This is a genomic window from uncultured Bifidobacterium sp. (assembly GCF_959020145.1).
Taxonomy (GTDB): domain Bacteria; phylum Actinomycetota; class Actinomycetes; order Actinomycetales; family Bifidobacteriaceae; genus Bifidobacterium.
Genome location: NZ_CAUEQY010000002.1, coordinates 1 through 57,671, shown reverse-complemented (window position 1 = coordinate 57,671; position 57,671 = coordinate 1). Strand labels below are relative to the sequence as shown.

Below are 57,671 nucleotides of genomic sequence, written 5' to 3'. Positions count from 1 at the left end.
CCGTGGCCGGGATGTGTGGCGCGGACCGGATTTTTAAGCACGTTCTGGTCGAGCATGCGACGGACGGTATCGGCGTCCATCGGCGCGGTATAGGCGGCTTGGATGATATCGGCAACCACCTGTTCGGCTTGGGCGGCTTGGGATTCGGATTTGCTGGAATGCGACATGATGGCGATGCGGTTGCCCCGTACGATGATGGTCAGGTCGGGGAACGCACGTTCGACTTCCCGAAGCACCTCGTCCACAGGGCCGAGCACGGTCACCGGATCAAGCTGTTGGGGTATCGCGATGGTGCGTGTAGTGGTGGGCACAGAACCTCTTCCGATGTCGGTATTGGCGGTAGGCAGTATGTGGACTATTCGTCGAGCTTTTCGCCGGTAAGCACGTGGGCGTGCACGTGGAACACGGTCTGTCCGGCGTCGATTCCGGTGTTGAAGATCAGACGGAAGGCGCCATGGAACTCCTGGTCGGCGATTTTCTGCGCCACTTCGGCCATGTGGGCGAGCTGTGCCGGATCCTCTTTGGCGAGTTCGGCGACGTTCGCGTAGTGCTTGCGCGGCACGATCAGTACGTGCACCTTGGCTTTCGGATTGATGTCCTTGAAGGCGTAGGTGGCATCGTCCTCGTACACCTTCTCGCTGGGAATCTCACCTGCGATAATCTTGCAGAACAGGCAATCCTTGTCGCTCATAACGCTCCTTATCGGTATTGGAAAAACCTTCGCTACCATGCTACACCAGCAGGAAACGGGGCGATTCCGGCAATTTCACGCAATGGAGCCGGGATCAGACGAAACGTCCCAATGCTCGCGCGAGCAATGACAGCGCGACCGGACCGGCGGTGGACGCACGTAGGATGTTGCTTCCCAGCACGCACACTTCGGCGCCGGCTTTCGTGAACGCCTCGACTTCGGCGTCGCTGATGCCGCCTTCCGGACCGACGAGCACATATATGGTGCGCGGACGTCCGTCCTTCAGACACGTATCGGACAGTTTGGCGATACCGGTTTCCAGTTGTTCCCAGGTCTTCGTGGCATCTTGATGCAGCACGATCACCATGTCGCCATGCACGCATGCGCGCTTGCAGATGGCGACCACCTGCTTGCTGGTCACGCAATCGTCCAGCTGGGGCGTCCACGATCTGCGCGACTGTTCGGTGGCGGATTCCAGCACCTGCCTCCACTTTTTGTCAGTACGTCCTGCCTTCCATTTGGCGATGGAACGGTCGGCCTGCCAGGGAATCACCTGATCGACGCCGATCTGCGTGGCCATATCGATCGCCTGCTCGTCATGGCCGGTTTTGGCGAGAGCCTGCACCAGCGCGAGCCTGGTGACCGGCTGCGGCTCCTTGCCGAATCGCAGCACTTCCGCGATTCCCTGCTGCGCGTCGCGCAGTACGGCGTGGATGCGCAATCCCCTGCCGTCGGAAAGCTGCAGTTCGTCGCCGTCCTTCAATCGCATGGCCTGGATGGCGTGCCTGCGTACGGATGAGGGAAGCGTCAGCCTCCATCCGGCGTTGAGCTCGTCGCTGTTCACCGGTACGTCGTCATGGTCCGTATCAAGCAGAAAAAGGGCATCAGTCATAGCTTCCGAGCCTATCAGGAACCCCACATAACCCATATCGGACCTATCGCGACACGCCAGGATTTGCATCATGGATTTCAACTGCTATAGTTTTCATTCGTTGCCGCTGAGCAACGCACCTGTCCGGGTGGCGGAATGGTAGACGCGCTAGCTTGAGGTGCTAGTGCCTATTTTATACAGGCGTGCGGGTTCAAGTCCCGCTCCGGACACCGGAATAAACCCCTTGGAGACAAGGGGTTTTCTTGTATCTGACGAAAGATTGGCGGAATACGGGCAATGCGGTTCATTCATCTTGACTCCATCGACGACGAGCGTGTGGCGGCTTATGTGAATCTCACGGAAATCCAGCTGCGCAACAGGCTGGAGCCCAGCAAGGGATTGTTCATCGCCGAATCGCCCAAAGTGATAGACCGTGCCCTGGCCGCTGGACGCGAGCCGATTTCCCTGCTGGTCGAGGAGTCGTGGATCGACGGCATGAGCGGCATGTTCGATGTCATCGAGAAACGTTGGGGCGATGGCATTCCCGTGTATGTCGCTTCGCCTGAGCAGCTCAAACGTCTAACCGGCTACCGGCTGCATCGCGGAGCCCTTGCCGCGATGAAACGCTGGTCCCTGCCCAGCGTCGAAGAGGTCTGCCGTGGCGCTCGCCGGGTCGCGGTCATGGAGAATATCGTCGACCACACGAATGTGGGCGCTCTCATGCGTTCGGCTGCGGCGCTCGACGTGGATGCGGTGCTCGTCACTCCGTCCTGTGGCGACCCGTTGTACCGGCGCGCGGCACGCGTGTCCATGGGCACGGTGTTCCAAGTGCCGTGGACGCGCATCGGAGGGGACGACAAGCATTATTGGCCGTTCACCGGCATGCGGGAACTGCATGATCTGGGGTTCACCACCGTAGCGATGGCGCTTGAGGATGATTCCATTTCTTTGGCCGAATTGGTCCGCCGTCTCAACAACGCCGAGACTGAAAGCGACCATATTGACAAGCTCGCGTTGATTTTCGGTACCGAAGGAGATGGACTGTCGCACCACACCATCTCCCGCGCCGACCTTACGGTGAAGATTCCCATGAGCCACGGCGTGGACAGTCTCAATGTCGCCGCATCAAGCGCGGTCGCCTTCTATGCGACGCGTCGAGTGGACCATCATGCGTGAGACGCGCATGAACGCATGGTGAAACGTTGCTGAAACGAACTGGAAATTTTCAAGACTCGCGCTGCAAACTCCTTGCGATTTGCTGAATTTATGCAATCATAGTGTGCGTAAGCGGTTTCGTGATGAAGCGGACCGACCGTGCGTACGGTGTCGCAAGACGCTCTCAGAGAGGAGTTCCCATGGCGAAGAACCCAAAGATTCTTTCCATCGTGCTGGCAGGCGGTGAGGGCACCCGTCTGATGCCATTGACCAGGGACAGGGCCAAGCCTGCCGTCCCATTCGGCGGCGTGTTCCGTCTGATTGATTTTCCGCTGAGCAATCTGGTGAATTCCGGCTACATGCAGACGGTCGTGCTTACCCAGTACAAGTCCCATTCGCTTGACCGCCATATCTCCACTGTATGGCGTTTCTCGCCGCTGTTGGGCAACTACGTCTCCCCTGTGCCGGCGCAGCAGCGTCTCGGCAAGCATTGGTATCTCGGCTCGGCCGACGCCATCTACCAGACCATCAACATCATTGAGGACGTGCAGCCCGACATCGTGGTGATTGTCGGCGCCGACCATGTCTATCGCATGGATTTCCAGCAGATGGTGCAGCAGCACATCGAATCCGGCGCGGAATTCACCGTTGCCGGCATCCGTCAGCCCATCAGCCAGTCCAACCAGTTCGGTGTGATCGAGGTCGATCCCGATCATCCGAATATGATCAAGAGCTTCCAGGAGAAGCCGCAGACCACCACGGGACTGCCGGACGACCCGAATTCCATCCTGGCCTCCATGGGCAACTATGTGGCCAACACCGATGCCTTGTTCGCGGCGCTTTCGTTGGATGAGAAGGCCGAGGATACGAAGCATGATATGGGCGGCGACATCGCGCCGTATTTCGCGGCACGCAACGAGGCCGGCGTCTACGATTTCAATTCCAACGAGATTCCGGGAGCCACACCGACCGACCACGCCTACTGGCGTGACGTGGGCACGCTGAAGCAGTTCTACGATGCGCATATGGATCTGATCTCCTATGTGCCGGAGTTCAACCTGTACAACACCGAATGGCCTATCTACACGCTGTCCGGCAACCTGCCGCCGGCGAAGTTCGTGCATGCCGGCCGCGACCGCCTGGGCCATGCCACCGATTCGATCGTCTCCCCCGGCGTCATCGTTTCCGGCGGCGAGGTGCACCATTCCGTCCTGTCGCCGAACGTGCGCATCCATTCGTGGTCTCAGGTCGTCGATTCGATTCTGTTCGACGGTGTGGTCGTCAACCGTCGCGCGCGGGTCTACAAGGCGATTCTCGACAAGAACGTCGTGTTGACGGAGAATTCGACCGTTGGCATCGATACCGAGCATGATTTGGCGCGTGGCTTCACCGTCACGCCGGAAGGCATCACCGTGGTGCCGAAGGGTACCGTGGTCGACGACTGACATACGTCGTAATACGAAAGGCGCGCTTCCCCGTTCGGGAGGCGCGCCTTTCGTATGTTGTTCCGTTTTTCTTACGTTTGGCGGCTGCGGTTCACTGCACGGCAACCGCAGCAAACGTCAGTATTTCGGCAGATTGTCGAAATTGAAGCCGAGCGCGGCGAGCTGGTCACGGCCTTCCGGCGTGATCTTGTCCATCGTCCAACGAGGTTGCCAGGTCCAGTCGATGCGGAATTCTTCGACGAGACCGGCGAGGGTGCTGGCGCATTCGTCTTCGATCAGGTCGGTCAGCGGGCAGGCCGGCGTGGTGAGCGTCATCGTGATGATGGCTCGGCCCAGTTCGTCGATTTCGATGCCGTAAACCAGACCAAGGTCGATGACGTCGATGCCGAGTTCCGGGTCGATGACCTGGTGCAGGGCTTCTTTCACGTCAGCTGCCGTGGCACGTCCGATATCGTCGACGGCTTTCAGCGGAATGTCGTCATCCTGCGGTTGGGAGCATCCGCACGCGTCGGCATGATTGCCGCAGCCGCAAATGTCCTGCCCGTCTTTTTTGGATTCCTTGTTCACCGGTTTGCCGTCCTTGAACCCTTTGGCCAGGTTCGGATTGAGCATGACGCGACGGGCCGCGTCCTCATCGTTGCCCAAGGCCTTGGTCACGGAATCGAAGATCGACGCCTGCGGTTCGGGTACCAGGGTGTCGCTCATTGTCTCTCCAAACTGTTGATGGACGTTGCTTGTATCTGTTGAGCAAGAATAGCGCGTCGCTTGGGGTTTGTCACTAGTGTTTTTCCAAACGCCGAGTTGAAGGCTCAGGCTTTCGCGGCCAGAGCCTTGGCCACGGCGTCCTTCATGCCCTCCCAGCCGAGCAGCGCGCATTTGATGCGCATCGGATACTGGGAGACCCCTTGGAAGACGATGCCGTCCTCCAAGGATTCCTCGGCCTGTTCGTCATTCAGTCCTTTGCCGCGTGACTCCATAAGCTTATGGAAGGTTTCGGCAAGTTTCATGGCCTCGTCCACGGTTTTGCCTTCGACGAGATCGACCATGACGGACAGGCTGGCTTGGGAGATGGAGCATCCGTGGCCATCCCATACGAGCCGTTCGATGGTGTATGGCTCGGCATCGGAGACTTCGGCATGGATGGTGGCCTCGTCACCACAGGTCGGGTTGAATTGGTGCGATTCTCCCGGCGTGCAGTATTCGTGGCTGGTCTGCACCGTGGTTTCGGCGGCATGCGAGGCATTTTCCGAAGCGAGGTCAGGTGCGAAATGCTCCTTGCCGTGCGGGTTCTTCGCGGCTTCGAGGATGACTTCCTGGTACATCTGCTCAAGGTCGCTTCCGGACATCTCAAAATCACTCATATTTCGTTACTCAACTCCAAAGAACGGACGAACTTTGCCGAGCGCCTCGATGAGGGCCTGCGCGTCTTCGACCGAATTGTAGATGCCGCTGGACGCGCGGTTGGAGGCATACACGCCGAAGTGTCGGTGCACCGGCTGCGCGCAGTGGTGTCCGACGCGGATGGCGATGCCCTGCGCGTCGATGAACTGGCCGACGTCGTGCGGGTGCACGCCTTCGACTTCGAACGCGACGGTACCGATGCGCTCCTTGTTGGAGCGGGGTCCGAGGATTCGGATGCCGTCGATATCGCCCATTTTGAGCAGTTCGTCGGTGATGGTGCGTTCGTGCGCCTCGAGGTTTTCCATGCCGATGTTCATCAGCCATTCGGCGGCGACACCGGCGGCGACGACCTGTGCCACCGGCTGCGTGCCCGCTTCGAATCGTGCGGGAGGCTCCATGTACTGGGCTTCCTGGTCCATCCAGGCAAGCTCCACCATGGATCCGCCGAAATTGGCCGGAGGCAATGCCTCAAGCATTTCACGCTTGCCATAGAGGAATCCGACGCCGGTCGGGCCATACATTTTGTGGGCGCTCCATGCGGCGAAATCGACGTCCAAAGCGTGGAAATCCACTTTGAGGTGCGGCACGGACTGGCATGCGTCGAGCACGAACACGGCACCCACCTCGTGGGCGCGGCGGATAATCGGCGCGATGTCGGTAATCGCTCCTGTGGTATTGCCCACATGCGTGACGGCAACGATCTTCGTGCGGTCGGTGATTACTTCGTTCGCGGTGTCGGAACGCACACGGCCTTCCTCGTCCAAGTCGAACCATTTGAGCGTGGCGCCGGTGCGCAGCGCAAGTTCCTGGAACGGCAGCAGCACGGAATGGTGTTCCGCCTTGGTGACGACGATCTCATCGCCCGGTTTCAACGCGAAACGCTTGGCGGCCTCTCCCCCGCGTCCAAGCGACGCGTTGCCGAATGCGGTGGCCAACAGGTTCAGTCCTGCGGTGGCGCCGGCGGTGACGACGATCTCCTCTTCGCCTTCCGCCGAATCGGCGCCAACCAGCTTGGCCACTTTGGCGCGCGCATCCTCGAACGCCATGGTGCTACGCGCGGCAAGCTCATGCGCGCCTCGGTGCACTCCGGCGTTGATGGTGCGGTAGAAGTCCGATTCCGCGTCGATCACGCACTGCGGCTTCTGCGATGTCGCGGCGGAATCGAGGTATACCAGCGGATGGCCGTGGATTTCCTGGTCGAGAATCGGAAATTGGCTGCGGATCGCTGCGAAATCGGTCATGCCAATGCGCTTTCCGAATCGGAGCCTTCCGGCAGGTATGCGTCGTAGCCGGTCTCCTCAAGCTCGTCGGCGAGTTCCGGACCGCCGGTCTTGATGAAGTGGCCGTCGGCGAACACGTGCACGATGTCCGGCTTGATGTAACGCAGGATGCGGGTGTAGTGGGTGACCATGAGGATGCCGAACTGGTTGGCTTCCTTGGCACGGTTCACACCTTCGGAAACGATGCGCAGCGCGTCGACGTCGAGGCCGGAGTCGGTTTCGTCGAGGATGGCGAACTTCGGCTTGAGCAGTTCGAGCTGCAGCACTTCCGCGCGCTTCTTCTCACCGCCGGAGAAGCCTTCGTTCACGGAACGGGTGGCGAACTTCGGGTCCATCTTGAGCCGCTTCATGGCTTCGGACAGTTCCTTCGTCCATGTACGGATGGCCGGCGCCTTGCCGTCCACTTCGGTTTTGGCGGTGCGCAGGAAGTTGGTCATGGACACGCCCGGCACTTCGACCGGGTACTGCATGGCCAGGAAGATGCCCGCCTTGGCTCGCTCGTCCGGGGTCATCTTGAGGATGTCCTCGCCGTCGAGCAGCACCTGGCCGGAGTCGACGATGTACTTCGGGTGGCCGGCCAGCGTGTATGCCAGGGTGGATTTGCCGGAACCGTTGGGGCCCATGATGGCATGGGTTTCACCGGAGTTGACGGTCAGGTTCACGCCTTTGAGAATCGGCTTGATGCCGTCCTTGGTTTCGACGTGCGCGTACAGATCTTTGATTTCAAGGGTTGACATGGTTTCTCCTGACGATTATTTCTCTTCCAATACCTGTGCGATCGCGTCGCTTTCGCCGCGGGCCAGGCGCTTGTCGATGACGTTCATAAGATGCTCGGAAATCGCCGGAATGCCGATTTCCTCGACGAGCTCGCCGAAGAAGCCACGCACCACGAGCTTGCGTGCCTCGTTTTCCGAGATGCCGCGCGATTCGAGGTAGAACAGCTCTTCGTCGTCGAATCGTCCGACGGATGAGGCGTGGCCGGCACCGATGATGTTGCCGTTTTCGATTTCCAGATTCGGCTCGGAATCGGCGATGGCACCTGGGGTGAGCACCAGATTGCGGTTGAGCTCGTAGGAGTCGGTGCCCGGCGCGGTAGGCTCGATCAGCGCGTTGCCGACCCATGTGGAGTGCGCTCCCTTGCCGTCGAGCGCGCCCTTGTAGACCACGCGGCTCTTGCATTCGGGATGGTTATGCACCACCATCGTGCGGTGTTCGATATGCTCGCCCGGGTCCACGAAGTAGATGCCGAGCATGTTGAGGTCGCCCTGTTCGCCGCCGAAGTCCTGGTCCATGCGAATGCGCACGACATCACCACCGAGGGTGACCACGGAATGGCGCAGGGACGCCTCCTCGCCCACGTGGATGCGCTGGTTGCCGACGTGTTTGGAGTCCTTGTTCCATTCCTGGATGAAGGTGGTGGAAATGTGGGAGTCCTTGCCTGTGGTGATTTCCACGCCTTCGGCGAGACGTGCGTCGCCGTCATGTTCGACGACCACGTCGGCATGGGCGCGGTCGGCTGCGATGATCGACAGGTGGAACGCGTCGAGGTCCCTGCCGGTGCCATGCATTTTGACGAGCACCGGCTGGTCGATCTCACCGTCGATGGTCAGTATTCCAGCGCGTTTGCCGGAATTCCATTCGACTGCGGACACACGGTCGTTCGGCTTGGAGACGATGCCTGTGCCGGTGTCCCCCACCGTGCCTTCGGCATACGTGACGCCTTCGGCAAGCGGCGACCCGTCGATCATGGAAACGGTGACCTGCGTTTCATTGGATGGTTCGAACACATCGAAGAACTCCTCGATGCGCTCTATCGGCGTGTAGCGCCAGTCCTCCTGTTTGCGGTCCGGCTTGGCGAACGCTTCGATGTCGAATGAGCGTGGAGCGCGGTCCGCGGACGACGGCATGGCCGCCGGGTTCGCGTACGGATCGGACGGATCCGCGACGGGGATATTGATTTCCTGAGTTTGTGCCATGGTGATCAGCCCACCGACCCTTCCATCTGCAATTCCACCAAACGGTTCAATTCGAGCGCGTATTCCATCGGCAGCTCGCGACTGATCGGTTCGACGAAGCCGCGCACGATCATGCCCATGGCCTCGTCTTCGGACAGGCCGCGGCTCATCAGATAGAACAGCTGGTCTTCAGAGACCTTGGAAACGGTGGCCTCATGCGCCATGGAGACGTTGTCCTCACGCACATCCACATGCGGGTACGTGTCGGAACGGCTGAATTCGTCGACGAGCAAAGCGTCGCAGACCGTCGAATTGGAGGACCCTTCCGCGCCCTTGACGATTTTGACGAGGCCACGGTATGCGGAACGTCCGCCGCCACGGGAAATCGACTTCGCCACGATGGTGGAGCTGGTATGCGGGGCGAGGTGAATCATCTTCGCGCCCGTGTCCTGATATTGGCCCTTGCCTGCGAAACCCAACGACATGGTGCTGGCCTTCGCGTACGGCTCGGCGAGGATGCATGCCGGATACTTCATGGTGGCTTTCGAGCCGATGTTGCCGTCGACCCATTCCATGGTGCCGCCCTCACGCACGTAGGCGCGCTGCGTCACCAGATTGTACACGTTGTTCGACCAGTTCTGCACAGTGGTGTAACGCACACGGGCATGCGGTTCGACAAAGATCTCCACAACACCGGAATGCAGCGAGTCGGTGGAGTAGATCGGCGCGGTGCAGCCTTCCACGTAATGCACGTAGGAGCCTTCATCAGCGATGATCAGCGTGCGCTCGAACTGGCCCATATTCGGCGTGTTGATGCGGAAGTAGGCCTGCAGCGGGATGTCCACGTGCACACCCTTCGGCACGTACACGAACGAGCCGCCCGACCATGCGGCGGTGTTCAATGCCGAGAATTTGTTGTCGTTGCTCGGAATGCATTTGCCGAAATACTTCTTGACGAGTTCCGGGTACTTTTGCACGGCGGTGTCGGTGTCGACGAAGATGACGCCCTGCTCCTCAAGGTCCTTCTGGATTGAATTGTAGATGACCTCGGACTCGTACTGCGCGGCGACGCCGGAGACGAGTCTGCTTTTCTCCGCTTCCGGAATGCCGAGCTTGTCGTACGTGGAGCGGATCTCGTCGGGCAGTTCCTCCCAGGTGGTGGCCTGCTTGTCGATCGGCTTGACGTAGTACTTGAAATCGTCGGCGTCGAAGTCCTTCAAATCGACGCCCCACTGCGGCATTGGACGGTCGATGAAATCGCGATACCCTTCCAATCGCTTTTCCAGCATCCATTCCGGCTCGTGTTTGTCGGCGGAGATGGCACGCACGACGTTCTCGTCGATGCCTTTCTTCGCCGCCTCGCCGGCGAAGTCCGTATCGTGCCAGCCGTAGTTGTAGTCACCGAATTGCTCGATAATCTCGTCATCCTGCTTGATCTTGTCTTCGTTCACGCGCGTGCGATCAGCCACATACTGGCTCATCTCCACGTCGGCCGCGGCGTTGGACGCTTGGTTCTCTGCCACCGTACGCTGCCTCCATTCACTCATTGATACCTATGACAACCTAACAGAACACACAGCGAAACACTAGACCTTATTCGAAATTCGACAGTATTCGCCCGTGATTTGCCTTACAAAAAAGCGGAAGACCATGCAGATTCGGTCTTCCGCTTTGCGATGAATCGAGCTTATGCGCTCAAATCGTCTCAGCGCGCCTGCTGGTGGTCCAGAGCGGCCTTGACCAGACCCGCGAACAGCGGATGCGGCTTGGTTGGACGGGACTTGAATTCCGGATGGGCCTGGGTGGCCACGTAGAACGGATGCACCTCGCGCGGCAGTTCGACGAATTCGGTGAGTTCGCCGTCAGGGCTCTGGCCGGAGATGACCAGACCACCTTCGCGCAGACGATCCTTGTAGGCCACGTTCACCTCGTAACGGTGGCGGTGGCGTTCGGTGACATGCGTGGTGCCGTACAGTTCGGCGACAATGGAGCCTTCCTCCAGTTCCGCCGGGTAGGAGCCCAGACGCATGGTGTGACCCATGTCGCCCTTGCCGGCGACGATGTCCTTCTGCTCTTCCATGGTGGCGATGACCGGGTTGGCGCAATCCGGATCGAATTCGGAGGAGTTCGCGTCGGTGATGCCGAGGACATCGCGTGCGTATTCGATGACCATGGACTGCAGACCGAGGCACAGGCCGAGGGCCGGCAGCTTGTGCTCGCGGGCGTAACGCAGGGCGCCGATCTTGCCGTCGATGCCACGGATGCCGAAGCCGCCCGGAATCACGATGCCGTCGACCTGGTCGAGGGCCGCCGCGGCGCCTTCTTCGGTGGCGCACTTGTCGGCGGCCACCCACTTGACGTTGACCTTGGCCCAGTTGGCGAAGCCGCCGGCCTTGATGGCCTCGGTGACGGACAGGTAGGCGTCCGGCAGGTCAATGTACTTGCCGACGATGGCCACGTTGACCTCGTGCTTCGGATGGTGCACGCGTTCGAGCAGGTCCTCCCACTCGTCCCAGTCGACGTCATGGAACGGCAGGCCGAGTTCACGCACCACGTAGGCGTCGAGGCCTTCGTCGAACAGGGTCTTCGGCACGTCGTAGATGCTCGGAGCGTCCACGCAGTTGACGACGCCTTCGGAGTCCACGTCGCACATCAGGGAGATCTTGTCCTTGATGGACTGGTTGAGCGGCCGGTCGGAACGCAGCACGAGCGCGTCCGGGGAGATGCCGAGCTGGCGCAGCATCATGACGGAATGCTGGGTCGGCTTGGTCTTGAGCTCATGCGCGGCGGCGATGTACGGCACCAGGGAGACGTGCACGAACATGCAGTTTTCGGCGCCCAGGTCGCGGCGTACTTCACGAGCGGCCTCCAGGAACGGCTGGGATTCAATGTCGCCGACGGTGCCGCCGATTTCGGTGATGATCACGTCGACGTCATCGGACGCCTGCGCGCGCATACGGGACTTGATTTCGTTGGTGATGTGAGGGATGACCTGCACGCACTGGCCGAGGTATTCGCCGGCGCGTTCCTTGCGCAGCACCTCCTGATAGATCTGGCCGGTGGTGACGTTGGCCTTCTGGCTCAGGTACACGTCGAGGAAACGCTCGTAGTGGCCGATGTCGAGATCGGTTTCCGCGCCATCTTCGGTGACATAGACCTCACCGTGCTGGAAAGGATTCATCGTGCCCGGATCCACGTTGATGTACGGATCGAGCTTCTGCTGCAAAACCTTGATGCCGCGGCTACGGAGCAGGCGTCCAAGGGAGGAGGCGGTCAGGCCTTTGCCGAGAGAGGAGACAACGCCGCCAGTGACGAAAATATGTTTGGTGACGTGTTCTTGAGAATTGCCATGTTGTCTTCTAACCATGGAACTTCAGTCTATCAGCGGCGCAAGACGCGGCGTGTTCCATCGTGATACGAAAAGGCGGGACCGCATTGCTCCGCGGTCCCGCCTTTCGGAAATTCAGGAAATACAGTCAGACGATTGCGATTTTATCGGTCGCCGGCCTCCTTCCTGCGGAGGACGATCAACACGCCCGCCGCAACGGCGAGCACCATGACGGCCAAGGCGATTCCGGCGACGTTGGAGCCTGTTGCCGGGCTCTGCGCCGCGCTTTTCTCCGCGTTTTCCTTTGTATTGTCGGCCTTGCCGTTGATCTTGCCATTGTTCTTATCGGTGGCCGGGGTGACGGCCTGCTTCTGGACGTGCACCGTGCGGGTGAAGGTCGTGGTCTTGCCACGGGAGTTGGTCACGGAGTAGACCAGCTTGTAGTCGCCGACCTTATTGGCGTCCACGGTGCCCTCGACCTTGATCTTGTCGGTCAGATCGCCGTCGATGTCGTCGGTGGCGGAGACGCCCGCCATCGGATCGAACTTGGAACCGACGGTGATGGTCGTCGACTCGTTCACACCGCTAATCACGGGAACGACGTCGTCGGCGGAGGCGACCTTGAGCACGGTGGCGGACAGTGCGCCAGCGGTGTATGCGGAGCCCTTGCGGACGGTGACGCTCTTGACATCATCGTCGCCGTACACGGTGCCGTTTGCGGCGAGCACCTCGTACTTGCCGGCCTCGACGCCATCGATGGCGGCGGCATCGTTGTTGGCGTTGAAGATCACCACGTAGGTGCCGCTGGAGTCCTTCGCCTGATAGGCCACGACACCGTTGGCGGACTTGAGCATGGTCACGCTGGCGTTGATGTCGCTGTAGCTGGTCTGGCGGAGGGCAGCGATCCTGTTGCGCAGCTTGATCAGGCCCCTGACGTAGTCGACGGAGCCGGAGTACTGCGTGGTGCGATCCCAGTCGATGGCGTTCACCTCGTCACCGGCGTTATAGCTGTCGCCGTTGCCGCCCTTGGTGCGCAGAAACTCCTGGCCCAGCTGGATGGCCGGGATGCCTTCGGACAGGTAGACCACGGAATCGGCGAGCTTGGCGCGCGCCTCGGTGGTGGCCTCGTCATCCGTGGGCACGGACTTCCTGAGCTTGTCGTACAGGGTCATGTTGTCGTGGATCTCGGCGTAGTTCACCACCTGACCGGCATCCGCGTAGTGGTCCTGCGCATTGCCGTTCCAGCAGGTGGTGATGGCGTCGGCGTCGTACTGGCAGCCGAGCACGTTGTGGGCGATGAGGCTTTCCTGATCGGCCTTGCCGGAGACGAAACCGGTGTCGGTGTCGGAGAACACGGAACCCTTGAGGCCGTCGCGGATCGAGTCGTTGAAGAACGCGATGCCGTTGTTGGTGCCGTCCGAAGCGACCTGGTAGGCGTTTGGCTGGATGGTCATCTCGCTCTTGTCCATCGTGGAGTTCATGTCCCAGCCTTCGCCGAGCACGATGATGGACGGATCGATCTTGTCGAGGGCAGCACGAACCTCCTGCATCGTCTTGGTGTCGATCAGACCCATGAGGTCGAATCGGAAGCCGTCGATATTGTAGTTCTTCGCCCAGTAGGTCACCGAGTCGACGATGTACTTGCGCATCATCGCACGTTCGGAGGCGGTGTCGTTGCCGCAACCGGAGTCGTTGACGAGCGAACCGTTGTCGTCATAGCGGAAGTAGTAGCCCGGGACCGTCTTGTTGAACGAATGGTTCGCGGCATTGTAGACATGGTTGTACACCACATCCATGATGACGCGGATGTCGTTCTTGTGCAGGCCCTTGACCATCTGCTTCATTTCGGTGACGCGGGAGCTCGGGTTGCTCGGATCGGAGGAGTACGAGCCTTCCGGCACGTTGTAGTTCTCCGGGTCGTAGCCCCAGTTCTGCGCGCCATCGGCGTTGTAGCTCAGGTCGCCGGTCTCGTTGACGGAACCGTAGTCGTACATCGGCATGATCTGCACGTGGGTGACGCCCAGCGACTTGAGATAGTCGAGGCCGGAGGTCGCGCCCTTGGCGGTCTTCGTGCCGGATTCGACCACGCCCAGGTACTTGCCCTGCTTGTCGGCGGAGATGCCGGAGGCCGGGTTGATGGAGAAGTCGCGGATGTTCATCTCGGCGATGGAGGCGTCGGTGGTCTTGCCGAAGGCCGGCATGCGCTTGCCCGCCTTGCCCATGGCCTTCTTGGAGAGCACTACGGAGCGCTCGCCGTTGGCGACGGCCGCGGTGGCGTACGGATCGGCGGAGGTGTTCACCGTGCCGTCGGCGAAGGTGAGCCTGTAGGAGTACGCGGTGCCGGAGGCAAGCTTCTTCACCGTGGCGCTCCACACGCCCTTGCTTTCGCTTGTCATGTCGATGGTCTGATCGATCTCGGCATTCGGGTCGGCGGACTTGTAGGTGATGAGCTCGACCTTGGCGGCGGTCGGCGCCCACACCTTGAAGCCGGTCTGCTTCTTGGTGAAAGTCGCGCCCAGATCCTCGCCGCTGTAGGCGTACTTCCTGTCGAAGGCGTCGGTGCGGACCACCGAACCGGCGATGGCGTTCTGGGAGCCGAAGCCCTTGATCTCGACGGTGTACTTGCCGCGAACGTCCAGATCCTTGTCGGCGGTGATGATCACCTTGGTGCCGTCGGCCTTGAGACTCTTGACATCGACGGCTTTGCCGTCGGCGTCCGTGACGGTGACCTTGCCTTTCAGGTCATCCGTGGAGACCTTCTTGGAAAGCTTGGCGGACAGCTGGTTGGTGCCGGAGATCTCGGCGGACTTCATGGTCGCGCCGAGGGACGGGCGGGAGGTATACACCGTGGCGTCGCCGCCGAGCAGCCACACTTCGGCGGAGGCGTTGCCGTCGGCGTCGAACACGAGCGCGTTGGACGGGATCCTGTGATCGGCGTCGTCCGGGTCCTTGGCCTTCCACGCGTCCTTACCGTAACGGCGCAGCATGCCGATATCGGAAGCGCCGTCGTTGTTGTAGTAGGTGTAGTTGGTGAAGGAGTACTCCGCGATCTCGCCCCAATCGTCATGGGTGGTGAAGGTGGCGGCACCGCCGTTCCAATTGGATGACCAGGTCCAGATATCCCACTGCGGCACAGTGGTGCTGGTGTCCTCGGCGTTGTAGTACAGGCCGTCGTCTCGGTTGTAGTGCACCTTCACCTTGACGGTGTTGGCCTTGCAGGCGTAATCGGCCGGTGCCGAATCAAGCGTCTCGACAGTGGTCGCCTCGCCCTGGTCCGGGTACTTGGTGCCGTCGATCCACACCTCGGCGGTGCCGTCGGCGCTCACGGTGGCGCTACGGTCGGCGCCGTACTTGTTCCAATCGCTGGTGGTGACGAGGAAGCCGAACTTGTCGTACTTGCCGTCGAAATTGAGCACGGCGACCTTGCCCCAGCAGTCAGTGCCGGTGAAGGCGTGATGCTTGGCGTCCATGTTGCCGCCGTTCACATCGGTGCCCCACACGTACACGCCGCGGTTGTCCGAAGCGCTGGATGGCTTGTAGTGCACGACGAGACGGGTCTTGGCGCCGATGGATTCGGGGTTGCCGACGGTTGCGGCCTGCTCGCTCACGCCAACGTGGGTGATGCCGACGTTGGCATGGTAGTTGCCGCCGTCCTTCGGGTTCTCCCAACCATCGGTGTCCTTGTCGTGGAACACGAAGTCGATCGCCTTGCCCTTGGTGTTGATGGTGGCGGTGTAGTAACCCTGCGCGTCGAGGGTCATGTCGGCTTCCGGCTGCTCCCAATCGTTGCCGAGGCCGTAATGGACCTTCGGGGTCTTCCACTCAGAGTTGGCGGGCTTGTAGTAGATGGTGACGCTTCTGTCGTCGGGCAGGGCGTCATCCTCCTCCTGGCTCACGTCGGGATCGGACGGATCGGTGGCGGCGGAGGCTGCGGGGTGCGAGGCCTTGGTAGCACCGGCATACAGGGCGATGGCGGAGTGCGCCGGCACCGTGGTCTCGACCTTGCCACCCTTGACGGTCACGGTCTTGGAGCAGTCCATGGTGGCGTACACGTTGCAGTATTCGCCGTCGGCGAGGGATGTCGTGTAGGAGGCGTCCTTGTCCTTCTTGCCGTTGTTGATGGCGATGAAGCCCTTGGCTCCGCGGGAGAAGGCGATGTTGTCGCCGCCGTCATCCTGCCAATCGGCGACCTTGGTGCCGTTGACATAGTTGCGGAAGGCGATCATGCCGCGGGTGGAGGTCCAGCGCTGCTCGCAGTTCCAATCGGAATCGTTGGTGGAGCATGCCTTGTCCATATCCACGTCGGGCACGGAGGTCGCGGTCGCTCCGGGTGCACCGTTGTCGTTGACGTCCCACTTGTAGTCGGAGAGCAGGCGCGGGGTGCCGTAGTCGTAGGCCAGCATGAACGCGTTGGCCAGCTGGTACTTGGCGCCGTCCTTGTAGGTCAGCGCACCCTCGTTGCGGGCGGTGTCCCAGTTGGTGACGAACACGTTGGCGTCATCGGAGGAGAGATCCTTGCTCAGGCGATCGCTCAGCCCCTTGAGGTTGGCGATCTTGTCCTTGAAGGTCTGGTTCATCTCGGATTTGAAGCCGAATTCGGTCACGGTGCCGTTCTGCACGTAATTGCTCGGCTGGATGCCCGCGGCCTCGGAGGCGTTGCCGATGACCTCCTGAATCCAGTAGATGTCGTTGGCGTTCTTGCCGATTTTCTTGGCGAACTTCTCCTTGATGGCCTTCACGCTGTCAGTGTGGATGTGCTTGACGGCATCCATGCGGAAGCCGCGCACGCCGGCGTTCCACAGCGAGGCTAGGTAGTCGGACTGGATGTCCTGCACCTTCTCGCTTTCGGAGTTGAAATCCCACATGGAGCTCAGGCGGCATTCCTGAACTTCCTTCTGATTGGTGTAGTCGGAGATGTTCTTGGTGCAGCTGTGGAAGTCGGCGGCGGTGATGCCGTCCGGGTACTGCTTGGTGGCGAAGCCCGGGTAGCTGCCGGTGGAGCCGTTGTATTCGCTGCCGGCCACGCCCTTCTGGTCTCCGGCGGCCACGTCGGCGCCGGTGGTCTGGTTGAGCACCACGTCGGCGATGATGCCCACGCCTGCCGCGGAGCACTGCTGAACCATGTTCTTGAATTCGGCTTCCGTGCCCAGCTTGGAGTCGAGCTTGTAGCTCACAGGCTGGTAGCTGGTCCACCACTGCGTGCCTTGGATGGATTCCTGCGGAGGCGAGACCTCCACATAGACCACACCTTCCGGACCATAGGTGTTGGTGCATTCCTTGGCGATCGTGTTCCACGTCTGCTGGAACGCAATCACCTGGACATCTTTCTGTTGATTGGCCTGCGTTTTGGATTGCGCCTGGGCCACGATCGGTGCCGCGACCAACGAAGCGCACGCCATGGCCGCGGTGACGCCCATCGCCACCACACGGCCTAATGGACGGTTCGTCTGAACGACCATCGTTCTCCGTTCTCATCTGTGAGGCCGGTTCAAGCGCCCATGGCAGGCGCCGCGACCGGCAACGTATGCGCCATGGACATCCGCATCCACGCGGATGATTCAGAATCCACTCGACGATGAATATGCATACGTTTACACTCTGAATCAGAGTTAATTGTATGTCAATGGCTGCGCGTGGCAATGAAACAGCGTGACCCTCTGCTGCACATGCACTTCATTTATGCCGAAGTGCAACCTGTTGCTGCAATCAAAATTTTTTTCTGCAAGTCAAGCAGAAAACATTCAGAAATAGCTGCAAAAAACAGCAAACGATTGCAATCATTGTCTCACGGTATACGGTGTCGCGGCGATATGGAAGGCCACTGCACTACCGGCAGGAACCGTCAGTGTGGCATCCCCGTCGAAACGCACATGCACGCTGCCGGAACAGTCGGCGGAAGCGTAGACATCGCAATACTCCCCTGCCGGCAAAGCCGTGTGGTACGTCACAGTACGTGTGCGCACGGAATTGTTGATGGCGATGAAGGCACGTCCCCCTCGACCGAAGGCGATCATGTTGTCGCCGTCATCCTGCCAATCGGAGAGCGGCGCGTCGCCTGCGACATTATGCCAGCCGACCATACCGTGCACGTCAGGCCAGCGTTCGGTGCAGCTCCAGCCGGAGTCTTTGGAGCAGTCAATATCGGGCACGCTGGTCGCAGTGGCGCCTGAAGCTCCCGAGTCGGTGTCATGGAATTCGTATCCGGAGAACACGTTGGGGGCGCCATACGGGTAGGCCAGCATGAACGCGTTCGCTAGCCGGTAGGCGTCGCCGTCCTTGTAGGTGAGCGTCATGTTGTTGCGTTCGGTATCCCAATTCGTCACGAATACGCTGGCCTTGCCACTGTCGGTGATGTTCTGCGGAATGTCTTTGATCGACAGGCTTCCGCCTGCCAGCGAGTTGGAGAACAGGGACTTAAGCCGATATGCGTACTGGAATTCGTTCACCTGGCCGGTTTTGAGATAGTTCCTCGGTTGGATTTCGGCGGCTTCCGCATTGTCGCCAATCACTTCCTGCGTCCACCAGATGTCGTTCATGGAACGTCCGGATTTCTTCGCAACGAGTTTCTTGATGGCCAGCACGTCTTCCGGAGGCATGTGTTTGACGGCATCCACGCGGAATCCGGCGACGCCGTAGTCGAGAAGCTTCACAAAATAGTCAGACAGCACGTCGCGCACGTGCGGGCTTGATGTATCAAGGTCCTGCAAACCCGATACCTGGCAGTTCCACACGCTTTCGGCGTCGCGGTACGTCCAGATAGAACAGGGGGCATGGAAGTCCGATGGCGTGTATCCGGCTTCAGGGAAATAGCCTTTATTGTCGTAGGGGCTTCCGGCGGTGCCGGTCCCTTGTGTTTTGTCGACGCCGGTGGTGTGGTTGATGACCGTATCCGCGATCACGCCGACGCCCGCGGCCTTGCATTGCCGGACCATGTTCTTAAATTCAGCTTCGGTGCCTTCTTTGGAGTCAAGTTTGTAGCTTACCGGCTGATAGCTCGTCCACCACTGCGTGCCTTGGATGCTTTCCTGCGGCGGCGAGACCTGTACGTAGCCGACGCCTTCGGGTCCCAGCACTTCGCCGCATTCGCGGGCGACGGATTTCCAATTGGCTTGGAACATGGTCACGATCACGTCGCTGCGGTATCGCGCGGGATTGAAACGTTCCCCGCCGCCTTCACGTGTCGGCACGTGAAGCGTGGCGACTGAGACACCGACCGATACCGCGACGCATACGACCGCCGTAATGACACGTGTGATTCTTCTTGCGATTGCGCCCATAGTCATCGACCTCTTCGTCACTTCGCCATGCTCCCGGTTTGCATACGTTTGCAATATCACTGTATACCAATCCGGGGAGACCGGGATATGCGTCGTCCTCATTGGCACGAAAAAGCCGGATGCCTTAAAGACAGGCATCCGGCTGAATCCATGACGGAATGTCGATGTCAGCGTTCTTCCAACAAGTGCGCAACCGCTTCGATTGCCAGCTTGTAGCCATAGAATCCCATGCCGGTGATGGTACCGGTGGCCACCGGAGAGATCACGGAACGCTTGCGGAACTCGTCGCGTGCGGACGGGTTGGAGATATGCACCTCCATAAGCGGCAGTCCCTCGTCGATCACCATGTGCGCGGCGTCCGCCAAACCATAGGAGTAATGCGTGAAAGCCGCCGGATTCATCACGATCGGCGTTTTCTCGTCCGCGGCCTGATGCATCCAATGAATCATCTCGGCCTCGTCGTCGCTTTGACGCACCTCCACGTCAAGCCCCAGTTCATGACCCCATTCGGTGCACAGTTTGCGCAGGGTCTCAAGATCCTGCTTGCCGTATACGTCAGGCTGGCGCACTCCGAGACGGCCGAGGTTCGGTCCGTTGACAACCACTACTTTGGTCATATTGCTTCCTTTTGTGTTCGTTCTTGCGATTGCGTCCTACCGCTGGATGCGTCGGAACGCCTCCTCGACGGCGTCCGCCGGCGGATCCTCGAGGTGGATGGGATGGCCGAGCGAGCCGAGTATGACGAAACGCAGTTTGTTGCCGCGGGCCTTCTTGTCTCGGTGCATGAGCGCCAGCACATCATCCCAGCTGCCATTGTTCCATGATGTCGGCAGGCCGAGCGAGCCGAGCAGCGAACGATGGTAGTCGACCAGATCCTGGTCGATGTAGCCGAGCAGATGGGACAGTTCGGCCGCATAGACGCAACCGACCGCAACGGCGTTGCCGTGCCTCCAGCGGAAGTGTTCGAGTTTTTCGATGGCATGGCCAAGCGTATGTCCGTAGTTGAGGAATTCACGCAATCCGGCTTCTTTGAGGTCGGCGGACACATGGTACGCCTTCACCGTCACGGTACGTTCGATGAGTTCGGCGACCACATCCTTCAGATCGGAGTCAAGGAACGTCGAACCGTCGAACGAGCGCAGCTCGTCGGCATGGTCTTCAAGCATGCGCAGAATCTCCGGATCCATGATGAAACCGGATTTCGCCACTTCGCCCAGACCTTCGATGAAGATGTCGTTCGGCAACGAGGCAAGTGCTCCCATGTCGGCGAGCACGCCGGCCGGCGTATAGAACGAGCCGACGAGGTTCTTGCCTTGTGAAGTGTTGATGCCGGTTTTGCCGCCGGTGGAGGCGTCGACCATGGCCAGCAGCGAGGTCGGGCAGTTGACGTAGCGGATGCCACGCATCCATGTGGCGGCCACGAAACCGGCCAGATCGGTGGCTGCGCCACCGCCGAGACCGACAATCGCATCAGAACGGGTGAAGCCTTCCTCCCCCAGACGCTGCCAGATGCCGTTGGCCACTTCGATGGTCTTGCCGGCTTCAGCATCGGGAATGACGATGTCGTGCACGTCATAACCGGACTGGCGCAACAGCGTGCGCGCGCGGTCGGAATGCCGTTGCACCGCCTGGGTGTGAATCAATGCCACTTTGGCAGGCTTGTCCCCCAGCACCTGCGCAAGCTGGCTCATCACACCTTCGCCTATGCACACATCGTATGGTTCGATGGTGGATCCGGTGACGTGGACGATACGTTGATCGATCATTTCCATCAGCTTTCTCGCGGCCACTTGCGGGGTTTGTCCGTGGGTGCGCACCTGCACATTGGCCACGCGTCTGAACACCGGGTCGCGTTCCTTGTACAACTTCTTCCAACGCTCGTTGGCGTCGCCGTTGAGCATCGGACGGCCGCCGCCGCGGTTGGCGCGTTCCATGGCTTCCTTCGGATCGGCCATCAAATACACGACCTTGCCGCCGTCGGCGATGTATTCGGCGAGCCCCTGCTGGATGGACGGGGTCATTGGAGCGCCCCCGCCCAAGGAGAAGATGCCGTCGAAATCCTCCAGCATGTCAAGCACAACGTCGCTTTCCAGCTTACGGAACTCCGGTTCGCCGTACCTTTCGAAATATTCGGGAATCTTCATTCCCGCATCATGTTCGATCTCGTTGTCGGCGTCGGCGAACGGCAGTTGCATCATCTGCGCCGCTTCCTTGCCGACGCGGGTCTTGCCCGCGCCCATCATGCCGATGATGACGGCGACGGGTCTACGCATTCCAGCCATCGAATCGGTCACCTCATGTGCTCCGGCCAGGACGCCACATAGGATTCGGCGTTGCGCTTGGTTTCGGCCACGCTGTCGCCGCCGAACTTCTCCAGCACGTATTGAGCGATGGTGAGGCGCACCATCGCCTCGGCCACGACGGCCGCCGCGGGAACGGCGGTGTTGTCGGAACGCTGGTTGATGGCCTGGGCCGCCTCGCCGGTGGTGACGTCGACGGTGCGAAGCGCCTTTGGAATGGATGGAATCGGCTTCATCGCGGCACGCACCACAATCGGCTGGCCGTTGGACATGCCGCCTTCGATTCCGCCCGCACGATTGCTCAGACGTGTGATGCGGCCATCGTCGCCAACCACCATTTCGTCGTGCGCCTGGGAGCCGGGACGCATCGCCTCAAGGAAACCGTCCCCGATCTCCACGCCCTTGATGGCCTGGACGCCCATGACGGCACTGGCCAATGCCGCGTCCAGCCTGCGGTCCGATTCAACGTACGTGCCGATTCCAGCCGGAACGCCGTATACCACGACCTCGATCACGCCGCCTAAGGTATCGGCGTTCTCCTTGGCCTCGTCGATGCGTGCGATCATCTGCTGTTCGGCCGTCTTATCCAATGTGCGCACCGGCGAAGCGTCCAATGCTTCGAGGTCCTCAGGCTTCGGCAGCACCGCATTCTGCGGGTCGGTGATGCCAGCACCACCGATTGACAGCACATGGGAGACGGTACGTATGCCCAACGTCTGTTCAAGGAACTGCTTGGCGACCTCACCTAAGGCCACACGCGACGCGGTCTCACGTGCGCTGGAACGTTCCAGCACTGGACGGGCGTCGTCGAAACCGTACTTGCGCATGCCAGTCAGATCGGCATGCCCCGGACGGGGACGGGATAGCGGCGCGTTGCGGCCTTCGCGCGGAATGTCATGGTCAAGCGGATCGGCGCTCATCACCTCGGTCCATTTCGGCCATTCGGTATTGGCGATCTCGATGGCGACGGGAGAGCCGATGGTCTCGCCGAAACGCACACCGGTGAGCATGCGGACCTTGTCCTGTTCGAATTTCATGCGCGCACCACGGCCATATCCGAGACGTCGGCGTGCCAATGCGCCGACGATATCCTCAGTAGTGACGTGGATGCCCGCAGGCAGCCCCTCGATCATGGCGACAAGCGCTTCGCCGTGCGATTCACCTGCTGTCTGCCAGCGCAACATGCCAACACTCCTTTTCTGCCAAATACGATTCGTGGACTATCTTAACGGTATGTGGTACATGATTTGCCTGCCGAGTCTGCTCTGTGGAATGGCCGTCAGCGTTGAGGATATCCGGGCACGACGCATTCCACGCATGTGGATCGCCGTAGGGTGTTTGGCGCAGGTCATTGTGGACATCACGTATGCGTTGTCCGTTAATTCACTGTTTCTGGCATTGCAGGCTCTGTTGTTCGCCGCGTTATCCGCCGTGCTGCAATGTGCGCTTGCGCTCATCAAGCCAGGGGCTTTGGGATTCGGCGACGTCACCACGACGTTGCTTATCGGCTTGGCCGTAGGCATGTTCGGCCTGTTTCCAGTGGTGTTCTGGTGGTTTGCGATTAGTGTGCTGGGGCTGCTGTGGCTTGCGATTTGGACACGGTTCGACCCGCAGAAGCATACGCGATTCGCCGGTAAGACGCCGTTCGCCCCGACCATTGTCGTGGCCGGGGCGATAAGCATCGCGATGCACGCGTTGTGTTAATGCGTAATACCGTCAGTTGGCATTCGCGTTGTTGCTTTTGTATTCGTCGCGAATCTTCCAGAATTCGTCTTCGGTTTCCACGAACTTCGTCTCGCCGGTCTTGAGGTTGGTGGTGACGAAGTACAGCCATTTGCCTTCCGGAGGATTCATCGCGGCTTGGATAGCGGAATCGCCGGGATTGCTGATCGGCGTCGGAGGAAGTCCTTTGTTCACGCGAGTGTTGTACGGGTTGCTTCCATCCTCAAGCTGCTCGTCTGTCAGCTTGCTGCCTGTGGTGTTGAACCCGTAGGCAACGGTGCTGTCCATGCCCAACGGCATGTCCTGGTCGATTCTGTTCAGGATGACCCTCGCCACCTTACCGTAATCGTCAGGATTGCATGCCTCGGATTCGGCGATGGACGCGATGTTCATGATACGTTCGCGTTCGCTTCCATCTGGCACGCCCAATGTGTCCAGTTTGTTGACGCGTGCCGTGACCATTTCCTTGAGGATGTCCTTGGCGGACTTGTCCTGGACGCTGTAGGATCCGGGCTCAAGCCATCCTTCGAATTTGCCACCCGCTTCATCTGGCAGAATGCCCGCGCCGCCACCGTCGATGACCGCTTGGAATTCGGACACGTCCTTGCCTGACATCTTGGCCGCGTTGGCGATGACATCGGACACCCGTTCGCCGGCCTTGACTTCGGCGAAACCGCCGGCCTTGCTTTGGTCGGACAGGATCTTGACGACATCGGCCGCTTTCATATGCGTCTTCAACGCGTACGAACCCGGGTAAAGCGTCGCGCCGGCGGCCGCGACTGCGGAGGTGAACGCCGATTCGGATTTGACGATGTCCGCCTTGACCAGATTTCGTGCGATTTCGGCTGCGCCTTGTCCGGTTTCCACGGTGAACGTCGTGTCTTTGTCTCCCGAACCGGTGTAATCCTCAATCTGGATTTGCGAACCGTTGGCGTTCATCTGCCTGAGATGTTTAACCATGCGCACACCGAAAAAGCCGCCGACGACGACAAGAATGACAACGACGGCAGCCGCGATGATTGTGACATAGCGACGACGACGTTGTTGCTCACGTCGTTTACGCATGTCGCGTCGCGATTTCGGCGGTTGCGGCGGCAACGCGGCATCGAATGACGAGCCCGCTGACGTATCATCGACCCATTGCGCGTTATCGGAGAAAAAATCGTTCAGATTATCGGTCAAAGGTCTCTCTCCCCTTACTCTCTGCTTCGGTCGAGCGCCGTCTGCAAAATCACCACCGCAGATTGCTGGTCGACCATCGGACGGTGCTTGCGTCCGCCGATGCGCGCATCGAACAACTGATGATGTGCGGTCACTGTCGTCAGACGCTCATCCACCAATTCAATGGTGGGAACCCGCGTCACCGAATATGATTCATCCTCCACGGCCGCATGCAGTCGTTTTTCAAGATTGACGGACCAGCGTCTCGCTTTTTTGGCGCTTTTCCCCTCTTCGCCGTTCAGCAGCAACGGCAGGCCAATCACCACATGGTCCACCGACTCGTCCCCAATGACGTCGATGACTTCATCCAACGCGCGGAAAGAATCTCCATACACTTGAATATTGCCTATGGGATGTGCGAGGGTGAGCTCGGGATCGGACAACGCAAGTCCGACCCGAGCATCACCCAGATCGATACCAAGCCAAACCATGCTTGGAGAATCAGCCCTTCAGAGCCTGGCCGGCCAATGCCTCAAGTGCCTTGTCGATCTTGGTGGCGTCCGCGCCGCCACCCTGTGCGAAGTCCGGCTTGCCGCCGCCACCACCGCCAAGAACCTTGGAAGCGCCACGGACCAGATCACCAGCCTTGATGCCTTGCTTGCGTGCCGCTTCGTTGGTTGCCACGGCGACCATGGGCTTGCCGTCCTCGTTCATGCCGGCAAGAGCCACCACGACCGGAGCATCTTCGCCGAGCTGGCCGCGCACGTCGAGCACGGTCTTGCGCAGCGCGTCGAAGGAGCCGAAATGTCCAACGTTCTTCTTGGCGACCTTGACCGGAGCCGAGGAAGCTTTGGCCTCAGCCACCAGCGTCGGCACAGAGGCCGCAAGCTGGGACTCGTACATTGCGGCAAGACGACGGTCGGATTCCTTGAGCTTGGCAAGCAGCATGTTCACACGCTCGGCGAGTTCGTCGGGACGGGCGTTGACCATGTCGGAAAGCTGGGAAACCAGCGCGTGCTCGCGGGCGTTGAACTCATACGCGCCCTGGCCGACGACCGCGTCCACGCGGCGCACGCCGGAACCGATAGACGCCTCGGACATGATGTTGATGGCGCCGATCTTGCCGACGTGGTCGATATGGGTGCCACCGCAGAGCTCGCGGCTCCAGCCGTCCTCGCCGATGGACACCACACGCACGATGTCGCCGTACTTCTCGCCGAACAGATGCATGGCGCCAAGAGCGATGGCGTCATCGAACTTCATTTCCTGAGTGGTGACGGCAAGGTTCTCACGAAGCTTCTCGTTGACGCGGGCTTCGACGGCGTTCATGGCGTCCTTGCTGGGGGCGCTGGACCATTGGAAATCGAAGCGCAGACGGTTCGGAGCGTCTTCGGAGCCACGCTGGGTGGCCTGCGGACCAAGTTCCTCACGCAGCGCCTTGTGCACCATGTGGGTGGCGGTGTGGGAACGTGCAATGGCTCCACGGCGCTCGAGATCGATGTTCGCGTTGACTTCGGCGCCCACAACCAGCGTGCCTTCGGTCAGACGGCACTGGTGGACGATAAGGTCCTTGATCGGCTTCTGCACGTCGTCGACCTCAAGCACCGCGCCATCGTCGGACAGAATCTCGCCCTGATCGGCGAGCTGGCCGCCGGCCTGCGCGTAGAACGGCGTGCGGTCGAGGATGACCTCGATGTTGGCCGGGCCGGTGACGGCGGGAACGGAACCCTTGCCCTCCTGCATGATGCCCAGAACCTTGGCACGTGCGGACATGTCGGTGTAGCCAAGGAAGTCGATCGGCTGGAGCAGGGTCTTCTTGAAGTCGTCATAGACGGACAAATCCACGTTGTGGCGCTTCTTCAGCGCGTCCGCACGGGCACGGCTCTTCTGTTCGGCCATCAGCTCGCGGAACTTGGCTTCATCCACCTTCACGCCCTGGTCGGCGGCCATTTCGAGCGTGATTTCAATCGGGAAGCCGTAAGTGTCATGCAGCTTGAAGGCATCCTCGCCGGACACGAGATCCGAGCCGCCCTGCTTGGCCTTCGTCACGGCCATGTCGAAGATCTCGGTGCCGGATTCGAGCGTGCGGCGGAACGCGTCCTCCTCACCGTAGGCGGCTTCGGACACGTCGTGGAAGGTGTCGTTAAGCTCCGGATAGCTCGGTTCCATCGCGGCCTTGGAGGTCGGCAGCAAGGTCGGCATGACCGGCTCTGTCACGCCGAGCTCGCGCATGGCCTTGACGGTTCGACGCAGCAGGCGGCGCAGCACATAGCCACGGCCGTTGTTGGACGGACGGACGCCGTCGGACATGATCATCAGCGCGGAACGCACGTGGTCGGCCACGATACGGAAACGCACGTCCATGGCCTCGTCATCGCCGTAGGTGCGGCCGGAAAGCTTCTGCGCGGCTTCGATGACCGGGAAGACCTCGTCGGTCTCATAGATGTTCTGCTTGCCCTGCATCAGATAGGCGAGACGTTCCAGACCGGCGCCGGTATCGATGTTCTTGTTCTCAAGCTCGCCGACGATATGCAGGTCGGTCTTGGACTTGACGTTGTCGACCTCGTAGTTTTCGAACACGAGATCCCAAATCTCAATGTAACGGTTCTCGTCGGCGATCGGGCCGCCTTCGACACCGTACTTTGGACCACGGTCTACATAGATTTCGGAGCACGGACCGCCAGGGCCAGGGCCACCGGTGGTCCAGAAGTTATCTTCCATACCCATGATCTGGATATGTTCAGGATCGACGCCTTCGTTCTTCCACATCGAGCGGGCTTCCTCGTCGTCGGTGAAAGTGGTCATCCACAGTTTCTCCGGATCGAAGCCGTAGCCGCCCTTATCCTGCGGGGTGGTCAGCAGCTCATACGCATAGTGGATGGCCTCCTCCTTGAAGTAATCACCGAAGGAGAAGTTGCCAAGCATCTGGAAGAACGTGCCGTGACGGGTGGTCTTGCCGACCTCGTCGATGTCCAGAGTACGCACGCACTTCTGGTTGGAAGCCATGCGGTGCTTCGGCGGGGTCTGCTCACCCATGAGGTACGGGATGAACGGAACCATGCCAGCGATGGTGAACAGAGTGGTCGGATTCGGAGAAATCAACGATGCCGAAGGAACGACAAGATGATCGTGCTGTTCGAAATAGTCAAGAAAGCGCTTCGCGATTTCAGAAGTGCGCATGTGGATTTGAGCTCCTTTGTTGTTGGAGGCCTGATGCCTTCCAAACGTGTGATTGGTTGCTTGAGCGTATCTGTCGGGCGGAAAACGACTACTCGTTCCGCGCCGCATATTTGCTGTTAAGTTCAGCCTCGCGGGCTCGACGCGTGGCATTGAACTCATTGACCAGACCTTCAAGCGTGCGCATGGTCACATGGTCCTGGTCGGGACCAAGCAGGAATTGGCGGGCGGTGTCCGGTGTGTTGGCTTTAACGTATGCCTGCGCTTTTGTGACAGCGACGACACCGATGCCCACGCCGATGGAGACCCAGAAAAGACGCTTGAACATCACTCCCCCTTATTGCCTGCCGCGTGATTGACGTCTCTCTTAGCCAAGAAAGACTGCACAGTGGACTTCAACGCATAGGTGGCGGACGCAACCTTGATGACGGGCTTGCCCAAGAACGATCCATATAGATCAGTCAGCGCGCCGACATTATTGGCCGTGGTGGACGCCGCGGCGGAGATCTTGTTGACATCCTCCAGGGACTTGTTCACCTGCTGCACCGTGGTCACGCTCTCGTCAAGCGCCGGAATCGCATGGTCTCCGGTGTCTTTGACGGTCTGCGCGATCTGGTCGAACAATTTGCCGAGACGGATCAGCGGGTAGATCATGAAACCGGCAAGCACCGCGAATGCAATTGCCGCAATCAGACCGGCGATCTCTCCAACACCCATCTTGTACCTCTTTTCAGCTCCACGGTTGCCCGCGAACACAATACCCGCATAAGACTAGTAAAAAGCCACGACTGTGGCAAATACGTTCACTGGTTGTACGAGACCACGCTCACCGCGCGGTCCATGGGTTCGTTCGTGTCAAAATCAAGGCAGGTCACCGAACCGTTGGCCGGACGTTCGCTCAAATCGTATCCTTCCGGGGCGAATCGGTGCATAAGGCTCAACAATGTATTGCCGTGGGAGATCTGCAGCACGTGGTCGCCGTCCTTAAGCCGAGGGTTGTCCGCAATCAAAGCGAAGCCGTCCTCCACACGATGCCAATACTCGTTATCGGATTCGGCGTCATGGAACGGATCGGCTTCTTTGAGAAAGTCGCGGGTGGCGGCAAGCCCGTATTTGCGGACGATGTCGTTGTAGTTCTTCGCACCATGGGGACCACCGGCAGCGGTCCATGCGACGGACATGTCCTGTCCCTCGAAATAACCGTAGAACTGCTCACGGAAATGCATGTCGCTGACCAGTGACGGACGAACGTGTCCTGCGGCTTCGTTCGCATCGAGGATCCGTTGTGCCGTCACCTGGGCGCGTGTGGTGTCGGAGCAGTATGCCGCGGCGAACTCAATGTCCCGGAGTTTGGCGGCGGCCTTGTCCGCATCGGCAAGTCCCGCATCGGTTAACGGGGAATTCGACCATCCCTGGAGTCTGTTATATCGGTTGAAGAACGTCTGTCCGTGACGGACCAGATGAAGATGAAGCAACATGGTTTCCATGGTACCTGTGGAATCAGCCAAACGACATGCCGCCGGAAACGCCATAAAAAAACGAGAAGCCTCGCAACCGTAACGGCTGCGAGGCTTTCGCTGTATGTCCTTAAACTGTATGTTCTTACAGTATGGTGATCCAGATCAGCGGGCGTAGAATTCGACCACGTACTGGATGTTGACCTGCACCGGGATCTCCTCGGCTTCAGGCTTGCGGGTCAGGGTGGCCTTCAGGGAAGGCAGGTTGACGTCCAGGTAGCCCGGAACCGCCGGCAGCACATCGCGGTGCACACCTTCGGCAGCGGCCTGGAACGGAACCATGGTCTGGCTCTTGGCCTTGACCTGGATGGTCTGGCCCGGCTTGACGCGGTAGGACGGACGATCGACGATGTTGCCATCGACGAGGATGTGGCGATGGACCACGAACTGGCGAGCCTGGGCGGTGGTGCGGGCGAAGCCTGCACGCAGGACCAGAGCGTCGAGACGGGTCTCAAGATCGGTCAGCATGGCGTTGCCGGTCTGTCCGGCGGTGTGGGTGCCCTTCTCGTAAGCGGCGCGGAGCTGCTTCTCGGAGATGCCGTACTGGGCGCGAAGACGCTGCTTCTCGCGCAGACGCACTGCGTAATCGGATTCAGTGCGGCGACGGGTGCGGCCGTGCTCGCCAGGAGCATACGGACGCTTTTCGAAGATGCGCTGAGCCTTAGGGGTCAGAGCGATGCCGAGGGCGCGGGAAAGACGCACCTGACGGCGAGAACGCTGAACGTTCGTCATTGGTTTAATCCTTTGTTTGTTCTGTCGTTGTCTGAACGGAACGTATGCCGAAGTCCGGCATACGCTGAGCCAGCCTCTCCAGTGCTTCTTCGCGCAATGCGCGAACGGCTTGACCCGCAATGCAGAACACCACGGATGGCCGCCGACCCACTGATGGGCTAAGACTCCAGACGGCATACGTCCTTCCGGGCGCACACCAATCGCTAATCATACACATGGGGGACGGACGAGATGCTCCGATTCACCTACATCGGCATGTCTTAAAAACGTCAGGCCCGAGTAAGCACTCCCCTATCCATACGATAGGTATGGTCCACATAAGCAAGCGCGTCCGGATCATGGGTAACCATAAGTACCGAGGTACCGTCATCCGCTACTTGCCGCAGCAGCCGCATGACGATTGCGGTGCTTTCGGCATCCAGATCTCCTGTCGGTTCATCGGCGATCAGCAGTTTCGGCTTGTTCATCAACGCTCGGGCGATGGAGACGCGGCGCATCTCGCCACCAGAGAGCTCCTTCGGATAGCATGTCGCAAGCTCGCCTACAAGCAGTTGATCCAACAGATGTTGCGCGCGTTGCGTCAAATGGTCGGGCTGAGATGAAGAAGCCGTCTGCGTCGAAGCTGGTTGGATGACGTCGGGAAGGCCATCGACCACGACGGAAGACGCCGTCTGTTCCTGTGATTGTGCGTCATTCGTCCGTTCATCGATTTCGGTTTCATACCGAGACGGGTTGCGATGCAGCACTGCGGGAAGGACCACATTGTCGATTGCGGTGAGGTTCGGCAATAGTGTCTGGATCTGCGTGACGAAGCCGATGGTGCGGTTGCGCAAAATCGACATCTGTTTGTCGTTTAACGTGGTCACCTCGTTACCGGCCAGCAGAATCGAACCGGATGTAGGTTTCAGCAATCCCGTGACGAGATTGAGCAAAGTGCTTTTGCCGTTTCCGGATCTGCCGACGATCGCCATGAATTCGCCTGGATCGAGCGTGAGATTCACATCATCCACCGCGGGGAAAGGTTTACCTCGGCGTACGAATTCACGGGTAAGGCCACGAACCTCCAATATGGGCTGTTCCGGCATCACTCCCCCTCCCTCAGCGTCAGGTATGCCTGTGGGGCGGAAAGACGCACCGCTGTGGCGAGGGATGCGACCAGGCCCGTAAGCACGGCGAACAGGAGAGCGACGACTATCAGTACCGCCACTTTACCGACGCCAATCTGCAGATACGGCAATTGAAGTTCCTTAGCGATCAGACCACTGAACGGAAACACGACCAACGAGGTACAGGTCACACCGATCACACCTCCAATAGCTCCGATGGTCGCCGATTCCTTGACGATAATGCCCACCAGGGTCGCACGATCGGCGCCGAGAATACGGTACGCGGCGAATTCACGCTTGCGTTCGTTCATAGCCGACGAAAACACCGCCAACATCACGACCAAACCCATAGTCCAGAACACCGTGATGAACACCGCCACATAGCGGATAATCACCTTGAGATTCGTTTTCGTCGTAGCCGTGATACCGCCCGGATACACATATCCCAAACTTTTGATCCCCGTGGCTTTTGCGATATTCGAGGCGACCTGTTGTGCGGAATATCCGTCCTTGACTTTGACGAGCACGGCGGACACCGCTTTGCCGGCGTATTCTTCAGGAATCGCGGCATGTCCGACCTGCGCGGAATAGGAAACGACATCCGGCACCGTGTCCATGTTCACGAATATGGAATTGTCCAGTGACGTTCCGGTATCGGCCAGTTGCGCGGCCACGGGGAATTCATGACCGTACAGTTTGACCGTATTGTTGTCCGACACGTTGATGCTGGCGCCTGCTATGATTTGGCCGCGACGGAGTGTGCCGTCGAATTGCGAAGCCACCCAAGGAGTGATGACGAAGTCGGTGTCGGGGTTGAAGCCGATGATCTGCACCTTTTCGTCGCAGCAGGCTGCCGCAAGCGAGGAGATGTACGTCTGCACCGTGCTTTCGCCCACACCGTCCGCTTCGGCGATTTGGCTTCCAATGTCATTGGTGAAGTAGAACGTGCTCGAAGAGTTTCCCGTAAGCAACGCCTCAGCCTGGTTTTTCGTGTTCTGCGGCGTGACCATCAGATCGGCGCCCATACGTTCCCGCATGCTGTTCAACCCATTGTTCAGGTTCATGGAAAGCAGTGCGCCTCCATAGAACGCCACAGTGAGCATGACGACCACAATGACAAGCGCCGAAGTGCGGAATGGTTTGCGACGCAGATTGGCCAGCGGTAGTTTCGCAAGGGTGATATGCGGCACGTCAGCCACGCTTTGCCGGCTTGAGATCGAGATATACGGCGACTGCTGCGAGCACCGCCAGCAGCACGCCCAATACGATAAGCGTCGGCATCGTCACCATATGGCAATGCATCATGGAGCCTCTGCATACGCCTACCAGCATGGTCGGCACCAGAACGACAAGCACGCCCAGCACGGCATTGGCGAGATCCAATCCGACCCTGACCCGGCTTGGCGCGAAAAATCCGATTATTGCCAGCAATGCGATGACGACACCCAGTCCCAGAGCGACCCGAGCGGTGTAGCGGCATGCCATGGGCATGTCTTTGACGGCACACACATGCGCGAAGGTCTGCGGGGCGATGACAATCAGCGCGCCCAGAACAATCTGAGATATCGCGGCGAACAGTTTTCTTGGCATGGTTCTTCCTCTCGAAAAGCAAACATCGCCGATTATCGCAACAAATGCTCCGAAAGAAAAGACTTGTTTTTTCACTCAATCCGTGTTATGAGCCCACAACGGCGCCGCCACGAGGGGCGCCTATTGGAAAAGCCGTCAGAGCTTTTCAATAGGCGCCACACGAAGCAGCAATCGTTTGACGCCATCCGTGCCGAAATCGACGGTGATCACCGAATTCGCGCCCTTGTCCTGCGTTTCGATGACCTTTCCCAAACCGTAATGGTCATGGGTGATTCTGTCGCCTATCTGGAAATCCGAGATGCTCAATCCGTTGTTGCCGTCCAACGAACTTGCCGGAGCCGATTTCGTCAGATCCTTTGGCTTGGCGCGGCGCGTGGTGACCTTACCGGATTTGCCGGAGGGCTTGCCGGAACCGTATGACGACCGGGATGAGCCATACGAACCGTATGAGGACGAGCCAGAGTGCAATCCGCCAGAGAAACGGCGGCTTCCCGAGCCGTAGGAGGACCGTCCGGAACCATACGAGCTGTGCGATCCATGAGACGACCCATAAGTGGAATGCGATCCGCGAGAACCAGAACCATACGATGAGGAACCGTATGTCGACGATCCGTACATCGATTCGCCGAAGGAAGTGGATCCGAAATCGTCATCATCGTCCCACCCGCCGAACTCGTCGTCATCTCCCCAGCTGGCGCGCATGCGCTCCACACCGGCCTCACGACGTTTCCAATCGATGAGTTCATCCGGAATCTCATCCAGGAACTGGCTGGGCATCATGTCATTGGCCTGCCCCCATTGGGCACGCACCGCCGCACGGGTCACATATAGCCGACGCTTCGCACGGGTGATGCCCACGTATGCCAGACGACGCTCCTCGGACAGCTCGCTGGTGTCCTCCATGGCACGCTGGTGCGGGAACGTACCCTGTTCCATACCCGTAAGAAACACATACGGATATTCCAAACCTTTGGCCGTATGCAAGGTCATCATCGTGACCTTGCCGGAATCCTCGCCCTCTCCCGGCAACTGATCCGAGTCGGCGACCAATGCCGTGGTCTCCAGAAAACCGGCCAACGTGGCATCCGGCGTGTTCTGTTCGAATTCGGCGGCCACGGACTGCAACTGGGAAAGATTGTCCACACGCGAAGCATCCTGCGGATCCTCGGAACGTTGCAATTCCTCCAGAAGACCGCTTTTATCCAATACTTCGGCCACCACTTCGGATGGTTTCGAATCATGTTCCTTGGCGAAATCGGCCAGCTCGTGCATCAGATCACGGAATGCGCCCAACGGTTTGGTGGTACGGCCTGTCATGCCTTCAATCTGGTCCATATGTTCAATGGATTCGAAGAACGTGAGGCCATGCGCGTCCGCGTAGCCGGCCACCAATCCCTCCGCGCGTGCGCCGAGTCCTCGTTTAGGCACATTGAGGATACGCCGCACGTTCACATTATCCGCGGGATTCACGATGGCCTGCAAATACGCGATGGCGTCCTTGACTTCCCTACGTTCATAGAATTTGGTGCCGCCGACCAGCTGATACGGCAGATTGGCGTTGATCATGGCCTCTTCCAGCGAACGTGACTGCGCGTTGGCTCGGTACATGATGGCGATGTCACGGTAAGCGACGTCTTCCTCGGTGTGGATTCGTGCGATTTCGTTCGCTATCCATCCGGCTTCCTGCTGTGCGTTGTCGGCGGCATAGCCGACGATTTTGTCGCCTTGACCAAGCGCCGTCCACAGTTTCTTCGGCTTGCGGTTTTCGTTTTTCGCGATCACCGCGTTCGCCGCGTCGAGGATGGTCTGCGTCGAACGGTAGTTCTGTTCGAGCATGATGGTTTTGGCGTTCGGGAAATCCTGTTCGAAGTCTTGGATGTTACGGATGTCCGCACCTCGGAACGCGTAGATGGATTGGTCGGAATCACCCACCACGGTAATCCAGCTCGGTCCCACACGGCCCGCTCCCCTCGCCTGCGGGTCGGGCTGTTCGTCCGAATCGATGCCGGACAATTCACGTACGAGCACATATTGGGCATGGTTGGTGTCTTGATACTCGTCCACGAAGATGTAACGGAACCTGTGCCGATAGTATTCGCTCACCTGCGGGCAGGTTTGGAGCAATTCCACGGTGCGCATGATCAAATCGTCGAAGTCGACTGCGTTGGCGAGCGCCAGACGATGCTGGTATTCGGCGTAGACGACGGCGACCAGTTCGTCGACGTCGCCGGCGCTCACCTGGTATCCGCGCTGTCCCGGGATGTAATCGCAGTTCGCTTTTTTCAGCTGGTCTTTCCAGGAAACCAACGCGTTCTTGCAGTCGGATATCTTGCCCAGCAGCATGCGTGGCGTATACCGCTTCGTATCGATGTTCAGGTCGGCTGCGATCAGTTTGACCAGTCGCTCGCTGTCCGCGGTGTCGTAAATCGAGAAGCCCGATTTAAGGCCGATTTCCTTGCCGTCGCGGCGTAGGATGCGTACGCAGGCGGAGTGGAAGGTGGAGATCCACATATGTTCGGCTTCCGGCCCGACCAAAGTCACGAGACGTTCACGCATTTCCGCGGCCGCCTTGTTGGTGAAGGTGATGGCGAGGATGCTGCTTGCCCAGAAGCCATGCGCCAGCAGCCATGCGATGCGACGTGTCAGCACACGGGTCTTGCCTGAGCCTGCGCCGGCGCCGATGAGCAATGCCTGGCCGTAGTATTTCACCGCTTCTTCCTGTTGGGGGTTGAGTCCCTCTATCAGGCTCCGCGGATCGCACATCACAGGTCCCATGCTCTGTTCCACCGATTCCTCTTTTCTTCGCGCACGCTCATATTCAAACATTTGTTCGCAGCATTCATGTTTATCACATGAGCAGGTCAGGGGTCCGACTCGCACGGTCAATTGAGGCGCGTATGCTGAACTCCTATATACGGCTCGCCGTATGCCATCATCTGATGCCGCTTTCGCGGCCGACAAGATTAAGGGGTTTCATGAAGGAACTTGAAGAGCGCATTGCGCAACAAGGTACCGTCAAGCCCGGCAATGTGCTGAAAGTGGACGCGTTCCTCAACCATCAGTGCGATGTCGAGCTGTTCGACCATATGGGCGCCGCCTGGGCCGAGCATTTCAAGGGCAAGACCATCGATAAGATTCTGACCATTGAGGCTTCCGGCATTGGCATCGCCTGTGTCGTGGCCCGTCATTTCGGCAATGTCCCGGTGGTGTTCGCCAAGAAGGCGCAGTCCATCAATCTTGACGGCGACCAGTACACGACCACCGTGTATTCCTTCACCAAGCAGAAGGAGTTCCCTGTCATCGTGTCCAAGCGCTATCTCAATGAAGGCGACCACGTGCTGCTGATCGACGATTTCCTTGCCAACGGCAAGGCGTTAAAAGGCCTGATCGAGCTGTGCCATGAGGCCGGAGCCACTGTGGAAGGCATCGGCATCGCAGTGGAAAAGGGCTTCCAAGGCGGTGGCGACCAGCTGCGTGAGGAAGGGTACGACGTCGATTCCCTGGCAATCGTCGAATCGATGGATCCGGAAAACGGCACCATCGAATTCCGCTCCTGATTTTTTCAGTACGCTCAGACGATTATAAGAGAGGATGTAACAGTTGAGCGAAGAGAAGAACACAGAGAAAACCGAAAAAAAGACAAAGGCAAAAGACACTAAAAAAGGCGTGTCTTTTGAGGCGTTGAGCAGTCTTGACGCACCGGTGTCGTTCTGGAAGGGCATTCCGTTCGGCCTGCAGCACGTCATGGCCATGTTCGTGGCGAATCTCGCGCCTATCTTCCTGGTGGCCACGGCCGCCAAGATGGATGCCGCGCAGTCCGCCGCCATCATTCAGGCCGGCCTGCTGGTCGCAGGTCTCGGCACCTGCCTGCAGCTGTACGGTGTGTGGCTGATTGGTTCCCGTCTGCCGATGGTCACCGGCATTTCCTTCACCTACGTCGCGGCCGCCATGTCGATCGCGCAGCATCAGGGTTATGGCGCAGTCGCCGGCGCCGTGGTGCTTGGCGGCCTGTTGGAGGTCGTGCTTGGTTTGACGGCCAAGTATTGGCGTCGTTTCGTCCCGCCGATCGTTTCCGCGATTGTCGTCACCTCGATTGGTTTTTCGCTCCTGTCCGTCGGCGCCACGAGCTTCGGCGGCGGTTCCGGCGCGAAGGATTTCGGCAGCTGGCAGAATCTGACGCTTGGCCTGATTTCGCTGGTGGCTTGCCTTGCGTTCCAGCTGCTCATGAAGGGCACCGCCAAGCAGCTTTCCGTGCTGTTCGGCCTTGTCGTGGGCTATGTGGTCGCGATTTTCATGGGAAAGGTCGATTTCTCCGGTTTCGCCAATCTGCAGGTCGTGTCGGTGCCGCATTTCATGCCGTTCAAGCTTGAGTTTGATCCGGGCGCGATTATCTCCTTCGCTCTGCTGTATGTCGTTTCCTCGGTTGAGGTGTTGGGCGACACAGCGGCGCTTACCAAGGTCGGTCTCGACCGTCAACCCACCGACAAGGAAACCGCCGGAGCTATTGCCGGCGACGGTTTGATCTCCTCCGTGTCCGGTTTGTTCGGCTGCCTGCCATTGACTTCGTTCGCGCAGAACATCGGTCTGGTGGCGATGACCAAGGTGGTCAACCGCAAGGTGATTCTTTCCGGCGGTCTGATTTTGGTGCTCGCCAGCTTCGTTCCGGCCGTTGCAGAGGTCTTCAACTCCCTGCCGCAGGCTGTGCTTGGCGGCTGCACCATCATGATGTTCGGCAATATCATCCTGTCCGGATTCCAGATGATTTCCGAGGCCGGTTACACGCAGCGCAACATCACCATCGCCGCGTTGAGCCTGACCATTGGCATCGGTTTCACCCAGGTCGGCGACATTTTCGCCAACTTCCCGGCGCTGTTCCAGTCCATCTTCGCTTCCAACTGCATCGCGGTGTCGTTCGTGGTGGCTGTGATTCTCAACGCCGTTCTGCCTAGCGAGGAGCACTTTCTGTCCGCTCCTCAGCATCAGGAGGCCTGATTTCCCTAATATCGGCATCGTCCGCATATGAATGATCCCCATTCCGATTTCCACGGAATGGGGATCATTCATATGCGACGGCATGTGGCGGACCTCGTATGGAAGTCGTCAACGCATCAATCAGTGCCCTTGCTTGATCCAAGCGGCGATTGAATCCTTGACCGCCTGCGCGTAGATCGTATTGGACATTCCCGGATGGATGCCATCTCCGGCAAGTTCGTCAGCATGCTGGGAAATGGTCCCGTCCCAATCGACCAGTACGACGTTGTTGGAATGCGCCGCGGCGAATTGCTTCAACACGGCATTGGTGCCGGGAACCCATGAAACGGGAGCGTGCGCGTTAATGAGCACCAGCACATGATCGGGGCCGACATCATTCAGCAGATCGTCAAGCTGATTATTGGTCACCACGGAGTTGGTGGCAAGTCCCACCAAGACCCAGGGGCGCAGATTTCCTTGCGCTTTCAATTGATCGACAAGACCCTGTCCCTTCGCCATCGACCGTGAGACTTCGGCATCCACAATGATGTTGGGGAACGTGTCTTGCAATCCTTTGCTGGACGCCAGCATCACCGAATCTCCGATGGCGGCCATTTGCGAACCATCCGGCATCTTATGTCGTGGCTTCCTTGGCATCGGTGTTCTGCGTCGTTCCAAAGCGGCATGATTGCGTTGCTGCAACAGCCTGGAACTGATACCCAAGGATTGCGCCACACTGGTTTGTTCCGGTGCCGTCGCCACAGCGTATCCGCAGAAGCTCCATGAGCATGCCAGCACCACGACCGTGGATATCAGACGGCCGCAATGCTCGGCTTCGTCTCCACTGATCGGACGAATCAACGCGATGAATCCCGCACGAGCGACTGGCTTCTCGAACAGTCGCCAAGATGCGAACGCGAACAGCACGGTGAGGATGAAGGTGAAGGACAGCAGCCTGTCGGCATGCCATGCGCCCCACTGGGGCAACAGGGATCTCAGCAGCAGCCATAATGGCCAATGCCACAGATAAATGCCATACGAATAATGGCCCAAAGCGGCAAGCGGCTTGAACACAAGCAGATCCTGCATCCAGGATCCGAATGGTATGGTTCCTGCGATCAGCACCACAGCAAGCACGGAGGCGACGAAGATACCGCCATGGAACGCCGCTGGGCCTTGAGTGATATGCCGCATCATCCACAGCAATGCCAGCAATGAGCCAAAGGCAACTATCGGGCCGAATTGAATCCATATCTTATGGAATCGTTCCATTATCCGCGATTCATTGGCTCGCCCATGCTCATGTCTGAGAATCGGCAGTATCCAAGCCAGCGCGGCACCGAGCCATAGGCCCATGGCGTGCGTGTCGGTGCCGAAATACACACGTGTGGGGTCAGCGCCAGAGTGGTATAGCAGTCCCATGGATGCCGCGCTTGCTCCGGCAAGGGCTGTCAGTATGCATACCGGAGCCCATCTGATGATGATTTTTCGCAGCAGCAAAACCACGAATGGAGCGATCAGATAAAACTGCATGAGCAACGACATGAACCATAGGTGACGGAATATGTCAGGGTTCATCTGGGAGAAATAGCTGGCTCCGCTGCTGATGGCATACCAGTTGTAGCATCCCAGAAGCACGGTCATGATCTGGTTCCGGATGCCGACAAGCATGTCGCGGTTCACCAGCCATGCCAACGTCGCCGAGATCGGGATAAGAGCAAACAGCGCGGGATAAATCCGGCGGAACCGTTTGAGGAAGTACTCCCCCAGTTCCAAGCCTTTACCTGAATCGATACGATTGAGCAGCGATGAGAAAATCAGGAAACCGGAGATGGTGAAGAACACATCCACACCGAAAAACCCGCCTTGAAGCGAAAGCTCATCGCAGTGATACAGCACAATCGCAATAAGGGCTATGCCTTTAAGCCCGTCCAAACCGACGAAACGTCGTTTAGCAGCCACGAATAACCAACCGTTCTCTCTTACATCATTGCACGGTACAGTGCAACCTGTCGTATCGTACTACCAAGCAATCCCTTGCGAATCGCGGAAAAGGGGGCCCAACGCACTGCGCCGCCGTGCCTGATTGACCGATGATATCGATTATCAGGCACGGCGGCGCAGATTCATACCGTTTGCCGTCACGTTCCTCTACCAGCCGAAACGTGACACGTCACTCACTTGGAGAAGACGTTGCCGTAGGAGTCCTTGCCTTCTTCTGCGATGGCGGCGGACTTGCGGGCGATGGCCAGCTCCTCGTTGGTCGGGATGACGCAGATGGTGACTGCGGAATCCGGGGTGGAGATGATGCGCGGTTCCTTGGAACGGGTCGCGTTCTTCTCCTCATCCAGCTTGACGCCGAACGGAGCGAGCTTGTCGCAGACCATCTTGCGCACGACGTCATCGTTCTCGCCAACGCCTGCGGTGAAGGTGATCACGTCGACGCCACCCATCTGAGCGGTGTAGTTGCCGATGTAGCCGACGATGCGGTGCACGTAGATGTCGAGAGCCAGCTTGGCGTCCTCGTTGCCCTCTTCGACCAGACGATGCACTTCACGCAGGTCGCCGAAGCCGGTCAGACCCATCATGCCGGAACGCTTGTTGAACAGGGTGTCCAGTTCGTCCACGCTCATGTGGGCGTTGCGAATCAGGTGGAAGACGACGGCCGGATCGATGTCGCCGGTACGGCCACCCATCACGAGGCCTTCCAGCGGGGTCAGACCCATGGAGGTCTCAACCGGCTTGCCGGAGATTTCGGCGGAGGCGGAAGCACCGTTGCCGATGTGCAGCACGATCTGCTTGAGGCCTTCGGCCGGCTTGCCGATGACGGCGGGGACCACGGAGGAGATGAACTCGTGCGAGGTGCCGTGGGCGCCGTAACGGCGGATGTGGTACTGGTCGGCAATCTCCTTGTTCAGCGCGTAGGTGCTGGCCGCCTTCGGCAGCTGGAAGAAGAAGGAGGAATCGAACACGAAGATCTGCGGAACATCCGGCAGCAGGGAGCGCATGACCTCAGCGCCCTTGGCCTCCGGACCGTTGTGCAGCGGGGCGAGCACGGCGAGGTCCTTGACCTGGCCGATGGTCTTGTCGTTGACCAGAGCCGGCTTCGGGAAAATGGAACCACCCTGCACCACGCGATGGCCGACGGCCACGATGCCTGCGTCGGCGAGCTTCGGGCCGAACTCGTCGAAGAAGCCGAGCACGCGCTTCAGACCCTGCTCATGGTCGTGAATCGGCTCTTCGAGCTCATGCTTCTCGCCGTTGTACTCGTGCTTGTAATGACCGTCAACCGGCTCGCCGATCTTCTCGACCAGACCGGAAGCGATACCTTCGCCGGTTTCAAGATCAACCAGCTGATACTTGATAGAGCTGGAACCGGAATTGATGACAAGGACGGTTTTCGCCATTGTGGGCATCCTCCATGTGTTAATCGATGTGCCGCTTACGCGACTTTCCAAAACCTTAGATTACTCGTTGCTTGCTACAAAATGCCCGATTACTGGGCTTCGATGGCGGTCAGGGCGATGGTGTTGATGATGTCCTGGACCGTGGCGCCACGGCTCAGATCGTTCACCGGGCGGTTGAGACCCTGCAGCACCGGCCCGACGGCGGCCGCTCCCGAGGAACGCTGTACCGCCTTGTATGCGATGTTGCCCGCGCACAGATCCGGGAATACGAACACATTGACATGGCCCGCCACCGGATCGCCCTTGGCTTTGGTCGCGGCCACGGTCGGAGACCATGCCGCGTCGAACTGGATCGATCCGACCACCGCAAGGTCGGGAGCCTTGTCTTTGACGATGGTGGTGGCTTCCTCGACGAGGTCGACGTCGGGTCCTTTTCCGGAGCCCAGCGTGGAATAGGACAGCATGCCCACCTTCGGTTCAAGGCCGAACGCCTTGGCCGTTTCGGCGGATTGGATCGCGATTTCGGCGAGCTGCTCGGCATTGGGGTTAAGGTTGATGGCACAGTCGGCGAACACGGCGACATGGTCCTTGAAACACATCAGGAACGCTCCGGATACCAACGATGTTCCTGGCTTGGTCTTGATGACCTGCAGGGCCGGACGCACGGTATTGGCCGTGGAGTTGACGGAACCGGACACGAGGCCGTCCGCCATGCCCATCACCACAAGCATGGTGCCGAAATAGCTGTCATCGGCCAGCTGTTTGCGCGCCTGCTCTTCGGTCATGCCTTTCTTGGCGCGCAGCTCGCACAGCTTCGCCACCATGGGTTCCAACACCGTTTCATCATCCTTGGCTTGGAATTTCGCCTTGCCAAGCGATTTCAATCCCAATTCCTGACCACGGGCGAGAATGGCGTTTTCGTCTCCGACGATGATCAGATCGACGATGTCGCGTTCCAGCAGATAATCGGCGGCTTTGATGATGCGATCCTCGTTGCCCTCCGGCAGCACGATGGTCTTCTTGTCCGCCTTCGCCTTGCCCAGCAGACCGTATTGGAAAGCATAGGGTGTGGTCGGGGCGTCGAATGGCGATTCGAGTGCCGCGGTCAGTTCCGCGGCGTCGACGTTCGTCGCGAACGCTTCGTCTGCCTTGCTGATGGCGTCATCGTCGTTGAAATCGACGGCAGGTAGCGTCCACACCGGCACCGGGTAGTCGACGAAGCATGCTTTGAGCGGATCCGGCTGCGTGTCGTCACACCCAGTAATGAACACGCCGACGACTTTGCTCCCGGCGTCTTCGATGACCTTGGTGGATGCCTCAACCGTGCTTTTGACTTGTTCCGGTGTGCGTTCGATAGTGCATACGGCCAGCAGGACCGGCGATTGGAGGTCTGCCGCGAAGTCAGCGTTGAAAGAGAACATCGCGGGATCATTGACTGCTGACCTGTCGGTGCCGACAATCACCATGGCATCCGGTCGGGCTGTTTCTACGGCTTGGGTGTAGGCCGCAACGATATCCGCCCGCGAACCTTCCTTATCGTTACGAGCGCGCTTGGGGCACACGCCGACGGACTGTTCCCGGCTCAAACCGGCATTGGAAGCTTCGATCAGCACGTCCGTGAAGGTGTCTTTTCTGCAGACCGCCGGACGGAACACTCCGGTCTTGCCGGCTGCGGCAAGTGCCTTGGTGACTCCAAGGGCGACAACATTACGGCCGTTAGCCGCTTCGGGACTGATGATGGTGACGCTGGTAAAACTCACGGTGTCTCCTATGTACTTCACATTATTCGGGTGCGATACCACATCGTTCGCACAATGAGCAATTGTAATGTGCAAACGGTAACTGACACGCGCTAGCGGTTTTGCTGTTTTAAGCCAAGCATATCGCACCGTAATACGAAAAAGCCCCAAGGGAACAATCCCTTGGGGCTTTTATCAAGCAATCAGGCCAAATAGCCTAGGCTCACTCGTTATCGCCAGCGGTTGCGGCGGTAGCGGAGACAGCACCCTGCTTGTTGGTGTTGACACCGGAGTAGACCCAGTCGGTGTAATCCGGGTGATCGTAGCCGTTGTCGACAGCGAACTGGAAGGCTTCCTGACGGAAGGCCTCGAGCTCGTTGATCTTGTCGGCGTACTTGTCAGCGTCGATCATGCGCAGAGCTTCAGCCTGGAGCTCGTAGCGATCGATGTTGTTCACGCGAACCATGTCGTACGGGGTGGTGGTGGAGCCCTGTTCCTCGTAGCCGTGAACGTTGAAGTTGTCGTGGTTCGGGCGATCGTAGATCAGACCACGCACGTCGCGGGCATAGGAGTGGTAAGCGAACAGGACCGGCTTGTCCTCGGTGAACAGCTCAGCGAACTCCTCATCGGAGAGGGCCTCGTTGTTCTCCTTGGCGGACTGCAGCTTGACCAGGTCAACCACGTTGACGACCTTGAACTTGATGCCCATGGCGTCCAGCTTGTCGGCAGCGGCCATGATTTCCTGAGTCGGAACATCACCGGTGGCGGCGAGCACGATCTGAGCCTCATCGTTGGACTTCACGTTGGAAGCCCACTTCCACTCGGCAGCACCCTTCTCGAGCTCGGCGCGAGCTTCGTCCAGGGTCAGCCAGGTGGCGGCCGGCTGCTTGCCGGCGATGATGGCGTTGATCTTGTTGGTGGACTTGTAGCACTTCTCAGCCACAGCGAGCAGCATGTTGGAATCCACCGGGAAGTAGATGCCGATCACGTGATCGTTGTTGAAGCACTTGTTCAGCAGGACGGAGGTGACACCCGGATCCTGGTGGGAGAAGCCGTTGTGATCCTGACGCCACACGTGGGAGGAGACGAGCAGGTTCATGGAGGAGATCGGCTTGCGCCACGGAATCTCGCGGACGGTAGCCTCGAGCCACTTGGCGTGCTGGTTCAGCATGGAGTCGATCACGTGCACGAAGGACTCATAGGAGCTCCAGATGCCGTGACGGCCGGTCAGCAGGTAGCCCTCGAGGAAGCCTTCCATCTGGTGCTCGGAAAGCTGCTCGGTGACCTGGCCGGTGACAGCCATGTGCTCGTCGACCTGAGCGGACAGGTAGCCGGCGTCCCACTGCTTGTTGGTGACGTCGTAAGCGGCCTGCAGACGGTTAGAAGCGGTCTCATCCGGTCCGAAGATACGGAAGGAGTCCGGGTTGTTCTTGATGATGTCGCGGGTGTAGACGCCCAGACGACGGGTGGCCTCGAGCTGGCCCCAGCCGTGGCCGTACTCGGCGACTTCCTTGACCTCGTAGTCTTCCAGCTTCGGCAGCTTCAGCTCTTCGCGGATGCGGCCACCGTTGGCGTTCGGGTTCTCACCGATGCGCAGTTCGCCGGTCGGCATGAAGGCGGTGACTTCCGGCTTCACGGCGCCGTTCTCGTCGAACAGCTCTTCCGGCTTGTAGGACTCGAGCCAGTTCTTGAGGACCTCGAAGTGGGCCTCGGTATCGCGGGCGGAAGCCAGCGGCACCTGGTGGGAACGCCAGGAGCCCTCGGTCTTCTTGCCGTCGATGAACTTCGGGCAGGTCCAGCCCTTCGGGGTACGGAAGATGATCATCGGGTAGAACGGACGAGTCATGTCGTCGGTCTGAGCGGCGGCCTTGATGTCGCAGATCTCGTCGAAGACGGTCTCGAACAGCTCGGCGAAACGACGGTGGATCGACAGGTGATCCTCGTTGTCGAAGCCAGCGACGAACTCGTACGGCTCATAGCCCATGCCGTGGAAGAACTCGTGGAGCTCTTCGTCGGAGATGCGGGACAGGATGGTCGGGTTGGCGATCTTGTAGCCGTTGAGGTGCAGGATCGGCAGCACGATACCGTCGGTGCGCGGGTTGACGAGCTTGTTGGACTGCCAGCCGGTGGCCAGCGGGCCGGTCTCAGCTTCGCCGTCGCCGACGATGGCCGGGACGAACAGGCTCGGGTTGTTCATCACAGCGCCGTAGGCGTGGGACAGGGCGTAACCCAGCTCGCCGCCTTCGTGGATGGAGCCCGGGGTTTCCGGAGCGTAGTGGGACGGGATGCCACCCGGGTAGGAGAACTGGCGGAAGAACTTCTGCAGGCCAGCCTCATCCTTGGTGATGTTCGGGAAGTACTCGGTGTAGGTGCCGTCCAGGTAGGACTGAGCGGTACCAGCCGGGCCGCCGTGGCCCGGGCCCATGATGATCACAGTGTTCTGCTGGTGATCAGCAATGAGACGGTTGATGTGGCCGATGAGGAAGTTCAGGCCCGGGGTGGTGCCCCAGTGACCGACCAGACGGTGCTTGACGTCTTCGCGGGTGAAAGGCTCCTTCATCAGCGGGTTGCTACGCAGATAGATCTGGCCGATGGAGAGGTAGTTGGCTGCACGCCAGTACTTATCCACGCCTTCGATAGCTTCCTCGGAAACCGGAGCGTTCAGCTTCTTCCAAGGGGTGCCAATAACAGGACTCGTCATGTGTACTCCTGTACTCCTGCACTGTGATGTGCGATTGTTTATTTCCTTAGGTCATGAGCCATGCCTAAAACCTTGCGGTTACGCGGTATGCCTCATTTCCAGTCACTTGCACATATTACGAGCGCGGTTCGACTTTTTGCTGTTTTTTTGCGACTGTGTGTTCAATTGTTATTTTTCTGTACGCAAATGTGTGCTTTTATCGGGATTTTTGTGCGTACTTCACACTCTATCAAAAAGATTGAAAAACGGCTCAAAATCAACGTTTTTAGTCGGTTAACACATGTTTCCCACGTTCGTTTCCCTAGATACACACGCGGCGTGTTGAGTAGGTGGGAGTAAGCAATTGTGAGATTCGTTCATTCTCCGTTCACGTGTTTCCAATGTCTCCTTGCAACGTCACAATAGAGCAGTTAGTATTGTTCGTTTCTTGATACCTCATATTAAAGGGAGAGTGTTATGGCTGCAGGTCCTGTGCTCGTTGTCGATTTCGGAGCCCAGTACGCCCAGCTGATCGCACGTCGCGTGCGTGAGGCCAATGTTTATTCGGAGCTCGTGCCGCATTCCATGCCGGTCGATGAGATGCTGGCCAAGGATCCGCAGGCCATCATCCTGTCCGGTGGCCCCGCTTCCGTGTTCGAACCGGGCGCTCCGCGCGTCGACAAGAAGCTGTTCGACGCGGGCGTTCCGGTGCTCGGCATCTGCTACGGCTTCCAAGCCATGGCATACGCGTTGGGCGCGGATGTCGACAAGGCCGCCCTGGGCGAATACGGCAAAACGGAAACCACCATCGACAAGGCGGAGGGTCTGCTCGACGGCTCTCCCGCAGAGCAAAGCACGTGGATGAGCCATGGCGTGGCCGTCAAGACCGCGCCGGAAGGCTTCGAAGTGCTCGCCCACACCGAAGGCGCACCGGTCGCCGCCATGCAGGACGAGTCCCGCAAACTGTACGGCGTGCAGTGGCATCCGGAAGTCAAGCACACTCCGATGGGCCAGAAGCTCATCGAGAACTTCCTGCACAAGTGCGCCGGCCTCGGCGATAACTGGAACGCGTCCAACATCATCGAGGACCAGGTCAAGAAAATCCGCGAGAAGGTCGGCGACGCCCAGGTGATTTGCGGCCTGTCCGGCGGCGTCGACTCCGCCGTCGCGGCGGCTCTGGTGCATAAGGCCATCGGCGAGCAGCTCACCTGCGTGTTCGTGGACCACGGTCTGCTGCGCAAGGGCGAGGCCGAGCAGGTCAAGCATGATTTCGTCGAGGCCACCGGCATCAAGCTCATCGCCGTGGACGCCTCCGAAGACTTCCTCACCGCATTGAAGGGCGTGAGCGAGCCGGAGAAGAAGCGCAAGATCATCGGAGAGAAGTTCATCCGCACTTTTGAGAAGGCGCAGCGTCAGGTCATCGAAGAGGCCGGTGCCTCCGGCAAGGAAGTCAAATTCCTCGTGCAGGGCACGCTGTATCCGGACGTCGTAGAGTCCGGCGGCGGCGATGGCGCGGCCAACATCAAATCGCACCACAATGTGGGCGGCCTGCCGAAGGACATCAAATTCCAGCTCATCGAGCCGCTGCGCACCCTGTTCAAGGATGAGGTGCGCGCCATTGGCACCGAACTCGGTCTGCCGGATGAGATTGTCTGGCGTCAGCCATTCCCGGGTCCGGGTCTCGGCATCCGCATCATCGGCGAAATCACCAAGGAACGTCTTGACCTGTTGCGCGAAGCTGATGCCATCGCACGTGAGGAGCTTTCCAAGGCCGGCCTCGACCGCGACATCTGGCAGTGCCCGGTCGTGCTGCTTGCCGACGTGCATTCCGTGGGCGTGCAGGGTGACGAACGCACCTACGGCTCGCCGATCGTGTTGCGTCCGGTGTCGTCCGAAGACGCCATGACCGCCGACTGGTCGCGTATCCCGTACGACGTGCTCGCCACCATCTCGACGCGTATTACCAACGAATGCCGTCAGATCAACCGCGTGGTGCTTGACTGCACTTCCAAGCCGCCGGCAACCATCGAATGGGAGTGAGCCCGCAGGCTTGACGCATAGCGGAAGGGGCTTTCCACAAACTATTCTTGTGGAAAGCCCCTTCCGCTATGTTACGGAAACAAGTCCGCTCTCGTCAGACGGACCGAACGTCCCCCGACGTCACTTTTGCATATCCGTCAAACAAGCATGTCATTCCACAGATCCACGAAATTCGGTAGGGTTTTCGCCGTCGTGGCGACGTTCTTCACTTGGATGCCTTTGATGCGTAGGCCAAGCATCGCCGCGAATGTGGCCATACGATGATCGGCATAAGTCTCCATCACGGATGGTCTAAGACGATTCGCCGACACAGGGGTTATCTCCAATCCATCGGGCAGTTCGTGGGCAGCTCCCCCAACGCGCGTAATCTCGTTGGCCAAAGCCTCCAGACGGTTCGTCTCATGCCCTCGTAAATGACCGATGCCGATCATGCGGGTAGGCTTGTCCGCAAAAACCAGAATCGCTGCAAGCGACGGCGCGATCTCACCTGCCGCCGTCAAGTCGAAATCACCTAGGCCGCTGACATGACCGTTGCCGGTCACTTCGCAGTACCGGACGTCGTCAATCACCGGGAAGCTGATCTCGGCTCCCATACGTTCCAAATATCCCGGAAGCATGCCTCCGGGTTGCGTAGTGGATTCCGGCCAATGAGGTACGCGCACGGTTCCTCCGGCGATGAGCGCTGCGCCAAGGAACGGGGCGGCATTCGACAGGTCAGGTTCGACCGTCACAGTTTCGGGCAACTGCACGGCTCCCGGCTGCACGGTCCACACGCGAGCGTGTTCGTCTGCGTTGACACGCACGCCGGAACCATGCAGATCGGCCACGGTCATGCGAATATGCGGCAAACTCGGCGTCTTCTCCCCCGTGTGATGCAGTTCCAAACCGCCTGGCACTCGAGAGCCGATGAGCAATAGTCCTGAAATGAACTGCGAGGATCCCGAAGAATCAATGCTGACCATGCTCGGCTCAGCGCACTGGCTCACCGTTTGAGGTGGAGTGATTGTAAATGGCAGTCGACCTTCCTCGCCGTGGTATTCGATACATGCCCCCAACTGTTCAAGACCGTCCAACACCGGCTTCATCGGACGCGCGTACGCCTGCTCGTCACCGTCGAAAGCCACAGGACCGTCCGCGAACATGGCAAGACCGGGCACAAAGCGCATCACCGTTCCCGCAAGACCGCAGAACACCTTCGTACCACCGTGGAACCGGCCGTCGGACGGCGGCACCACTGTAACCGTGGTGTCAACCTGCTCGTCGATTTCGCAGCGCACTCCCAACGCGCGCAACGCGTCCATCATCAACTCGGTGTCACGTGAACGCAATAGACCGACCAATCGCACGGGTCGATGTCCGAGCGCCGCGAGAATGAGATAACGGTTCGACAGTGATTTGCTGCCCGGTACCACCACAGTGGCGTTCAACGGTTTGCCGGCATACGGTGCCGGCCACAGGTTCTCATGAAGTGCTTCCATATGGTTCATGGTAACCAAACCATGTGGAAAACGCCGCGCCCGTCTCGCATAGGTCGTCTTCCTGGCATGTTCCACAAATACATTCCTTTTTCATAAGACAACGCAATGTAATACGATGCTGTCATGGAGCATTTCATTTCACGTTGGTTGGTTTTGACCATTGCGGCCGGGGTCATGGTCACACTGCTTCCCGGCATGCACGCCGTTGGCGAACCACCCATTCTCGGCATCGGCGCGTTCGCGTTGTTCCTTGCGTTGATCAACGCGTCGATCAAACCGATCGTGCACACCATCGCATTGCCATTTTCGATTCTCTCGTTCGGACTAATCGCGTTAATCATCAACTGGCTGTTCATGGAGCTTGCGTCTTGGCTGGCCATAAGCCTGTTCGACGTGGGAGTAACCATCGATGGATTCTGGTGGTCCGTAATCGGATCGCTGATTATGGCCATCGTCTCCGGCATTGTCGGCACCGTCATTCAGGACTGATGCGATCGCGTATATAACTAAATGTCCTCCGCAATCTATCCGATTGCGGAGGACATTACTTTCGTTGTCGGGCTGACAGGATTTGAACCTGCGACATTCTGCTCCCAAAGCAGACGCGCTACCAAACTGCGCTACAGCCCGTTCATGCACTCCCGCACGTGGCAGGTGAACACGAGTTTCCATTGTAGCGTATGGTAGGACAACGACAGGCTAGAATGGCAAATACTGGAGGGAACGCGCATGGGACGTCATCAGCAAGCCGAGGCTTCAGGCATCATTTCCTTCATGGCATGCGCCACTCTTGCATGGATCGCCATGGACCTATATCTGCAATTCGCTCCCGCCATCTGGCGTGTCACCCAACGCCTGTTCACCGTGTGTGCCGGAATCACCGCGGGATGTGGAGTCATCTCGTTCACCTTGGGGTATGCGCGCAACTCCAGGTCGATGACGTTGAAACATGGCTGGACCATTCCTATTCGCCGTATCTTCGAGATACTCGCTTTGTCCGTGGTCTACGCGTCGACCATTTTCGTCACGGCGTTCATGCTGCTTTCCATTGCCAGCAACATGATGGGGTTGCGCACGTTAAAAGGCTATCTGACTGCGCTCTGCGCCGCGATCTCGGGGGTCGTAGGCTATGTCACGTTCGTACAGGCGGAACTCATGAATGCCAAGACCATCGCATCCTTGTTGCCGTTCTTCGTGGTTTCCGGTGTCAGCATCGCAGGATTGACGTCCGATGATCCATACTGGTACAACAACAATTTCTCCCAATTGGGCGATCGAACCACTTTTGCTGCTCGTATGTTCAATTCGACATTGATGTTGGCCGGCGTCTGCATCGTCATCATCAGCTATTTCGCGATTTCGGAGCTCATCACCACGCACCGTCTGCAGATGCAGTATCTGTCTGCAAGCGATGAAAAAGAAGCTCCCAAACACTTCAAGGCGCGGATTCTTCTGCTATCGACCATGCTGACGCTCGCAGGCATCGCCTTCATCGGCATCGGCATGTTCCGTTACACGCCGCATCCGATTCTGCACAACGTATTCGCCCGCGGTCTTCCCTGCCTGATGAGCGTGCTGATGATCGCGCTGCCTTGGCTGGCCCCGCAGCTTTCAAAAGTAGTATATGTGATTTCAGACCTAGCTATCGTGATCGGGGCTCTTGCCGGGTTCCAGTGGTTGGCGGGGCGTAACACGTTGACGAACGTCGAGGCTCTTGCCGGCATGATGTTTCTGGGCTGGTTCATCATCTTTTCACGGCAGATTGCGGCCATCGAATCCGATCGTGTGCAGACGCAGCTTATTCTGGCGCAAACCAAGCGGCCAGAATCCGTCGAGAATCTTGCGGAGGTCAGCGAAACCGTTCCTGGAACCGTTTCCCGACTCTCGTCGGAAGTCTAATTCTCGTAACGGTTCACGAGCACAGTCCACAAACAATACGGCGAGGTGTCACCCGTACGGATGGCACCTCGCCTGTTCTCATGGCTATCAGAAATCGTAGTTCTTTGTGGTGGGCTTTCTATCGCTCATCAGCAACAGGAAGCTTCTCGACTGCGCCGTGATCGCGAAGCCGGCCTCATAGTTGAGTTCCGGACCCTTCGGATTATGCGTGTCGACGACCAGACGCCATTTCTTGCCATACCGCTCGTCCGGCAAGGTGAACATAATCGGCTCGTAATGCGCGTTGAAAATCAGGATGAAGTTATTGTCCACCATCTGGTTGCCATACCAGTCGGCTTCCGGAATATCGGAACCGTTCAGATAGATCATCACCGAGAACGCGTGGGTGTTGGACCAATCTTCCATGTCCATGATGGAACCGGTGTGGTCCATCCATTCGACCTGCGGAATCTTATCGTCCGGGTCTCCTGGCTCGCGGCCGGTGAAGAAACGACGACGGTGAAGCACCGGGTGCTCGAGTCGCAGATGAATCAGCTTCGAAACGAACTCAAGCAGATCCTTCTGACTATCGTCAAGATCCCAATTGGTCCATGAAATGGCGTTGTCCTGGCAATAGGCATTGTTGTTGCCCTGTTGCGTGCGTGCCACCTCATCGCCGCCGCAGATCATCGGAATGCCCTGACTGCACAGCAGCGTCGCGAACATGTTGCGCATCTGCTGTTGCCGCAGGTCGTTGACGTCCTTGATGGTGGTCGGGCCTTCGACACCGCAGTTCCAGGAACGGTTGTTGCTTTCGCCATCCCTATTGCCTTCGCCGTTGGCATCGTTATGCTTCTCGTTGTAGCTCACCAAATCGTTCATGGTGAAGCCATCATGTGCGGTGATGAAGTTCACGGAAGCCACCGGACGGCGGCCGTTCATCTGATACAGGTCGGAGCTGCCCATCAGACGGCTGGCGAATTCCGGTAGCGTCGATGGTTGCGAACGCCAGAAGTCACGCACGCAATCACGGTAGCGGCCGTTCCATTCGGACCAGCTGGACGGGAAGCCGCCCACCTGATAGCCGCCGGAACCCAAATCCCAAGGTTCGGCGATGAGCTTGACACGGGAGATGACCGGATCCTGTTCGACGATGTCGAAGAAGGCGGACAGCTTGTCGACTTCCTGGAACTGGCGGGCCAGCGTGGCCGCAAGATCGAATCGGAAACCATCGACATGCATTTCGGTGACCCAGTAGCGCAGGCTGTCCGTGATGAGCTGCAGCGCGTGCGGCGAGCGCATCAGCAGGGAGTTGCCGGTGCCGGTCGTGTCGAAGTAGTGGCGTCGGTCGTTGTCGACCAGACGGTAGTAGGCACCGTTGTCGATGCCTTTGAAGCTTAGGGTCGGGCCGAGGTTGTTGCCTTCGGCGGTGTGGTTGTACACCACGTCGAGGATCACTTCCATGCCGGCGCGATGGTAGGCCTTGACCATGGATTTGAATTCGTTGACCTGCTCGCCGCGTTGTCCGGAGCTTGAGTACGCGTTATGAGGCGCGAAGAAGCCGATGGTGTTGTAGCCCCAGTAGTTGCTCAGGCCTTTTTCCTGCAGGAAGCTGTCGTTGACGAACTGGTGGATCGGCATAAGTTCGATGGCGGTGACGCCGAGCTTCCTCAGATATTCGATGACCGATGGATATGCGAGGCCCGCGTAGGTTCCACGGATGTCCGGCGGCACGTCCAGGTTGAGATTGGTCATGCCACGCACATGGGCTTCGTAGATTACCGAATCATGGTAGGAGATGTTCGGATGTTGGTCGTTGCCCCAGTCGAAATACGGATTGACCACGGCCGATTTCATGGTATGCGGCGCGGAATCCAGCGTATTCATGCTGGTGACGTCCTCAGGGCTTTTGAACCAATACGAATAGAGGCTTTCGTCACCGTCGATGTTTCCCTCGATGGCTTTTGCGTACGGGTCGAGCAGCAACTTGTTCGGGTTGCACCGCAGGCCCTTTGCTGGATCATACGGACCGTACACACGATAGCCGTACCGTTGCCCGGGTTGTATTCCCGGCAGATAGTTATGCCATACGTAGGAGTTCTGCTCCGTCATTTCCACTCGGGTCTCACGGTCTTCCTCATCGAAAAGACAAAGCTCGACTTTCTGGGCCACTTGAGAGAAGAGGGCGAAATTCACGCCGGCGCCGTCGTAGCTCGCACCGAGTGGATACATCGATCCAGGTCTGATTTGCATAATTCAAGTATCGCACGTTTTGCGAGTTGAATTCGTTATTTCGTTTATTCCGGCGATTGTTTTTACAATTCGAAACCTGCAGGCCGCTATTGTTGCCGCATTCTGCGAATTTGCTCATGCAAAATGGCGATCTCCGAATTGGAGGCCGTGATGTGCGTGTCTCGTAGCTGCTTCCACGGGATCCAAGCAGATTCGACATGCTCGTCGGCGTCGAAATGCCGTTCGACGGCCTGCCAGTGGCGCAGGTGCACCACCATGATGTTGGCCAGTTCGTCGGTCATGCCTTCGGATGAATAGAATTGCCCGACATGGTCGATATCGCAACTGTTTTCGTCGATTGGCTCGACGCCGGTCTCTTCGCGCAGCTCACGCAATGCGGCCGCATCGACGTCTTCCCCGTCATCGATGAGTCCTGCCGGCAGACCGTAGGCGAAGGCGTCGCAGCCGACACGGTATTCTCGTTCGACCAAGTACAAATCCTGCGCGCAGTCATGCACCAGCATGACCACACAGGGCGCGTGCCGCATCACCTGTCTGCGGATCACGGTTTGTCCGCCGTCTCGTGTCTGCAACGCGATACGCATGTCCTCCACGCCGAAAATCGCGCCTTGATACACGTGCTCTCTGCTGAGTACTGTGGCCGGTCTGGTCATGTCCACGCCATCGCTGGATTCGTTCAGCGACATATCCATGCTGGTCGTATCGGACATCGTCGTTCAGCGTTCCTGCCCGCAGGACGGCAGTACCAGATTCCAGGGATCGGTGTTCATGGAAATCCAGCGGACGGTGGGGATGTCTCCGGTCGCCTCAGATACGGCACGAGGCACATCGCCCATAGCGTATTGGAACCATATGGATTCGATGGCGCTGTGTGGCGTGTTGATGAACATCGGACGAACAGTGGCGTCGCCTCGGCCGAGTTCGATGTCCGCGGCACGCATGGACGCCTCATAGCGCGCCTGCTCGATGGCATCGGTCACCGGATGATGGCGCAGATCGCTGGTCACATACACATCGACGCCTGCGGCACGCACTTCATCGAACAGGGAATCGCCCGAGCCCGGCAATACCGCCACCGTGCCGATCGTCGCGTCAAGGTCGCCGCACACCTGCACGCCAAGTTCGGTGTATGGCAGCGCGTCGGCCACACGACGGGCGAAATCACGCAATGCGATCGGCTCCTGCAACCGGCCGACACGGCCCAATCCGACCGGATGTTCGGCTTTCGGATCTTCGATGGGTACCAGCGGACGCTGTTCGATCAGGCCGAACGCGTCGGCGGCGGCCATGCTGACTCCTCGGTAGGAGGCATCGGCATTGGTGTGCCCAACCCACAGCGCGCAACCGGCGAGGTTGAGCTTCCGGACGATCTCACCACGGAATCCTAGTCCGGAGACCGCATGCACGGAACGGAAGAACAGCGGATGGTGGCAGATCAGCAGGTCGATGCCTCCGGCGATAGCCTGGTCGATCACCGCCATGGATGGGTCCGCCGCGAACGCGATGTTGCGCACGTCGTGGCGAAGGTCTCCCACGATGAGTCCCGGCTCATCCCATTGTTCCGCGTATCGCAGCGGATACAGCGTTTCAAGCACATCCACGACCTGCTTCAGCGTTGCCACAATCTTCCTTCTTTCTTTTTTAATCAGCCTTCGATTATCCGACGGGAACGGATCAGTGGGCCGCCAATTGCCAATCGGAACCGATGCCCGTCGATACGTCCAACGGAACGGCCATGGTGACGGCATGCTCCATGGCATCCTTCACCAGCGCGGTGGCCTGCTTCTCCTCACCGGGCGCGATCTCCACCACAAGTTCATCATGAATCTGCAGTATGAGGCGACTTCCAAGGTTCGCTTCCTGCAGTGCGTCATACGCACGAATCATGGCGATTTTCATGATGTCCGCCGCCGAGCCTTGGATAGGCGCGTTCAACGCGGCGCGTTCGGCCGCGTCCCTCACGGCACGGTTCGGCGATTTGAGACCGGGGAAATACCTGCGCCTTCCGAAAATGGTTTCGGTATATCCTTTTTCGCGTGCGGACGAGACAAGCGATTCAAGGTATTCATGGACTTTGCCAAAAGTGGCGAAATACTGGTTTTTCAGCGATTCGGCTTCTTTGGGCTTGATCTTGAGCTGCTGGGCAAGTCCATACGTGCTCAGACCGTAGGCAAGTCCATAGCTCATCGCCTTGACGTGGCTACGCTGATCGGACGTGATGTCGTCAACGGGAATGCCGTAGACCAAGCTGGCCACATACTTATGGAAGTCCTTGCCGGAGCGGAAGGCCTCTATCAACGCCTCATCACCGGAAAGGTCGGCCATGATGCGCAGTTCGACCTGCGAGTAGTCGGAGCTCAGCAACGATTCGAAGCCCTCTCCCGGCACGAACGCGGATCGAATCTCACGACCTGCGGGATCCCGGTTCGGAATGTTCTGCAGGTTTGGATCGACGGAGCTCAATCGTCCGGTGGCTGCCACCGTCTGTTCGAAAGTGGTGTGGATGCGACCGTCATGACGGTTTGTGGCGTCGATCAACGTCTGCACGATCTGCTTGAGCTTGTTCTTTTCACGATGCATCAGCAACGCGTCAAGGAACTGGCATGCGCGGTCGTTATCGTACGAGCGGTCACGCAAGGTCTGCAATGCCGCGGCATTGGTGGTGTATGAACCGGACTTGGTTTTTTTCGTCGGTTTCAATCCCATGTCTTCGAACAGGATCTTCTGCAGCTGTTTGGGGCTTTGCAGGTTCACCTGCTCCCCCGCGAACTGCCACGCCGTTTCCTGTGCCTGGGCAGCGTCGGCGGCAAGTTGGTCGCGCATCTGCACCAGACGTGTCATATCCACTTGGGCGCCGACCTGTTCCATGCCATGCAGGACCTGAGAGACCGGAAGCTCAATGGATTTGAGGAGACCGAATTGTTCGCGCTTATCCAGCACACCGGCCAAATATTCGGCCAAAAGCCCCACGATTGCGGTGCGGGTGAGTATCAGCTCGTCGTTCTTGGAATCGTTTTCCTCAGGCTCGTCGAAGTCCAAGGTCCCCTGTGTCGCGGCTTCGGCTTGTGCTTCGATGTGCAGATCAAGGAAATGAGCCGCAGCCTGTTCCAGCGTGTCCGCGTGGAAATCCGGGTGGACAAGATATCCGGCGAGCTTGGTGTCGAACAATGGTTCCGGAAGTTCCACGCCGATGCTGCCCAGCAGATGCGCATGTTCTTTGTAACCGTGCACGACCATGGAATGGTGATAGCGGTCGAACAGCCTTTGCAGGCATTGCACCATATCCGGACTGAATACGTCGATGCGAATGGCTTCGCCGTGCACGGCGATCATCAATGCCGAAAGAGAGGCTTCTCCGGGTTTGCTCGTGCCTTCGGCGTAAAGCGTCCAGGACTGTTTCACCTTGTCCGTGCAACGGGTCGAAGAATCGATTTCGAAGCCGAATTCCGGAATGTCGTTGGAGGAGCGTTCATGGCGTTCGTGCAGATGTTCCTGCACCACGGGGAAATGGTTTTGGACCCATGTCTCCACCACATGCGGATCGTTGACGTCTTCGACATGTGGCAGCCCGAGCTTGCTGGATTCGTGCACGTCCCCGGATGGTTTGTCCGCATTGAACGTTTTGAGCACGCGATTCTTGGTCCGAACACCGAATTCGAGCTTGGTGAATAGATCGTCGAGTTGACCAGCGTCGACTTGTCCAAATGTCAGGTCGGATACCGACACGCCAAGATCAAGGTCACGAACCAAAGCGTTCACGGAACGGTTCAGTTTGACCTGTTCGATGTTTTCGCGCAGGGCTTCGCCTTTTTTGCCGCTGATCTCGTCGGCGTGTTCGATGATCTGCTCAAGTCCGCCGTACTGGTTGATCCATTTGGCCGCGAATCCGTCGCCGACTCCGGGAACGCCGGGGATGTTGTCAGCGGTTTCTCCGCGCAAGGCGGCCAGATCCGGGTATTGCGCGGGAGAGACATGATATTTCTCCTGCACGGCATCCGGGGTCATATGTTTGAGGTCTTTGAAATGGTGGCCGGGATACAGCACGGTGATGTCGTCGTTGATCAGCTGGAAAGCATCACGGTCGCCGGACAGCACCAATGTGCGGTAGCCTGCCTGGTCGCCCATGCTGGCGAGCGTGCCGATCACATCGTCACCTTCGTAACCGGGTTTTTCGATGTATGTGATGCCCAAGGCCGTCAGCATCTGCTGGATTAATGGCAGCTGGCTGAGCAGTTCCTCGGGGGCCGCGTCGCGAGTTCCTTTGTACTGCGGCAGCATCTGGTTGCGGAACGTGCCGCCCTTCACATCGAATGCGACGGCAAGATGGTCTGGATGTTCGGCATCGATCACCTGCGAAAGCATGGTGGCGAATCCCCAGACCGCGTTGGTGGCCTGACCTGATGATGTACTGAAATTCTCTACGGGTAAGGCAAAAAAAGCGCGGAACGCCAAAGAATGGCCGTCAACGACCAATAGCGTTCCGCGTGAAGTGCCTTCCACAGTTGGTGTGTTAGCGC

Annotated in this window: 43 protein-coding genes and 2 tRNA genes (1 of these 45 running past the window's edge); 9 read left to right on the top strand and 36 right to left on the bottom strand. The window is 58.8% G+C overall.

Going from position 1 to position 57,671, the window contains the following annotated elements; all coding sequences use genetic code 11:
• The 3 genes from Q5H33_RS01210 to Q5H33_RS01200 all read right to left on the bottom strand — a co-directional run.
• On the bottom strand, window positions 1-311 hold the start of the coding sequence (locus Q5H33_RS01210; protein WP_003809457.1) for a PhoH family protein. 823 nt of this gene lie to the left of the window's left edge; 311 of the gene's 1,134 nt are visible here — the first part of the coding sequence; its start codon is at window positions 309-311; its stop codon lies off the left edge, out of view.
• Between the two features lie 44 nt (window positions 312-355).
• On the bottom strand, window positions 356-691 hold the full coding sequence (locus Q5H33_RS01205; RefSeq protein ID WP_011743131.1) for a histidine triad nucleotide-binding protein: 336 nt from the start codon (window positions 689-691) through the stop codon (window positions 356-358).
• Between the two features lie 94 nt (window positions 692-785).
• A complete protein-coding gene (locus Q5H33_RS01200) occupies window positions 786-1,583 on the bottom strand; it encodes a 16S rRNA (uracil(1498)-N(3))-methyltransferase (protein ID WP_033499432.1) in 798 nt (265 codons plus the stop codon).
• Between the two features lie 121 nt (window positions 1,584-1,704).
• Between Q5H33_RS01200 and Q5H33_RS01195 the strand changes: the two genes are divergently transcribed.
• The 3 genes from Q5H33_RS01195 (at window position 1,705) to glgC (ending at window position 4,162) form a co-directional block, all read left to right on the top strand.
• Window positions 1,705-1,792: transfer RNA gene (locus tag Q5H33_RS01195), tRNA-Leu, on the top strand.
• A 67-nt stretch (window positions 1,793-1,859) separates the two neighbouring features.
• Window positions 1,860-2,738 carry an RNA methyltransferase gene (locus tag Q5H33_RS01190; RefSeq protein ID WP_003809463.1) on the top strand — a complete coding sequence of 293 codons (879 nt, stop codon included), beginning with the start codon at window positions 1,860-1,862 and terminating at the stop codon, window positions 2,736-2,738.
• Between the two features lie 179 nt (window positions 2,739-2,917).
• Window positions 2,918-4,162, top strand: coding sequence for a glucose-1-phosphate adenylyltransferase (gene glgC, locus Q5H33_RS01185; protein WP_003809465.1), 1,245 nt, complete (start codon window positions 2,918-2,920; stop codon window positions 4,160-4,162).
• Between the two features lie 117 nt (window positions 4,163-4,279).
• Here glgC and Q5H33_RS01180 read toward each other — a convergent pair whose 3' ends face one another.
• The 12 genes from Q5H33_RS01180 to aroC all read right to left on the bottom strand — a co-directional run bounded on the left by Q5H33_RS01180 (window position 4,280) and on the right by aroC (window position 22,887).
• Window positions 4,280-4,867, bottom strand: a complete 588-nt coding sequence (locus tag Q5H33_RS01180) for a metal-sulfur cluster assembly factor (RefSeq protein ID WP_003809468.1) — start codon at window positions 4,865-4,867, stop codon at window positions 4,280-4,282.
• Window positions 4,868-4,971: 104 nt separating this feature from the next.
• Window positions 4,972-5,523, bottom strand: coding sequence for a Fe-S cluster assembly sulfur transfer protein SufU (gene sufU, locus Q5H33_RS01175; RefSeq protein WP_003809470.1), 552 nt, complete (start codon window positions 5,521-5,523; stop codon window positions 4,972-4,974).
• A gap of 6 nt (window positions 5,524-5,529) precedes the next feature.
• The gene (locus Q5H33_RS01170; protein ID WP_011743127.1) at window positions 5,530-6,804 is read right to left on the bottom strand and encodes a cysteine desulfurase; all 1,275 of its coding nucleotides are present in this window, start codon (window positions 6,802-6,804) and stop codon (window positions 5,530-5,532) included.
• Window positions 6,801-7,580 (bottom strand): Fe-S cluster assembly ATPase SufC, encoded by a 780-nt coding sequence (gene sufC, locus Q5H33_RS01165; RefSeq protein WP_011743126.1) that lies wholly within the window; start codon window positions 7,578-7,580, stop codon window positions 6,801-6,803. Before sufC ends, Q5H33_RS01170 begins: the two co-directional genes overlap by 4 nt.
• 15 nt (window positions 7,581-7,595) lie before the next feature.
• Complete coding sequence (gene sufD / locus Q5H33_RS01160; protein ID WP_033499431.1) at window positions 7,596-8,819, bottom strand: Fe-S cluster assembly protein SufD; 1,224 nt, start codon at window positions 8,817-8,819, stop codon at window positions 7,596-7,598.
• Between the two features lie 5 nt (window positions 8,820-8,824).
• A complete protein-coding gene (gene sufB / locus Q5H33_RS01155; protein ID WP_117779652.1) occupies window positions 8,825-10,345 on the bottom strand; it encodes a Fe-S cluster assembly protein SufB in 1,521 nt (506 codons plus the stop codon).
• A gap of 158 nt (window positions 10,346-10,503) precedes the next feature.
• Window positions 10,504-12,165, bottom strand: a complete 1,662-nt coding sequence (locus Q5H33_RS01150; protein WP_003809478.1) for a CTP synthase — start codon at window positions 12,163-12,165, stop codon at window positions 10,504-10,506.
• 125 nt (window positions 12,166-12,290) lie between these two features.
• Complete coding sequence (pulA, locus tag Q5H33_RS01145) at window positions 12,291-17,585, bottom strand: type I pullulanase (protein ID WP_187781560.1); 5,295 nt, start codon at window positions 17,583-17,585, stop codon at window positions 12,291-12,293.
• 318 nt (window positions 17,586-17,903) lie between these two features.
• Window positions 17,904-19,409 carry an alpha-amylase family protein gene (locus Q5H33_RS01140; RefSeq protein ID WP_229027805.1) on the bottom strand — a complete coding sequence of 502 codons (1,506 nt, stop codon included), beginning with the start codon at window positions 19,407-19,409 and terminating at the stop codon, window positions 17,904-17,906.
• A gap of 161 nt (window positions 19,410-19,570) precedes the next feature.
• Window positions 19,571-20,020, bottom strand: coding sequence for a type II 3-dehydroquinate dehydratase (locus tag Q5H33_RS01135; protein WP_003809485.1), 450 nt, complete (start codon window positions 20,018-20,020; stop codon window positions 19,571-19,573).
• Between the two features lie 36 nt (window positions 20,021-20,056).
• The gene (locus Q5H33_RS01130; RefSeq protein WP_187781559.1) at window positions 20,057-21,676 is read right to left on the bottom strand and encodes a bifunctional shikimate kinase/3-dehydroquinate synthase; all 1,620 of its coding nucleotides are present in this window, start codon (window positions 21,674-21,676) and stop codon (window positions 20,057-20,059) included.
• 17 nt (window positions 21,677-21,693) lie between these two features.
• Window positions 21,694-22,887: a chorismate synthase gene (gene aroC, locus Q5H33_RS01125; RefSeq protein WP_003809489.1), complete on the bottom strand. Its 1,194-nt coding sequence runs from the start codon at window positions 22,885-22,887 to the stop codon at window positions 21,694-21,696.
• A gap of 49 nt (window positions 22,888-22,936) precedes the next feature.
• Here aroC and Q5H33_RS01120 point away from each other — a divergent pair, with 49 nt between their 5' ends.
• On the top strand, window positions 22,937-23,407 hold the full coding sequence (locus Q5H33_RS01120) for a prepilin peptidase (RefSeq protein ID WP_034984445.1): 471 nt from the start codon (window positions 22,937-22,939) through the stop codon (window positions 23,405-23,407).
• Window positions 23,408-23,419: 12 nt separating this feature from the next.
• Here Q5H33_RS01120 and mltG read toward each other — a convergent pair whose 3' ends face one another.
• From mltG to Q5H33_RS01065, 11 genes are all read right to left on the bottom strand, one after another.
• Complete coding sequence (gene mltG / locus Q5H33_RS01115; protein ID WP_033499427.1) at window positions 23,420-24,607, bottom strand: endolytic transglycosylase MltG; 1,188 nt, start codon at window positions 24,605-24,607, stop codon at window positions 23,420-23,422.
• Between the two features lie 14 nt (window positions 24,608-24,621).
• Window positions 24,622-25,077 (bottom strand): Holliday junction resolvase RuvX, encoded by a 456-nt coding sequence (gene ruvX, locus Q5H33_RS01110; RefSeq protein ID WP_003809494.1) that lies wholly within the window; start codon window positions 25,075-25,077, stop codon window positions 24,622-24,624.
• A gap of 10 nt (window positions 25,078-25,087) precedes the next feature.
• Window positions 25,088-27,766, bottom strand: a complete 2,679-nt coding sequence (alaS, locus tag Q5H33_RS01105) for an alanine--tRNA ligase (RefSeq protein WP_130081949.1) — start codon at window positions 27,764-27,766, stop codon at window positions 25,088-25,090.
• Window positions 27,767-27,854: 88 nt separating this feature from the next.
• Complete coding sequence (locus Q5H33_RS01100) at window positions 27,855-28,091, bottom strand: hypothetical protein (RefSeq protein ID WP_003809496.1); 237 nt, start codon at window positions 28,089-28,091, stop codon at window positions 27,855-27,857.
• Window positions 28,091-28,480: a DUF948 domain-containing protein gene (locus tag Q5H33_RS01095; protein ID WP_021912831.1), complete on the bottom strand. Its 390-nt coding sequence runs from the start codon at window positions 28,478-28,480 to the stop codon at window positions 28,091-28,093. Before Q5H33_RS01095 ends, Q5H33_RS01100 begins: the two co-directional genes overlap by 1 nt.
• A gap of 86 nt (window positions 28,481-28,566) precedes the next feature.
• Window positions 28,567-29,241, bottom strand: coding sequence for a histidine phosphatase family protein (locus Q5H33_RS01090; RefSeq protein ID WP_033499426.1), 675 nt, complete (start codon window positions 29,239-29,241; stop codon window positions 28,567-28,569).
• Window positions 29,242-29,385: 144 nt separating this feature from the next.
• On the bottom strand, window positions 29,386-30,012 hold the full coding sequence (gene rpsD / locus Q5H33_RS01085; protein WP_003809500.1) for a 30S ribosomal protein S4: 627 nt from the start codon (window positions 30,010-30,012) through the stop codon (window positions 29,386-29,388).
• A gap of 269 nt (window positions 30,013-30,281) precedes the next feature.
• Complete coding sequence (locus Q5H33_RS01080) at window positions 30,282-31,097, bottom strand: ABC transporter ATP-binding protein (protein ID WP_021912832.1); 816 nt, start codon at window positions 31,095-31,097, stop codon at window positions 30,282-30,284.
• Window positions 31,097-32,308 carry an ABC transporter permease gene (locus Q5H33_RS01075; protein ID WP_035011270.1) on the bottom strand — a complete coding sequence of 404 codons (1,212 nt, stop codon included), beginning with the start codon at window positions 32,306-32,308 and terminating at the stop codon, window positions 31,097-31,099. Before Q5H33_RS01075 ends, Q5H33_RS01080 begins: the two co-directional genes overlap by 1 nt.
• A 1-nt stretch (window position 32,309) precedes the next feature.
• A complete protein-coding gene (locus tag Q5H33_RS01070; protein WP_021912834.1) occupies window positions 32,310-32,708 on the bottom strand; it encodes a DUF4418 family protein in 399 nt (132 codons plus the stop codon).
• 135 nt (window positions 32,709-32,843) lie between these two features.
• Window positions 32,844-35,483, bottom strand: a complete 2,640-nt coding sequence (locus Q5H33_RS01065; RefSeq protein WP_046999233.1) for an ATP-dependent helicase — start codon at window positions 35,481-35,483, stop codon at window positions 32,844-32,846.
• A gap of 200 nt (window positions 35,484-35,683) precedes the next feature.
• Here Q5H33_RS01065 and Q5H33_RS01060 point away from each other — a divergent pair, with 200 nt between their 5' ends.
• Together Q5H33_RS01060 and Q5H33_RS01055 are read left to right on the top strand one after the other, a co-directional pair.
• Complete coding sequence (locus tag Q5H33_RS01060) at window positions 35,684-36,265, top strand: xanthine phosphoribosyltransferase (RefSeq protein WP_003809512.1); 582 nt, start codon at window positions 35,684-35,686, stop codon at window positions 36,263-36,265.
• A gap of 109 nt (window positions 36,266-36,374) precedes the next feature.
• Window positions 36,375-37,700, top strand: a complete 1,326-nt coding sequence (locus tag Q5H33_RS01055) for a nucleobase:cation symporter-2 family protein (RefSeq protein WP_034524438.1) — start codon at window positions 36,375-36,377, stop codon at window positions 37,698-37,700.
• Window positions 37,701-37,820: 120 nt separating this feature from the next.
• On the opposite strand, the gene Q5H33_RS01050 is transcribed toward Q5H33_RS01055, so the two are convergent.
• The 4 genes from Q5H33_RS01050 to Q5H33_RS01035 all read right to left on the bottom strand — a co-directional run bounded on the left by Q5H33_RS01050 (window position 37,821) and on the right by Q5H33_RS01035 (window position 45,526).
• Window positions 37,821-39,641, bottom strand: coding sequence for an acyltransferase family protein (locus Q5H33_RS01050; RefSeq protein ID WP_033499423.1), 1,821 nt, complete (start codon window positions 39,639-39,641; stop codon window positions 37,821-37,823).
• 215 nt (window positions 39,642-39,856) lie between these two features.
• The gene (locus tag Q5H33_RS01045; RefSeq protein ID WP_302422594.1) at window positions 39,857-41,086 is read right to left on the bottom strand and encodes an acetate/propionate family kinase; all 1,230 of its coding nucleotides are present in this window, start codon (window positions 41,084-41,086) and stop codon (window positions 39,857-39,859) included.
• Window positions 41,087-41,175: 89 nt separating this feature from the next.
• Window positions 41,176-42,846: a phosphate acetyltransferase gene (pta, locus tag Q5H33_RS01040; protein ID WP_021912839.1), complete on the bottom strand. Its 1,671-nt coding sequence runs from the start codon at window positions 42,844-42,846 to the stop codon at window positions 41,176-41,178.
• Window positions 42,847-43,048: 202 nt separating this feature from the next.
• Window positions 43,049-45,526, bottom strand: coding sequence for a phosphoketolase (locus tag Q5H33_RS01035; RefSeq protein WP_302422592.1), 2,478 nt, complete (start codon window positions 45,524-45,526; stop codon window positions 43,049-43,051).
• Window positions 45,527-45,982: 456 nt separating this feature from the next.
• Here Q5H33_RS01035 and guaA point away from each other — a divergent pair, with 456 nt between their 5' ends.
• Window positions 45,983-47,545, top strand: coding sequence for a glutamine-hydrolyzing GMP synthase (gene guaA / locus Q5H33_RS01030; RefSeq protein WP_003809522.1), 1,563 nt, complete (start codon window positions 45,983-45,985; stop codon window positions 47,543-47,545).
• Between the two features lie 137 nt (window positions 47,546-47,682).
• On the opposite strand, the gene aroA is transcribed toward guaA, so the two are convergent.
• A complete protein-coding gene (gene aroA, locus Q5H33_RS01025) occupies window positions 47,683-49,023 on the bottom strand; it encodes a 3-phosphoshikimate 1-carboxyvinyltransferase (protein WP_196218814.1) in 1,341 nt (446 codons plus the stop codon).
• Between the two features lie 123 nt (window positions 49,024-49,146).
• Between aroA and Q5H33_RS01020 the strand changes: the two genes are divergently transcribed.
• The gene (locus tag Q5H33_RS01020; RefSeq protein WP_003809526.1) at window positions 49,147-49,512 is read left to right on the top strand and encodes a phage holin family protein; all 366 of its coding nucleotides are present in this window, start codon (window positions 49,147-49,149) and stop codon (window positions 49,510-49,512) included.
• 67 nt (window positions 49,513-49,579) lie between these two features.
• Here the strand turns inward: Q5H33_RS01020 and Q5H33_RS01015 are convergent.
• A tRNA-Pro gene (locus tag Q5H33_RS01015) sits at window positions 49,580-49,653 on the bottom strand.
• Window positions 49,654-49,752: 99 nt separating this feature from the next.
• Between Q5H33_RS01015 and Q5H33_RS01010 the strand changes: the two genes are divergently transcribed.
• Window positions 49,753-50,922, top strand: a complete 1,170-nt coding sequence (locus Q5H33_RS01010) for an ABC transporter permease (protein WP_117762489.1) — start codon at window positions 49,753-49,755, stop codon at window positions 50,920-50,922.
• Window positions 50,923-51,009: 87 nt separating this feature from the next.
• On the opposite strand, the gene glgX is transcribed toward Q5H33_RS01010, so the two are convergent.
• The 4 genes from glgX to polA all read right to left on the bottom strand — a co-directional run bounded on the left by glgX (window position 51,010) and on the right by polA (window position 57,654).
• A complete protein-coding gene (gene glgX / locus Q5H33_RS01005; protein WP_011743102.1) occupies window positions 51,010-53,154 on the bottom strand; it encodes a glycogen debranching protein GlgX in 2,145 nt (714 codons plus the stop codon).
• A gap of 86 nt (window positions 53,155-53,240) precedes the next feature.
• Entirely contained in the window at window positions 53,241-53,864 is a 624-nt protein-coding gene (locus tag Q5H33_RS01000) for an NUDIX hydrolase (RefSeq protein ID WP_039774991.1), read from the bottom strand.
• Window positions 53,865-53,870: 6 nt separating this feature from the next.
• On the bottom strand, window positions 53,871-54,776 hold the full coding sequence (locus Q5H33_RS00995) for a Nif3-like dinuclear metal center hexameric protein (RefSeq protein ID WP_003809533.1): 906 nt from the start codon (window positions 54,774-54,776) through the stop codon (window positions 53,871-53,873).
• A 52-nt stretch (window positions 54,777-54,828) separates the two neighbouring features.
• On the bottom strand, window positions 54,829-57,654 hold the full coding sequence (gene polA, locus Q5H33_RS00990) for a DNA polymerase I (RefSeq protein ID WP_302422680.1): 2,826 nt from the start codon (window positions 57,652-57,654) through the stop codon (window positions 54,829-54,831).
• Window positions 57,655-57,671: the final 17 nt, after the last annotated feature.

Excerpts from the sequence above, each read along its gene's own strand:
- aroA (WP_196218814.1), bottom strand. The coding sequence starts at position 49,023 with ATGGAAGCACTTCATGAGAACCTGTGGCCGGCACCGTATGCCGGCAAA.
- Q5H33_RS01100 (WP_003809496.1), bottom strand. The coding sequence starts at position 28,091 with ATGTTCAAGCGTCTTTTCTGGGTCTCCATCGGCGTGGGCATCGGTGTC.
- guaA (WP_003809522.1), top strand. The coding sequence starts at position 45,983 with ATGGCTGCAGGTCCTGTGCTCGTTGTCGATTTCGGAGCCCAGTACGCC.
- glgX (WP_011743102.1), bottom strand. The coding sequence starts at position 53,154 with ATGCAAATCAGACCTGGATCGATGTATCCACTCGGTGCGAGCTACGAC.
- Q5H33_RS01150 (WP_003809478.1), bottom strand. The coding sequence starts at position 12,165 with ATGGTTAGAAGACAACATGGCAATTCTCAAGAACACGTCACCAAACAT.
- Q5H33_RS01010 (WP_117762489.1), top strand. The coding sequence starts at position 49,753 with ATGGGACGTCATCAGCAAGCCGAGGCTTCAGGCATCATTTCCTTCATG.
- Q5H33_RS01045 (WP_302422594.1), bottom strand. The coding sequence starts at position 41,086 with ATGGCGAAAACCGTCCTTGTCATCAATTCCGGTTCCAGCTCTATCAAG.
- ruvX (WP_003809494.1), bottom strand. The coding sequence starts at position 25,077 with ATGGTTTGGCTTGGTATCGATCTGGGTGATGCTCGGGTCGGACTTGCG.
- Q5H33_RS01000 (WP_039774991.1), bottom strand. The coding sequence starts at position 53,864 with ATGTCCGATACGACCAGCATGGATATGTCGCTGAACGAATCCAGCGAT.
- Q5H33_RS01170 (WP_011743127.1), bottom strand. The coding sequence starts at position 6,804 with ATGACCGATTTCGCAGCGATCCGCAGCCAATTTCCGATTCTCGACCAG.
- Q5H33_RS01135 (WP_003809485.1), bottom strand. The coding sequence starts at position 20,020 with ATGACCAAAGTAGTGGTTGTCAACGGACCGAACCTCGGCCGTCTCGGA.
- pulA (WP_187781560.1), bottom strand. The coding sequence starts at position 17,585 with ATGGTCGTTCAGACGAACCGTCCATTAGGCCGTGTGGTGGCGATGGGC.
- sufB (WP_117779652.1), bottom strand. The coding sequence starts at position 10,345 with ATGAGTGAATGGAGGCAGCGTACGGTGGCAGAGAACCAAGCGTCCAAC.
- glgC (WP_003809465.1), top strand. The coding sequence starts at position 2,918 with ATGGCGAAGAACCCAAAGATTCTTTCCATCGTGCTGGCAGGCGGTGAG.
- alaS (WP_130081949.1), bottom strand. The coding sequence starts at position 27,766 with ATGCGCACTTCTGAAATCGCGAAGCGCTTTCTTGACTATTTCGAACAG.
- Q5H33_RS01130 (WP_187781559.1), bottom strand. The coding sequence starts at position 21,676 with ATGCGTAGACCCGTCGCCGTCATCATCGGCATGATGGGCGCGGGCAAG.
- aroC (WP_003809489.1), bottom strand. The coding sequence starts at position 22,887 with ATGTTGCGCTGGCAGACAGCAGGTGAATCGCACGGCGAAGCGCTTGTC.
- sufD (WP_033499431.1), bottom strand. The coding sequence starts at position 8,819 with ATGGCACAAACTCAGGAAATCAATATCCCCGTCGCGGATCCGTCCGAT.
- Q5H33_RS01180 (WP_003809468.1), bottom strand. The coding sequence starts at position 4,867 with ATGAGCGACACCCTGGTACCCGAACCGCAGGCGTCGATCTTCGATTCC.
- Q5H33_RS01095 (WP_021912831.1), bottom strand. The coding sequence starts at position 28,480 with ATGGGTGTTGGAGAGATCGCCGGTCTGATTGCGGCAATTGCATTCGCG.
- Q5H33_RS01065 (WP_046999233.1), bottom strand. The coding sequence starts at position 35,483 with ATGGGACCTGTGATGTGCGATCCGCGGAGCCTGATAGAGGGACTCAAC.
- sufC (WP_011743126.1), bottom strand. The coding sequence starts at position 7,580 with ATGTCAACCCTTGAAATCAAAGATCTGTACGCGCACGTCGAAACCAAG.
- Q5H33_RS01200 (WP_033499432.1), bottom strand. The coding sequence starts at position 1,583 with ATGACTGATGCCCTTTTTCTGCTTGATACGGACCATGACGACGTACCG.
- Q5H33_RS01205 (WP_011743131.1), bottom strand. The coding sequence starts at position 691 with ATGAGCGACAAGGATTGCCTGTTCTGCAAGATTATCGCAGGTGAGATT.
- Q5H33_RS01190 (WP_003809463.1), top strand. The coding sequence starts at position 1,860 with ATGCGGTTCATTCATCTTGACTCCATCGACGACGAGCGTGTGGCGGCT.
- Q5H33_RS01140 (WP_229027805.1), bottom strand. The coding sequence starts at position 19,409 with ATGACTATGGGCGCAATCGCAAGAAGAATCACACGTGTCATTACGGCG.
- rpsD (WP_003809500.1), bottom strand. The coding sequence starts at position 30,012 with ATGACGAACGTTCAGCGTTCTCGCCGTCAGGTGCGTCTTTCCCGCGCC.
- Q5H33_RS01090 (WP_033499426.1), bottom strand. The coding sequence starts at position 29,241 with ATGTTGCTTCATCTTCATCTGGTCCGTCACGGACAGACGTTCTTCAAC.
- Q5H33_RS01070 (WP_021912834.1), bottom strand. The coding sequence starts at position 32,708 with ATGCCAAGAAAACTGTTCGCCGCGATATCTCAGATTGTTCTGGGCGCG.
- Q5H33_RS01020 (WP_003809526.1), top strand. The coding sequence starts at position 49,147 with ATGGAGCATTTCATTTCACGTTGGTTGGTTTTGACCATTGCGGCCGGG.
- Q5H33_RS01060 (WP_003809512.1), top strand. The coding sequence starts at position 35,684 with ATGAAGGAACTTGAAGAGCGCATTGCGCAACAAGGTACCGTCAAGCCC.
- Q5H33_RS01080 (WP_021912832.1), bottom strand. The coding sequence starts at position 31,097 with ATGCCGGAACAGCCCATATTGGAGGTTCGTGGCCTTACCCGTGAATTC.
- sufU (WP_003809470.1), bottom strand. The coding sequence starts at position 5,523 with ATGAGTGATTTTGAGATGTCCGGAAGCGACCTTGAGCAGATGTACCAG.
- Q5H33_RS01035 (WP_302422592.1), bottom strand. The coding sequence starts at position 45,526 with ATGACGAGTCCTGTTATTGGCACCCCTTGGAAGAAGCTGAACGCTCCG.
- Q5H33_RS01120 (WP_034984445.1), top strand. The coding sequence starts at position 22,937 with ATGTGGTACATGATTTGCCTGCCGAGTCTGCTCTGTGGAATGGCCGTC.